Origin of the sequence: Novosphingobium gossypii, assembly GCF_050433305.1 — a bacterium.
Lineage (GTDB): Bacteria > Pseudomonadota > Alphaproteobacteria > Sphingomonadales > Sphingomonadaceae > Novosphingobium > Novosphingobium gossypii.
Window position 1 is genome coordinate 279,845 of sequence record NZ_JBNPXM010000005.1, and the last position, 43,687, is coordinate 323,531.

General features: G+C 65.0%; 39 protein-coding genes and 1 other RNA gene (1 of these 40 only partly in view). 25 read left to right on the forward strand and 15 right to left on the reverse strand.

What is annotated here, in order from left to right; all coding sequences use genetic code 11:
- Positions 1 to 1,263, forward strand: partial view of a TonB-dependent receptor gene (locus GGR40_RS12180; protein ID WP_429276494.1) — the 3' portion only. The gene continues 1,275 nt to the left of window position 1, outside the view; the window shows 1,263 of its 2,538 coding nt (coding positions 1,276-2,538); its start codon lies off the left edge, out of view; it ends in the stop codon at positions 1,261 to 1,263.
- 348 nt (positions 1,264 to 1,611) lie between these two features.
- Here GGR40_RS12180 and mtgA read toward each other — a convergent pair whose 3' ends face one another.
- The 3 genes from mtgA to GGR40_RS12195 form a co-directional block, all read right to left on the reverse strand.
- On the reverse strand, positions 1,612 to 2,277 hold the full coding sequence (gene mtgA / locus GGR40_RS12185; protein ID WP_429276495.1) for a monofunctional biosynthetic peptidoglycan transglycosylase: 666 nt from the start codon (positions 2,275 to 2,277) through the stop codon (positions 1,612 to 1,614).
- Between the two features lie 146 nt (positions 2,278 to 2,423).
- Positions 2,424 to 3,329, reverse strand: coding sequence for an RNA polymerase sigma factor RpoH (rpoH, locus tag GGR40_RS12190; protein WP_429276496.1), 906 nt, complete (start codon positions 3,327 to 3,329; stop codon positions 2,424 to 2,426).
- A 90-nt stretch (positions 3,330 to 3,419) separates the two neighbouring features.
- Positions 3,420 to 4,373: an RluA family pseudouridine synthase gene (locus GGR40_RS12195; protein ID WP_429276497.1), complete on the reverse strand. Its 954-nt coding sequence runs from the start codon at positions 4,371 to 4,373 to the stop codon at positions 3,420 to 3,422.
- An 18-nt stretch (positions 4,374 to 4,391) separates the two neighbouring features.
- On the opposite strand from GGR40_RS12195, the gene GGR40_RS12200 reads away from it, so the two are divergent.
- The 4 genes from GGR40_RS12200 to rnpB all read left to right on the forward strand — a co-directional run bounded on the left by GGR40_RS12200 (position 4,392) and on the right by rnpB (position 6,682).
- Entirely contained in the window at positions 4,392 to 4,814 is a 423-nt protein-coding gene (locus tag GGR40_RS12200; protein WP_429276498.1) for a M67 family metallopeptidase, read from the forward strand.
- Between the two features lie 21 nt (positions 4,815 to 4,835).
- Complete coding sequence (locus GGR40_RS12205; protein WP_429276499.1) at positions 4,836 to 5,477, forward strand: histidine phosphotransferase family protein; 642 nt, start codon at positions 4,836 to 4,838, stop codon at positions 5,475 to 5,477.
- 38 nt (positions 5,478 to 5,515) lie between these two features.
- On the forward strand, positions 5,516 to 6,220 hold the full coding sequence (locus GGR40_RS12210) for an N-acetylmuramoyl-L-alanine amidase (protein WP_429276500.1): 705 nt from the start codon (positions 5,516 to 5,518) through the stop codon (positions 6,218 to 6,220).
- A gap of 9 nt (positions 6,221 to 6,229) precedes the next feature.
- Positions 6,230 to 6,682, forward strand: an RNA gene (gene rnpB / locus GGR40_RS12215) — RNase P RNA component class A.
- 25 nt (positions 6,683 to 6,707) lie between these two features.
- Here rnpB and GGR40_RS12220 read toward each other — a convergent pair.
- Positions 6,708 to 7,496 (reverse strand): metallophosphoesterase, encoded by a 789-nt coding sequence (locus GGR40_RS12220; RefSeq protein ID WP_429276501.1) that lies wholly within the window; start codon positions 7,494 to 7,496, stop codon positions 6,708 to 6,710.
- Between the two features lie 210 nt (positions 7,497 to 7,706).
- On the opposite strand from GGR40_RS12220, the gene GGR40_RS12225 reads away from it, so the two are divergent.
- From GGR40_RS12225 to GGR40_RS12250, 6 genes are all read left to right on the forward strand, one after another.
- Positions 7,707 to 8,138, forward strand: coding sequence for a VOC family protein (locus GGR40_RS12225; protein ID WP_429276502.1), 432 nt, complete (start codon positions 7,707 to 7,709; stop codon positions 8,136 to 8,138).
- 156 nt (positions 8,139 to 8,294) lie between these two features.
- A complete protein-coding gene (locus GGR40_RS12230) occupies positions 8,295 to 9,713 on the forward strand; it encodes a glycosyl transferase family protein (protein ID WP_429276503.1) in 1,419 nt (472 codons plus the stop codon).
- Positions 9,710 to 10,852, forward strand: coding sequence for a hypothetical protein (locus GGR40_RS12235; protein WP_429276504.1), 1,143 nt, complete (start codon positions 9,710 to 9,712; stop codon positions 10,850 to 10,852). Before GGR40_RS12230 ends, GGR40_RS12235 begins: the two co-directional genes overlap by 4 nt.
- A 49-nt stretch (positions 10,853 to 10,901) precedes the next feature.
- On the forward strand, positions 10,902 to 11,816 hold the full coding sequence (locus GGR40_RS12240) for a sulfite exporter TauE/SafE family protein (RefSeq protein WP_429276505.1): 915 nt from the start codon (positions 10,902 to 10,904) through the stop codon (positions 11,814 to 11,816).
- Positions 11,813 to 12,568, forward strand: a complete 756-nt coding sequence (locus GGR40_RS12245) for a TIGR02186 family protein (protein WP_429276506.1) — start codon at positions 11,813 to 11,815, stop codon at positions 12,566 to 12,568. The genes GGR40_RS12240 and GGR40_RS12245 overlap by 4 nt, the downstream gene beginning before the upstream one ends.
- 143 nt (positions 12,569 to 12,711) lie before the next feature.
- On the forward strand, positions 12,712 to 14,319 hold the full coding sequence (locus GGR40_RS12250) for an ATP-binding protein (RefSeq protein WP_429276549.1): 1,608 nt from the start codon (positions 12,712 to 12,714) through the stop codon (positions 14,317 to 14,319).
- A gap of 9 nt (positions 14,320 to 14,328) precedes the next feature.
- Here GGR40_RS12250 and GGR40_RS12255 read toward each other — a convergent pair whose 3' ends face one another.
- The 3 genes from GGR40_RS12255 to GGR40_RS12265 form a co-directional block, all read right to left on the reverse strand.
- The gene (locus tag GGR40_RS12255) at positions 14,329 to 15,768 is read right to left on the reverse strand and encodes an MATE family efflux transporter (protein WP_429276507.1); all 1,440 of its coding nucleotides are present in this window, start codon (positions 15,766 to 15,768) and stop codon (positions 14,329 to 14,331) included.
- The gene (locus GGR40_RS12260; protein WP_429276508.1) at positions 15,765 to 16,508 is read right to left on the reverse strand and encodes a 7-carboxy-7-deazaguanine synthase QueE; all 744 of its coding nucleotides are present in this window, start codon (positions 16,506 to 16,508) and stop codon (positions 15,765 to 15,767) included. Before GGR40_RS12260 ends, GGR40_RS12255 begins: the two co-directional genes overlap by 4 nt.
- A 316-nt stretch (positions 16,509 to 16,824) precedes the next feature.
- Positions 16,825 to 19,737, reverse strand: coding sequence for a valine--tRNA ligase (locus GGR40_RS12265; RefSeq protein ID WP_429276509.1), 2,913 nt, complete (start codon positions 19,735 to 19,737; stop codon positions 16,825 to 16,827).
- Between the two features lie 162 nt (positions 19,738 to 19,899).
- On the opposite strand from GGR40_RS12265, the gene GGR40_RS12270 reads away from it, so the two are divergent.
- Genes GGR40_RS12270 through GGR40_RS12285 form a run of 4 tightly spaced genes read left to right on the forward strand, consistent with a single transcriptional unit; the run spans position 19,900 to position 23,492 of the window.
- Entirely contained in the window at positions 19,900 to 21,015 is a 1,116-nt protein-coding gene (locus tag GGR40_RS12270) for an ABC transporter permease (protein WP_429276510.1), read from the forward strand.
- Complete coding sequence (locus tag GGR40_RS12275) at positions 21,012 to 21,905, forward strand: ABC transporter ATP-binding protein (protein ID WP_429276511.1); 894 nt, start codon at positions 21,012 to 21,014, stop codon at positions 21,903 to 21,905. Before GGR40_RS12270 ends, GGR40_RS12275 begins: the two co-directional genes overlap by 4 nt.
- An 11-nt stretch (positions 21,906 to 21,916) precedes the next feature.
- On the forward strand, positions 21,917 to 22,855 hold the full coding sequence (locus tag GGR40_RS12280; RefSeq protein ID WP_429276512.1) for an MlaD family protein: 939 nt from the start codon (positions 21,917 to 21,919) through the stop codon (positions 22,853 to 22,855).
- 25 nt (positions 22,856 to 22,880) lie between these two features.
- Positions 22,881 to 23,492 carry an ABC-type transport auxiliary lipoprotein family protein gene (locus GGR40_RS12285; RefSeq protein WP_429276550.1) on the forward strand — a complete coding sequence of 204 codons (612 nt, stop codon included), beginning with the start codon at positions 22,881 to 22,883 and terminating at the stop codon, positions 23,490 to 23,492.
- An 8-nt stretch (positions 23,493 to 23,500) separates the two neighbouring features.
- Here GGR40_RS12285 and GGR40_RS12290 read toward each other — a convergent pair whose 3' ends face one another.
- The 5 genes from GGR40_RS12290 to GGR40_RS12310 are packed head-to-tail and all read right to left on the reverse strand — an operon-like array spanning position 23,501 to position 26,755.
- The gene (locus GGR40_RS12290) at positions 23,501 to 24,193 is read right to left on the reverse strand and encodes an ATP12 family chaperone protein (RefSeq protein WP_429276513.1); all 693 of its coding nucleotides are present in this window, start codon (positions 24,191 to 24,193) and stop codon (positions 23,501 to 23,503) included.
- Positions 24,190 to 24,405: a hypothetical protein gene (locus GGR40_RS12295; RefSeq protein ID WP_429276514.1), complete on the reverse strand. Its 216-nt coding sequence runs from the start codon at positions 24,403 to 24,405 to the stop codon at positions 24,190 to 24,192. Before GGR40_RS12295 ends, GGR40_RS12290 begins: the two co-directional genes overlap by 4 nt.
- Positions 24,402 to 25,052 (reverse strand): HAD-IA family hydrolase, encoded by a 651-nt coding sequence (locus GGR40_RS12300; protein ID WP_429276515.1) that lies wholly within the window; start codon positions 25,050 to 25,052, stop codon positions 24,402 to 24,404. The genes GGR40_RS12295 and GGR40_RS12300 overlap by 4 nt, the downstream gene beginning before the upstream one ends.
- Positions 25,053 to 25,067: 15 nt before the next feature.
- Entirely contained in the window at positions 25,068 to 26,351 is a 1,284-nt protein-coding gene (locus GGR40_RS12305; protein WP_429276516.1) for an RluA family pseudouridine synthase, read from the reverse strand.
- Entirely contained in the window at positions 26,348 to 26,755 is a 408-nt protein-coding gene (locus GGR40_RS12310) for a CrcB family protein (RefSeq protein ID WP_429276517.1), read from the reverse strand. Before GGR40_RS12310 ends, GGR40_RS12305 begins: the two co-directional genes overlap by 4 nt.
- Positions 26,756 to 26,971: 216 nt before the next feature.
- On the opposite strand from GGR40_RS12310, the gene rpsU reads away from it, so the two are divergent.
- The 6 genes from rpsU (at position 26,972) to gatB (ending at position 31,910) form a co-directional block, all read left to right on the forward strand.
- Entirely contained in the window at positions 26,972 to 27,178 is a 207-nt protein-coding gene (gene rpsU, locus GGR40_RS12315) for a 30S ribosomal protein S21 (RefSeq protein WP_008832565.1), read from the forward strand.
- Between the two features lie 165 nt (positions 27,179 to 27,343).
- Positions 27,344 to 27,901, forward strand: coding sequence for an FKBP-type peptidyl-prolyl cis-trans isomerase (locus tag GGR40_RS12320; RefSeq protein ID WP_429276518.1), 558 nt, complete (start codon positions 27,344 to 27,346; stop codon positions 27,899 to 27,901).
- The gene (locus tag GGR40_RS12325) at positions 27,901 to 28,434 is read left to right on the forward strand and encodes an FKBP-type peptidyl-prolyl cis-trans isomerase (RefSeq protein WP_429276519.1); all 534 of its coding nucleotides are present in this window, start codon (positions 27,901 to 27,903) and stop codon (positions 28,432 to 28,434) included. The genes GGR40_RS12320 and GGR40_RS12325 overlap by 1 nt, the downstream gene beginning before the upstream one ends.
- Positions 28,435 to 28,625: 191 nt before the next feature.
- Positions 28,626 to 28,928 carry an Asp-tRNA(Asn)/Glu-tRNA(Gln) amidotransferase subunit GatC gene (gatC, locus tag GGR40_RS12330; protein WP_429276520.1) on the forward strand — a complete coding sequence of 101 codons (303 nt, stop codon included), beginning with the start codon at positions 28,626 to 28,628 and terminating at the stop codon, positions 28,926 to 28,928.
- Complete coding sequence (gene gatA, locus GGR40_RS12335) at positions 28,928 to 30,412, forward strand: Asp-tRNA(Asn)/Glu-tRNA(Gln) amidotransferase subunit GatA (protein ID WP_429276521.1); 1,485 nt, start codon at positions 28,928 to 28,930, stop codon at positions 30,410 to 30,412. The genes gatC and gatA overlap by 1 nt, the downstream gene beginning before the upstream one ends.
- A gap of 1 nt (position 30,413) precedes the next feature.
- Positions 30,414 to 31,910 (forward strand): Asp-tRNA(Asn)/Glu-tRNA(Gln) amidotransferase subunit GatB, encoded by a 1,497-nt coding sequence (gene gatB / locus GGR40_RS12340; RefSeq protein ID WP_429276522.1) that lies wholly within the window; start codon positions 30,414 to 30,416, stop codon positions 31,908 to 31,910.
- Between the two features lie 341 nt (positions 31,911 to 32,251).
- Here gatB and GGR40_RS12345 read toward each other — a convergent pair whose 3' ends face one another.
- Positions 32,252 to 32,554, reverse strand: a complete 303-nt coding sequence (locus GGR40_RS12345) for a hypothetical protein (RefSeq protein ID WP_429276523.1) — start codon at positions 32,552 to 32,554, stop codon at positions 32,252 to 32,254.
- Between the two features lie 10 nt (positions 32,555 to 32,564).
- Positions 32,565 to 35,474, reverse strand: a complete 2,910-nt coding sequence (locus tag GGR40_RS12350; protein WP_429276524.1) for a M16 family metallopeptidase — start codon at positions 35,472 to 35,474, stop codon at positions 32,565 to 32,567.
- 228 nt (positions 35,475 to 35,702) lie between these two features.
- Here GGR40_RS12350 and clpB point away from each other — a divergent pair, with 228 nt between their 5' ends.
- Complete coding sequence (gene clpB, locus GGR40_RS12355; protein ID WP_429276525.1) at positions 35,703 to 38,282, forward strand: ATP-dependent chaperone ClpB; 2,580 nt, start codon at positions 35,703 to 35,705, stop codon at positions 38,280 to 38,282.
- 78 nt (positions 38,283 to 38,360) lie between these two features.
- Here clpB and GGR40_RS12360 read toward each other — a convergent pair whose 3' ends face one another.
- Positions 38,361 to 41,366, reverse strand: a complete 3,006-nt coding sequence (locus GGR40_RS12360) for a TonB-dependent receptor plug domain-containing protein (protein ID WP_429276526.1) — start codon at positions 41,364 to 41,366, stop codon at positions 38,361 to 38,363.
- A 466-nt stretch (positions 41,367 to 41,832) separates the two neighbouring features.
- On the opposite strand from GGR40_RS12360, the gene GGR40_RS12365 reads away from it, so the two are divergent.
- The 3 genes from GGR40_RS12365 to GGR40_RS12375 are packed head-to-tail and all read left to right on the forward strand — an operon-like array spanning position 41,833 to position 43,527.
- Positions 41,833 to 42,618 (forward strand): SDR family oxidoreductase, encoded by a 786-nt coding sequence (locus GGR40_RS12365; protein WP_429276527.1) that lies wholly within the window; start codon positions 41,833 to 41,835, stop codon positions 42,616 to 42,618.
- A gap of 4 nt (positions 42,619 to 42,622) precedes the next feature.
- Complete coding sequence (locus tag GGR40_RS12370; RefSeq protein WP_429276551.1) at positions 42,623 to 43,264, forward strand: TetR family transcriptional regulator; 642 nt, start codon at positions 42,623 to 42,625, stop codon at positions 43,262 to 43,264.
- A 2-nt stretch (positions 43,265 to 43,266) separates the two neighbouring features.
- Positions 43,267 to 43,527 carry a hypothetical protein gene (locus GGR40_RS12375; protein ID WP_429276528.1) on the forward strand — a complete coding sequence of 87 codons (261 nt, stop codon included), beginning with the start codon at positions 43,267 to 43,269 and terminating at the stop codon, positions 43,525 to 43,527.
- Positions 43,528 to 43,687: the final 160 nt, after the last annotated feature.

A 43,687-nucleotide genomic window follows, 5' to 3' on the forward strand; every position in this document is an offset into this window, starting at 1 on the left:
GCCTCGCTGCGTTACGACATCGACGACAACAACCGCGTTCGCGTCGCTTACTCGTACGACCGTGGTCGTCACCGCCAGACGGGCGAAACCAGCCTGTTGCGTTCGGACGGTTTCGGCACGGACGTGTTCTCGGACAGCAAGCTCACGGATGCTGCCGGCAACATCCTGCAGAAGCGCGATCGCCTCTCCTACGCGATCCTGCATCAGGTTTCGGGTGAATACACCGGCGACTTCATGAACAACTCGGTGCACCTGAACGTCGGCGTCCGCGCACCGTTCTTCAAGCGCAACCTGACCAACAACTGCCTTGCCACCAGCGCAACCGGCTTCGTCGACTGCTTCACCACGAACGCAGCTGACCAGGCGACGTACGCAGCGGCGAACCCCACCTACAAGCTGCCGCAGCAGCGCATCCTGAACTACAACAAGGTCTTGCCGACCGCTGGTGTGGTCTTCGACGCGACTGACGCCGTCAGCCTGTTCTTCAACTACTCGAAGGGTCTGCAGGTTCCGGGTACGGACAACCTGTACCAGGCGTTCTGGTATGCTCCGGACACGGACGGTGCGAACCCGACCCCGGAAACCACCGACAACTTCGACCTGGGCGTCCGTTACACCTCGGGCATCATCCAGGCGTCGCTGACCGGCTGGTACACCCGTTACACCAACCGTCTGGCTTCGGCATTCGACCGTGACCTTGACGTCACGATCTACCGTAACCTCGGCCGCGTGGACAAGTACGGCATCGACGGCAGCCTTGCCGTGCAGCCGATCCCCGAGTTCAGCCTCTACCTCTTCGGTTCGTACCTGAAGTCGAAGATCAAGGAAGACGTTGAAACCGGCACCACCGCTGCTGGCGCCCCGATCTTTGCTGCCACTGCAGGCAAGCGTGAAGCAGGTGCTCCCGTCTACACCCTCGGCGCACGCGCCAGCGGTTACGTCGGTCCGGTGGAACTGGGCGCGCAGGTCAAGCGCACCGGTCCGCGTTACGTCAACGACCAGAACCTGCCGATCGTCATCGGTGGTACGCAGGTCTACGGTCGCAAGACCCCGGCCTACACCACGGTTGACCTGAACGCGAAGCTGAAGCTCGACTTTGCTGGTCTGGGCGACAAGACCTTCCTGCAGCTCAACGTCGTCAACGTCTTCGACAAGCTCTATGTCGGCGGCTTCGACGGTGCAGGCACCTCGACCACCAGCGTGCCGAACGCCTTCATCGGCACTCCGCGCACCTTCATCGGTTCGATCAGCTTCGGTTTCTGATCGCTACCGATCCGGTAACGGAACAGGTAGGGGAGGAACCGAAAGGTTCCTCCCCTTTTCTATACGCGGTAAGGTTCCGGGTTGGCTGCGCGCAGACGTGAGCCATGGCGCGGGAGTGCGGCAACGGGTCACGTCCATCCGGCTCCGGCAGGATTGCTTTGGAAGCAGTCCGCTGTTGGCTGCTGGGGATGGATAGCGTGGAGCGACCGTCGTCCCGGACGTATGTTGCCGGAGCGCGCGCCGCGACCGATCGGCTTGCGCGTGCTGCATGATGGACCCTGCCATGACGACAGGGAGAAGCGGTTGGTGCTAGGGTACGGTCAGGAGCCTGCGCGGCAACCGCCCTGCTTATTCGTACACGCACGAATCGTAGCCGCCGCGTTTTACGGTGCCGATGCGGGCGGCGATGGTGTTGCCGTAGCGGCGGGTGAAGCCGGCGGGGTTCTTGACAGAGCGGGTCTTGGGGCTGGGCAGGGCGGCAGCCATTCGGCCGGCCTGCGCCGGGGTCAGATGCGCGGCGGACTGGCCGAAGTAACGCTGCGAACCGGCCTCTACCCCATACGTGCCGATGCCGGTTTCGGCGACGTTGAGGTACACCTCCATGATCCGCCGCTTGTCCCACAGGTTCTCGATCAGGAAGGTGAACCAGACCTCGAAGCCCTTGCGCAGATAGCGGGTCCAGCCGTCGCCCTGCCACAGGAACACGTTCTTCGCCGTCTGCTGGCTGATGGTGGAGCCGCCGCGGATGCGCCCGCCCTTCGCGTTGCGCTCCATTGCCTTTTCGATTGCGTCGGTATCGAAGCCGTTATGCGTGCAGAATTTTCCGTCTTCCGCTGCGATGACGGCGGCGACCATGTTCCGATCGATGCGGCTGAGCGGCACCCAGTCCTTGGTGATGCCGTTGCCGTCCACCAGCATGGTCACCGTCACCGGCGGCGGGACGAAGCGGTAGAGCACCGTCACGCCCACGCTGATCGCGATGAACCAGACGATGATCTTGGCGATGAGACGCATGGAAGCAAGGGCCCTGGTATTGAAGATGGTGCGGGTTCTCTAGTCGAAGTCGGGGGCATTGCGCCAGCGCCCGCGCGTTGACGAAAAAGCCGGGCCACCCTTGCGAGTGACCCGGCCTATTCATTGTCGTTCCGTGGCTTGAAAAATCAGGCCGGGATCAGGCGCTTTTCACCGGCGATGCGGTTCATCGCCTTCTGCAGCTTTTCGAAGGCGCGCACTTCGATCTGGCGCACGCGCTCGCGGCTGACGGAGTAGACCTGGCTCAGTTCCTCAAGCGTCTTGGGATCGTCGGTCAGGCGGCGTTCCGTCAAGATGTCGCGCTCACGCTCGTTCAGCGAACCCATGGCTTCGACCAGCATGTCGTGGCGGACAGAGGCTTCCTCTGCATCCGCGACGGTCTCGTCTTGAAGCGGGCGGTCATCCTGCAGGATGTCCATCCACTGGCCTTCGCCTTCTTCACGCAGGCTGACGTTCAGCGAGGCATCGCCGCCCATCATCATGCGCCGGTTCATGTTGACCACTTCCTGCTCGGAAACGCCCAGCGTGGTCGCGATCTTGGCGACGTCCTCGGGGTGCAGGTCAGTGTCCTCGTAGGCGTCGAGGTTCTTCTTCATGCGGCGCAGGTTGAAGAACAGCTTCTTTTGCGCAGCCGTCGTGCCCATCTTCACAAGGCTCCACGACCGCAGGATGTACTCCTGGATCGAAGCCTTGATCCACCACATCGCGTACGTGGCGAGGCGGAAGCCGCGTTCGGGCTCGAACTTCTTGACGCCCTGCATCAGGCCGATGTTCCCTTCGGAAATCAGCTCGGACACGGGCAGGCCGTAGCCGCGGTAGCCCATGGCGATCTTCGACACCAGGCGCAGGTGGCTGGTGACCAGCTGCGCTGCAGCTTCCGGATCCTGATGTTCCGAATAGCGCTTTGCCAGCATGTATTCCTGCTCAGGAGCCAGGATCGGGAACTTGCGGATCTCCGACAGGTAACGGTTGAGGCTTTGCTCGCCGCCCAGGGCCGGGACACTCGGCAGGTTTCGATTATTGCTCACGATCATCCGTCCTTTCTAGGTCGGTACACGGTCTATGACCCTTCATAGGCGTCCTAGCTTGTGTCCACCTTCATACGTTAGCATATAAAAGCGATTTCAGTGTCGCAGTTCGTCGATCAATGTCCGCATATCGTCGGGCAGTGGACTGGCGAAATGGACCCTTTCCCCTGAAACGGGGTGAACGAAACCGAGTTCCGCAGCGTGTAACGCTTGTCGGCAGAAGCCGAGTCGCTGAAGGATCGGCCGAAGCGGAGAAGGAGTTCGCCCATAAACAGGATCTCCCAATAGCGCATGACCGATTGACGCCATGTGAACGCGCACCTGATGGGTGCGCCCGGTCTCCAGCCGGCACTCCACCAGCGTGGCGCCACGTAAGGGTTCCAGGGTGCGGAAATGGGTGACGGCATGCTTGCCGCGCCCGTCTTCCACCAGCGCCATCTTCTTGCGATCGTGGACCGAGCGGGCGATAGAGCCGCGCACGGTGCCTGCCGCCGGATTTGGTCGGCCACCGGTGATGGCATGATAGGCGCGTTCGATCGAGTGGTCGGCGAACTGGACGGCAAGGCCTTCGTGCGCCTTGTCGGTCTTGGCGACGACCAGCAGGCCCGATGTGTCCTTGTCGATACGGTGGACGATGCCCGGCCGCGCCACGCCGCCGATGCCGGAAAGCTGGCCCCGACAGTGATGGAGCAGGGCGTTCACCAGCGTTCCGTCCAGATTGCCCGCCGCCGGATGGACGACGAGGCCCGCAGGCTTGTCGACGATGATGAGATGCTCGTCCTCGTAAATGACGACAAGCGGGATGTCCTGAGCCACGGCTTCTGCGGGCACGGCTTCGGGGACGTCAATGGCAAAGGGCGTTCCCGCTTCCACCTTGAGCGAGGCCTGTGCCACGGGTTTTCCGGCCAGCGACACCCGCCCTTCGCCCATCAGCGCCTTGATGCGTTCGCGCGACAACCCGCTGGCTTCGGCCAGCGCCTTGTCGATCCGGCCCCCGCTGGCGACTTCGCCCGCGATGATGCCGTCTGTGATGTTTGTAATCGCCCCCATTGCCGGTACGATTTGGGGATGATCGTGGAAGTGACAAGGGACGTGCTGGCACAATTGCACGAAGAAGCGCGCCGGGCCGCTCCGGAGGAGTGCTGCGGCCTGCTGCTGGGGCATGGCGGGACGATCACGCAGGCGCGCCCTGCTGCCAATATCGCCACGGATCGCCGCATCCATTTCGAGATCGACCCCGTGGCCCTGCTGGCCGCGCATAAGGCAGAGCGGGCGGGGGGACCGCGCCTGATCGGCTATTATCACTCGCACCCGGTGGGCCCTTGCGTGCCGTCTGCCACGGACCAGGAACATTCCACCGGGGATTCGCGCATCTGGGCGATCATCGCCCAGAGCGAGGTTGCATTCTGGCACGATAAGGCCAATGGATTCGAGGCCCTGCCGTGCCGCGTCGTCGAACCGAACGTCGCGCAGGGGGTGCCCGAGAATTAAGTACGGAAAGCAGCTTAGCCCATGACCACGAGTTCTATCGAACTTGCCAGCCTTTTGTGTTCGCGCCTGTGCCATGACATGCTCAGCCCCGTAGGCGCGCTGACCAACGGCCTCGAACTGCTGGCGGACGAGAAGGACCCGGAGATGCGCCAGCGCTGCTTCGAACTGCTCGACCAGAGCGCGCGCATTTCCACCGACAAGCTCAAGTTCTTCCGCCTGGCCTTCGGCGCGGCAGGCGGCTTCGGAGAGATGGTCGCCGTCAGCGAGGCCAAGGTGCTCGTCGATGCGCTGGTAGCGAACAATCCGCGCATCACGCTGGCCTGGGCGCTGCCCAGCGATTCGCTGCCCAAGGCCGCGATCAAGACGCTGCTGAACTTTGCGCTGATCGGGCTTGAGGCGCTGCCGCGCGGTGGAACGCTGGAAATCGCGGCGGAATACCTGCAGGATCACAGCGAACTGGTGGTCCGCGCCGCGGGGCCGCGCATCGCTTTCGACCGTTCGGTCGGCTCGGCGCTGGAAGGCGCCCTGCCTGAAGGCGAACTGTCCAGCCGCACCGCGCCTGCCGCCATGCTGCACCAGCTGGCGGTGGAGCTGAAGGGCCAGCTGCAATACGTGCTGGCAGAGGACGCGCTGGTGCTTGGCGCAATGCTGCCCCGGGCCTGACGACGCGGGGTTGAAAGAGGGATGGAGACGCGACGCAGGTGAACCGCTGGCTCGTCAATCGTACCGTCGCCTCTCCCAACTGGAACGAGCGCAAGCTGCCGGTCAGCATGGTGGTGCTGCACTACACCGGCATGAAGTCTGCGGGCGAGGCGCTGGACCGCATGTGCGACCCGGCGGCCGAAGTCTCCGCTCACTACATGATCGACGAGGAGGGCGTGGTCACCTCGCTCGTCCCCGAAGACAAGCGGGCGTGGCACGCGGGCCGCTCGTACTGGCGCGGGGAAACGGACATAAATTCCGCCAGCATCGGCATCGAACTGGTCAATCCCGGCCACGAATGGGGTTATCGCCCGTTCCCCGAACCGCAGATGGATGCGCTGCTGCCGCTCCTGGCCGACATCGTCGACCGTCACGATATCCCGCGGGCCAACGTAGTGGGCCATTCCGACATCGCACCTGCGCGCAAGCAGGATCCGGGCGAATACTTCGACTGGAACCGGCTTGGCGAACTGGGCCTCGCGCTGGAAATTCCCGCCGCGAAGATGAATCTGTTCTACGACAACCCCGGCGCGTTCTATCTTGCGCTGGAACGGTTCGGCTATGACATCACCGATGGCCGCGCCGCCGTCACCGCGTTCCAGCGCCGCTGGCGGCCCATGTTCATCGACGGTGAGATCGACGGGGAAATCGGCGGCATACTGTTCGAACTGCTGTTGGAACGCGATACCGGTCGTGCTAGGTGACGCCCCGCGCCGGGGAGCCGGGCAGCCGCGGGCGTCCTCTGGACGCGCGAGGAAAGTCCGGGCTCCACGAAACAAGGGTGGCAGGTAACGCCTGCCGGGCGAGGGCGGTTTTCAGACCGTCCGAAGCCTAGGGACAGTGCCACAGAGAGCAAACCGCCGATGTTCTTCCCCGGAAGAGCAGGTAAGGGTGAAAGGGTGCGGTAAGAGCGCACCGCGCTACCGGTAACGGCAAGCGGCTTGGTAAACCCCACCCGGAGCAAGACCGAATAGGGGCTGCGCGCCGGCGTCTCGCGAAAGCGGGGGAGATCGGCGGGTTCGTTTCGGACCCAGGCAGCCCGGGTTGGTCGCTTGAGCGAGGCAGCGATGTCTCGCCTAGAGGAATGGCTGCCGCCGCGGCGTAAGGTCCCTCCTTTTGGGAGACCACGCCAGGAACAGAACCCGGCTTACAGGCTCCCCGGCGCATTCAAAGGGATCGTCTGCGACGACGTCAGGCCGCTTCTCTACAGGCCTTTTCAGCGTCGCTGGCGGTCAGGAACCAGCGTTCCGTACCTTCAAGCCCGATCGCGGTCAGGGTGCCGTGCAGGAACGCGCCGGTGTCGATGCCGATGCGGTTGTCGCACACGTCCGGTTCCTCGGTGATCGTGTGGCCGTGCACCACGAAGGCGCCGAAATCGCCGCGATGGCTAAGGAAAGGCTCGCGAATCCAGCGGCAGTCGCGGCCCAGTTGGTGCTCCAGCGGCGTTTGCGGGCGGACCCCGGCATGCACGAAGGCATAGTCGCCGATGCGCACCATCTTCTTGAAGCCGTCGAGGAAGTCGAAATCTTCCTGAGGGATTGCCTCGACCATCCGGCGCTGCAGATCTTCCATCGGCAGATCGCGCGCGGTGTCAGGGTCGATGCCGTAGGAGGCGATCGTCTCCAGCCCGCCGAACTTCAGGAAGCCCTTCAGCGAATCGACGTCTTCCCGCGCCACCAGCAGCATTTCTTCGTGGTTGCCCTGGATGAATTCGACCTGCCGTTCATGTCCCCACTGCCGCGCCCGCGCGACCACGGCGGCACTGTCGTCGCCACGATCGATGAGATCGCCCAGAAGCACTACGGTGGTCCGGGCAAGGCCGCGCCGTGCGTCATCGTTTTCGATGGTGCGGATCAGCGCTTCGAACAGGTCTGCCCGACCGTGGATGTCACCCACGGCGTAGACGCGCTCACCCGGAGGGATCGAGGGGGCTCGCCGTGGTTCGGCCCGGCCCAGAATCTTGCGTATGGTGCTCAGCATTTGTTGCGCTGCAGTATATGGGCCTTGATCGCGCTGGACAACCCGTTGCAGCGGCGAACCGGCGCGCCCGAGGATCGGATGGGCGCTGCCGGAACGATCGCCCGGAACGGGCAGCGCGCTTTTGTGCGCCTGCGTGCCTTGCACCGCCCGACCGGGGGCCTATCTGGTGGCCGCATTCTATCGATCGCCCAACGACAAAAGGCTCCATCCATGACCCGCTACCTTCACACTATGATCCGCGTCACCGATCCGGACGAAACCATCCGCTTCTTCGAGTTGCTGGGTCTGAAGGAAACCCGCCGCTTTTCCAGCGAACAGGGCCGTTTCACCCTGATCTATCTGGCGGCGCCCGGTCAGGAAGACGCCGAGGTGGAACTGACGCACAACTGGCCGGCGGAAGACGGGTCGGCGGAAACCTACACCGGCGGACGCAACTTCGGCCACCTGGCGTTTCAGGTGGCGGATATTTACGAAACCTGCCAGCGCCTGCAGGATGGCGGCGTCACCATCAACCGCCCCCCGCGCGACGGCCACATGGCATTCGTGCGCACACCGGACGGCATATCAATCGAACTGCTCCAGGATGGCAGGCTGGAGCCTGCCGAACCCTGGGTCAGCATGCCGAACGTCGGCAGTTGGTGACAGGAAGCAGCGCGTGCCTGCGTCTTTGTTACGTCTGAATTAACTTTATGAAACTGCACGTCTTCGCGTTTGCGAAGACGGCGCCTTGCCAACATAAGTTGCAACCGCAAGGAGCCATGAGGAATGGTTCCTTGCTGCTGTTGGGCGGGGGCCAGAGTGCAGGTATCGCATGCTTTGCTGTCTATCGTGGCGTTCCTGCAGCCGTTGCAGCAGGAACTGCTGCTGTTCGTCGCCTTCTGGCTGGCTTTGGGCGCTGCCGACGAATTCGCCGTAGACTTGTGCTGGATCGGCCTCAAGCTGACGGGACGGGCACGCACCGGGCGGGTGACGCAGGCACAGGCAACTGCTCCGCTGGCTGGCCGCGCTGCCGTGCTGATCGCCGCGTGGCAGGAAGCGGATGTGATCGGCCATACCATCCGGCACGCGCTGGCGGCCTGGCCGCAGCAGGACTTCACGCTCTACCTGGGCTGCTACGGTAACGATTCCGCCACCGTTTCTGCCGCCATGGAGGCGGCTTGCGGTGATCCGCGCATCCGACTCGTCATCGGCGAGCAGGCCGGGCCAACCACCAAGGCGGACTGCCTCAACCGGGTCTATGCAGCCCTGTGCGGCGATGAAAGCCGGTACGGGCGGCGCTATCGCTCCGTCGTGCTGCACGATGCCGAAGACATGGTGCATCCTGCCGAACTGGCGGTGATCGATGCCGCACTGAACCGCGCGGACTTCGTGCAATTGCCCGTCCGTCCCGAAATTCAGCACGACTCTCCCTGGAGCGCCGGGCACTACGCGGACGAATTTGCAGAGGCTCACGCCAAGGCGCTGGTGGTGCGGGATGCGCTGGGCGCGGCCATCCCGGCGGCGGGCGTCGGCTGCGGGTTTTCGCGCGACATGCTGGCGCGCATCGCGCAGCGGCGCGGACATGGCAGCGGGCCTTTTTCCGCCGAATGCCTTACAGAGGACTACGAACTCGGCCTGCTGGTCCGCCGTGAGGGAGGAAAGGCGCGCTTCCTGCGGCTGCGCGACGATCATGGCGCGCTGGTGGCGACACGGGCTTACTTTCCCGCGCGGCTCGTCGATTCAGTGCGGCAGAAATCGCGCTGGATTCATGGCATCGCGTTTCAGGGCTGGGATCGGCTGGGGTGGAGCAGCGACATCGTCGATCAGTGGATGGCGCTGCGTGACAGGCGCGGCCCGCTTACGGCGGTGGTTCTGACCTGCGCCTATGCTCTGGTCGTCCTCGAAGCGCTGCTGTGGGCGGCGCGATGGACGGGCATCGACGTGCCCGCGCACGATTCGCCGCTGCTGTCGATCCTGCTGACGGCGTGCGTGGTCAGCTTTGCATGGCGCTGTGCTTTCCGTGTGCTGTTCACGACCGGAGAGTACGGGATAGTCGAAGGGTTGGGCGCGCTGCCGCGGATCATCGTTGCCAACGCCATCGCCATTCTTGCAGGCCGGCGGGCGCTGGTCGCTTACGTTCGGACCTTGTCCGGGGAAGCTGTGCACTGGGAGAAGACCAGTCACCACGACCATCCGGCCATGCTGATGCGCGCTTCGATGCAGGCGGCTTCGCTTTGAGCACGCAGAAAATATCGCGCGGGCATCCGCTGATGGCGCTGCTGGCAGTGCTGGGCGGATGGATTGGCGGACGCGTGGCGACGTGGGAGGCGCCGCTGCCACCGCTGTTGCAAACCGCCTCTGCAGCCATCGCGCCATCGGTGAGTGGCGGGCAGTCGCTTCCGACTGGACTAGCCTACGCCGATGGTGCGCCCCCGGAACAGTCGCCGCCCGGCTATCTGCCCTACCCCGGCACCATGCCGATGCCCATGCCGGTGAGAGGGCCGAACTATTACCCGGAACCGGGCATGCGGCGCGGTTCGTTCGATCCGGCTGGCGGCTGGTCGCAAGGCAGGCCGGGTGTGACGAACCTGCCGCGCCTGCGCGATGAATTCGAACGGCCCGGCGCTTCCTTCATCCCCCCGCCGCGCTTCTTTGCGCCCGAAGTTGCGGGCGCGGCGCCGCTGCCGCCGGGAGCACCGGCTTCGCCGCCGCGGGCACGGCGCTGGTCGATGGATGCGTGGGCCTTGGTACGGCGCGACGGAGCGGGCGGGCTTTCATCCGTCGGGGCGCTGCCCGCATCTTACGGAGCGAGCCAGGCGGGCGGTGTGTTGCGATATCGCTTGTCACTGCGCGATCCCCGGCGGCCGACACTGTACCTGCGCAGCACCGCCACGATCGGGCAACTGCGTGAAACGGCGGCAGCGCTGGGCTTCTCGGCAAGGCCGCTGGCAAGGCTGCCGGTGGTCGCCGCCGTGGAGGGCAGGGTTACGGAATATGCCGGGCAGCGCCGCGTTCAGGGCGCGGCGATGGCAGTGACCGAACTGCCGCCGTTCCCTCTCCCCGTCGGGATTCGGGGCGAAAGCTACGTGCAGGCAGGCTACGTCGCGGGGCGCTTTGCCACGCCCTTCATCGATGGCCAGTTCCGCGCCGACCGCGCCCTGCTGAACCTGCGCGGTATCGACCTGCGGCTGGGCGCAGGTATCTGGGGAGGCGCGCAGAAAGGCGCCGCGCGGCTGGATGCCGGGCCGAGTGCGACGATCGCGGTGCCGCTGCCGCGCAATGCCGCGATGCGCGTGGCGGTGGACTGGCGGTTCCGGCTGATGGGCAATGCCGTGCCCGATTCGGGGCCAGCGCTTACGGTGTCCACGGGCTTCTGAACGACCCCGCTTTTCCACAGGGCCGCGCTGCGGTAGCGAGGAAGGTGCAATGGACGTGTACCTTCCCATCGCCAACCTGTCGGTCAACGGCCTGATCATCATCGGGTTGGGGGCGCTGACGGGCGTGCTTTCGGGCATGTTCGGAGTGGGCGGCGGGTTCCTGACCACGCCGTTGATGATCTTCTACGGCATCCCGCCCACCGTCGCCGCCGCGTCAGCCGCCAGCCAAGTGACCGGCGCCAGCGTCTCGGGCGTCTTCGCCCATACCCGGCGCGGCGGCGTGGATTACCAGATGGGCGCGGTGATGGTGGCGGGCGGCATCATCGGCACCGGGCTTGGATCGCTGCTGTTCAACCTGCTGGAACGACTGGGCCAGATCGATACCGTCATCAACATCCTCTACGTAGTGCTGCTGGGGTCCATCGGCGGCCTCATGGCGCGCGAAAGCATCCAGTCGATCCGGGCGGAGCGCAGCGGCGTGCCCATCGCCGCGCGCAAGCGCCGCCACCACCCGATGGTGGCCAGCCTGCCGATGCGCTGGCGGTTCTATCGTTCGGGCCTCTACATCTCGCCGCTCGCGCCGCTCCTGCTGGGGATCGGCACTGGCGTCCTGACGATGCTGATGGGCATTGGCGGCGGGTTCGTGCTGGTGCCCGCGATGCTGTATATCCTGGGCATGAGCGCCAACGTGGTGGTCGGCACGTCGCTGTTCCAGATCCTGTTCGTGACGATGGCGACCACGATGATGCACGCGCTGACCACCCACGCGGTGGACATCGTGCTGGCTTCGCTGCTGTTGCTGGGGTCGGTATCCGGCGCGCAGGTGGGGGCGCAGTTCGCGCAGAAGGCTTCCCCGGTGAAGCTGCGGTTGGTGCTGGCGGTGATCGTGCTGCTGGTGGCGGGGCGCATGGCGCTGGGCCTGGGCTATCGCCCGGACGAAATCTATACCGTGGCACCGTTATGAAGGCGGTGTTGCCTGGGCTGCTGGCGCTGGTTCTGCTGACAGGCGCGCGCGACCCCATCCTGGTGCCGGAGGTGTCGCAGCACGAAGTGGATCTGCAGCAGGGCTTCACCGGCACCGAGCTGCTGCTGTTCGGCGCGATCCTGACGCCGGAGGGTTCGCGCGCGGCGCAGGACTACGATATCGTCGTCGTGCTGAAAGGGCCGACCCAGTCCATCGTCCTGCGCGAAAAGCAGAAGGTGGCAGGTATCTGGGTCAACGCCGACAGCACCGAACTGCGCAGCGCGCCCAGCTATTACGCCATCGCGTCCAGCCGCCCCATCGCGGACATCGTCGATGACAAGACGGCGGCGATCTACGAACTGGGCCTCAAGTGGCTGCAGCTGTCTCCCATCGGCGCGATCGACCCGGAAGAACAGGCGCGCTTTTCGCAAGGGCTGGTCGATCTCAACCGGCGCACCGGTCTCTACCGCGAGCAGGAAGGCGCGGTGACGGTAAAGGAGCAGGTGCTCTATCAGGCCCGGATCGAACTGCCCTCGCGCGTGCCGACCGGGATTTACACCGCCGAGACTTTCGCGATTTCCAAAGGGCGTGTGGTGGCGTCTGCCAGCAGCCAGGTCGAAGTGCGCAAGCTGGGCGTGGAACGGGCGATCGCCAATTACGCCGAGAACTACGGCTTCGCCTATGGCCTGATGGCCGTGTTCGTCTCGGTGGCGATGGGCTGGCTGGCGGGGCGCCTTTTCGCGCTGATTTGAAGCCACGGAGAGGCTCTTAGGCGGAAATTAACCGCTTTGCTGATAGCGCCTGCGATCGGTTGCAAGAATATCCGGTGGTTGGCAGGCTGATGAATCTCGATGGTCCTGACACGTTCGACGGCCCCCGCTCCGATACGGGCCGGATGGCGCTGCACGGGATGGAGCCGATCGGTGTCGTGCTGGAAATCGGCGGATCGGGCAGCCGGATCGCCTTCGACCTCGAACGGCTGAAGGAGATTGCGCAGGACCGCGATCCGTCGGTCGCGATGTCCGGGCAGGTCAGCAGCCAGATCAAGATCCGCGTCGGCAACGACTGGCTGCTCGCCAACGTGCGCAACCAGAAACAGGATGCGCGTGTCGCCGGCGTCCTGTCCGAAGTCGATTTTCTGGGCGAGGGGCTGGAGGAACGGCTGACCGGGCGCATCCACGGCTTCCGGCGTGGCGTGACACGTTTTCCGGTGCCGGGCGCGTTCGTCTACCCCTGCACCAGCGACGATCTGCGGCAGATCTATGCCAGCGACGGGCGCTCCTCCATTCAGGTCGGCCATGTCTATCCCACCCGCGACATTCGCGCCGGGCTTTACGTCGATGCGCTGCTGGGCAAGCATTTCGCGCTGCTGGGCTCCACCGGCACCGGCAAATCGACCAGCGCGGCGCTGATCCTGCACCGCATCTGCGACCATGCGCCCGAAGGCCATGTCATCATGGTCGATCCGCACGGCGAATATGCCGCCGCGTTCCGCGACACGGGCGTGATCCTCGACGTCTCGAACCTGCAGATGCCCTACTGGCTGATGAACTTCGAGGAGCACTGCGAAATCCTGCTGACGTCGCGCGGGGATGAGCGGCAAGTGGACGCTGAGATTCTCGGCAAGGCGCTGCTGGAGGCGCGGTCGAAGAACCGGCTGGCCGAGCAGGTGGGGCGGATCACGGTGGATTCGCCGATCCCCTACCTGCTGTCCGACCTGGGCAATATCCTGAACAACGCGATGGGCAAGCTCGACAAGGGGCACGGCAGCGCCCCATACCTGCGCATTCGCAACAAGCTGGACGAACTGCGCGGCGACCCGCGCTATCAGTTCATGTTCTCCGGCATGCTGGTGGGCGACGTGATGGCGGACTTCATCTGCAAGCTGTTCCGCCTGCCGTCGCGCGGGCGGCCGATCTCCATCATCGACGTGTCGGGCGTGCCGACCGAGATCACCTCTACCGTGGTGGCCGTGCTCAGCCGCATGGTGTTCGATTTCGCCGTCTGGGCGCGCGAGGAGAAGACCCGGCCCATCCTCCTGGTGTGCGAGGAAGCGCACCGCTACGTGCCCAACGAGAAGAATGCCGATGGCTCTTCGGTGGGCCGCATCCTGTCGCGCATCGCCAAGGAAGGGCGCAAGTACGGTATTTCGCTGGGACTGATCACCCAGCGCCCGTCCGACCTGGCGGAGGGCGTGCTGTCGCAGTGCGGCACGATCATCGCCATGCGCCTCAACAACGAACGCGATCAGGCTTTCGTGCGCGCCGCCATGCCTGAAGGCGCGCGCGGGTTTCTCGATTCGATTCCGGCGCTGCGCAATCGCGAATGCATCGTCTGCGGCGAGGGCGTGGCGATACCGATGCGCGTTTCGTTCGACGATCTGGAGGAGAACCGGCGCCCGGCTTCGGCAGACCCGTCGTTTACACGGCTTTGGAACGAAACCGGCGGCGAGGAGGAAATGGTGCTGCGCACGGTCCAGCGCTGGCGGGCGCAGGGGCGGTAAGCAGGACGTTTAGCCCCGGAAGTTCTTGCGCCACTTGCCCCAGCGATAATAGCCCAGCGAAATCGCCACCGTCAGCACCGATCCCACCGGATAGGCCCACCATACCGCCTCGCTGCCGATCAGCGGTCGGGCGAGGGCGTAGAAGCCCAGGCGTCCCGGATAGAGCCCCAGGAACAGGATCACCAGCGGCGCGCTCACCGCTCCATAGGCGCGCATCGTTCCCGTCAGGATCATCGTGATGGACACGATCACGAACGAAACCGTGCAGATCAGCTGGATATGCTGGGCGATCGGCATCGCCGGGCTGCCCGCGCCCAGGAACAGCGACAGCAGCGGACGGTCGAAACCCACGATGAGGGCGGCGAGAGCGCTCGACATGATGAGGTTGGTGATCATGCCGATCGCCGTCACCTTGTCGATGCGGCCATGGTCGCCCGCTCCCAGTGACTGGGCCACCATCGCGCTAACCGCTGAACTGATGGCGAAGGCGGGCATCTGCAGATAGTTCCACAGCTGCAGGGACGCACCGTAGGCCGCCGCCGCGTTCAGCCCCTCACGGTTGACGAGGCCGACCATGATAAGCCCCGCCGACGACACGATCAGCATCTGCGCACCCATCGGCAGGCCCTTGACCAGCACGTAGCGCAAGTCTTCCCCGCGCGGGCGCAGATAAGCCAGTTCGGGGCCGCGCAGCCGCAGCGGCAGATCCTTGCGGTAGATCACCCAGACCTGCAGCAGCATCCCCGCGGTGTTGGCCAGCGCAGTGGCGATGGCCGACCCGGCGACACCCAGCGCCGGCAGCGGGCCGACACCGATGATCAGCAGGGGGTTGAGCACGATGTCCAGTACCACCGCCAGGATCATCGCATAAAGCGGCGTCTTCGAATCGCCGGCGCCGCGCATGCCCATCGACACCATCAGGTTCACCGTGGCCAGCGGCAGCGTGACGAAGATCACTCGCAGGTAGGCCAGCGCGTCGGCACGGCTTACTTCCGGCGTGCTCAGCAGGTCGAGCAGCGCGGCGGCGCCGAACCAACCGATCGCGGCCGTGGCGAACGAGATCAGCAGGCAGAATCCGACGCCGGTGCCGAACGTGCGCCGCGCCGCGTCGATGTTGCGCGCGCCGAAGTGCTGGCCCACCCGCACCGTCGTCGCCATGCCGAAGCCGAACACGGCGGCGAAGACCAGGAACATCACGATGTTGGCATTCGCCGTTGCCGCCAGCGCGCTCTCGCCCAGCAGGCGGCCCACCCAGATCGCGTTGATCGATCCGTTCAGCGTCTGCAGCACGTTCGACAGCAGCATCGGGATCGAGAACATCAGCAGCGTCTTGAGGATCGGCCCGCGCGTCAGGTCGCCGCGCATCGCCAGGCGGGCGGGGGCTTCCGTCTGCGGGGTGTCCGCGCTGGCCTGGTCTTCTCCGACCGGGATGGGGGAACCTTCGTTCATGTGCCTCTCGTGTCGCCCCACAGGTGGATGTGCAGGCGGTCGGTGAACCGCAGCCCATGCCGCGAGCAGTAATCCGCCAGCCAGCCTGACCGTTCCCGGATCACCGCGCTGGAGCGACCTTCGGGCATCAGGAACAGCCTGTTGCCGGGAATGCCGTAGGTTTCCTGCAATGCCGTGACTTCATCCAGGTCTTCCCGGCTGGCGATCACGAACTTGAAGAAGGCGCGCGGTTCGGCGGCCCAGGCGGCCAGCCGTTCAGGCAGCAGGGCAAGGCTGTCGGGGTTGCCGCTGTGCGCCAGCTTGGGGCTGACGTTGTACTGGTCCACCCGCGCGTCGAGGGCAGTGTGCGGGGCGATGGTGGAGTTCGTCTCGATCTCCACATGCATGCCCGGACGCATCACGTCGAGCGCGGCGACCATGCGGGCCAGCGCCGGGCCCTGCAGTAGCGGCTCTCCGCCGGTTATGACGAGCCGGTCGGGCACCAGATCGGCTACCGCCTGCGCCAGCGCGGTTTCTTCCATGGTTATCTGATTCTCGCGTCGCTCGAACGCCAGATCGTCGCGGTGGAAGCGGTTGTCGCCAGTGAAGCGCCAGGTGTAGGCGGTATCGCACCACTGGCACGCCAGATTGCAGCGCGACAGGCGCACGAACGTGCTGGGCCGCCCCATGGACGGGCCTTCGCCCTGCAGCGAGGCGAAGATTTCCGGCTGTCCGGGCGTGGTGGTGGCGAGGGTGAGCATAAGCTTTACACGGTTCGGGAGGAAAAAGACCCTTCGGGTGATGTGTCACCGGAAGGGCGGAAGAGGGCGCATCGTGACAGAGGCCCGCGATGTAGGAAAGCGCCAAGGACGTGGCGCCCGCCCTTGCACACGTCGTGCCGTCACGCTGAACTTGTTTCAGGCCGCACGTCCCGGGTTGCGTATCTGCAAACCCATAGGGCCGCTTGTGGAACGACGCTCCGGCCCAGACTGCCGCATGGACCCTGAAACAGGTTCAGGGTGACGCGTAAGTGGAAGTGGGAGAGCGCGCCGATTGGACCGCGCCCTCCCTTGTCCGTTACCCCAGTCGCGCCAGTGCCGCGGCAAGGCGATCCGCTTCGGCGGTGTGAGCAGCGTGGTCGGCCTTGGCCTTGTCGACCGCGTCGGGCTTGGCCTTTTCGACGAAGGCTGGGTTCTCGAGACGCTTGCCCAGCGAATCGCGCTCCTTGATCGCGGAGGCATGGGCCTTTTCCAGCCTTGCCTTTTCAGCGGCGATGTCGATCACGCCTTCGAGCGGGATCGCCAGCATCGCATCGCCTGCCCCGACCTGCATCGCCGCACCCGCAGGAGCAGCCTCGAAGCGGATCGCATCGAGGCGGGCCAGGCGGTCCACCGCCTTGCCGTTGCGCTCGATGATGGCGCGGGTCGCTGCGGAGGGATCGGCGAGGTAGGCAGTCAGGCGCGCGCCCGGCGCGATGCCGAGTTCGGCCTTGGCGCCGCGCAGGTTGCCGACGAGCGCGATCAGCCATTCGACCTCGGCCTTGGCCTCCGCATCGACGGTGGCTTCGGGGGCGGGCCACTGCGCCACGATCAGTTCGTGGGCGCGGGTGCCGGTCTTGCTCCACAGCTCTTCGGTGACGAAGGGCATGAAGGGGTGCAGCATCACCAGGATCTGGTCGAGCACCCAGCCGGCGACGGCCTTCGTTTCTTCGTCGAAGGAACCCTTGATCAATTCGATGTACCAGTCGCAGAACTGGTTCCACACGAAGTGGTAGATCGCATTGGCGGCCGCATCGAAGCGCAGGTCGGCCATGGCCTTGTCCAGCGAGGCGACGGTTTCGACGACTTCGCCGATGATCCACCGGTTGACCGCCGAAGTGGCCTTTGGCGCGGCGACCGACGTGCTGCCGACGATGCCATTCGACTGGCAGAACCGCGCCGCGTTCCACAGCTTGGTAGCGAAGTTGCGGTAACCCTCGACGCGCTTCTCATCCATCTTCACGTCGCGGCCCTGGCTTTCCATGGCGGTCATGAAGAAGCGTAGCGCGTCGGCGCCGTACTGGTCGATGAGGCCCAGCGGATCGACGACGTTGCCCTTGGACTTGGACATCTTCTGGCCATCGGCGGCGCGGACCAGTCCATGCAGGTAAAGCCGCTTCCACGGCACTTCCTTCATGAAGTGGATGCCCTGCATCGCCATGCGCGCATCCCAGAAGAACAGGATGTCGAAACCGGAAACCAGCAGATCGTTGGGGTAGTGCTTGGCAAGGAGCGAGGCGGACTGGATATTGCTTCCCCCCACCGCTCGTGCTGAGCTTGTCGAAGCACCGGCAGTGCTGCCCGAGGGGTCTTCAACAGGCTCAGGCTGAGCGGGAACGGCACCGGTGGTTTCGTCCGGCCACCCCAACGTGGCGAAGGGCCACAGAGCCGAGGAGAACCACGTGTCGAGGACGTCTTGGTCCCGAACAAGAGGAAGCTCGCGCCCATCGAACCCAAGTCGCGTAGATTGGTGCATTTCGTCGAACGAATCGAAGATTGCAACACGGTCGATGTCGAAACCACGCGCACGGTAGTAGCTCAATGCAGCTTCTTCGATTTCTGCATCTGAACTGCCAACGAAGGGCGTACCCATTGCCGATTGGGGCGTTTGACGATCAAGGTAGATCGTGTCTGCCCCAGCACTTGCGTCGGGTCCATAACAAGCCGGAATCCGGTGTCCCCACCATAGCTGGCGGCTGACGCACCACGGCTGGATGTTCTCCATCCAGTTGAAGAACGTCTTCTCCCAGCTTTTGGGGACGATCTCGATCGAGCCGTTGCGCACGGCTTCCATCGGCGGGATCGAGAGGGTCTTGGCATCGACGTACCACTGGTCGGTCAGCCAGGGTTCGATCACCACGCCGCCACGGTCGCCATAAGGCGTCTGGATCACGCGGTCCTCGATCTTCTCCAGCAGGCCGTCGGCGTCGAGCAGTTCGACCACGCGCTTGCGGGCGTCGAAGCGGTCCATGCCGATGAACTCGTGCGGGATCAGGCCGTCCGCTGTCTGGAACACCTTCGCCTCGGCATCGAGCATGTTGAGCATGTCGCGCGCTTCGATCCCGGCGCGCTTGCCGACTTCGAAGTCGTTGAAGTCATGCCCCGGCGTGATCTTCACCGCGCCCGATCCCAGTTCCGGATCGGCATGCTCGTCCGCGACGATCGGGATTTCGCGCCCGGTGATCGGCAGGGTGACGGTGGCGCCACGTTCCAGCAGCGGCTTGTAGCGCTCGTCGGCGGGGTTCACGGCGACGGCCATGTCGGCCAGCATCGTCTCGGGACGGGTGGTGGCGACCATGATGTGGCCCGAACCATCCGATAGCGGATACCTGAAATGCCAGAAGTGGCCCTGGATCTCGCGCGTTTCCACCTCAAGGTCGCTGATCGCGGTCTTGAGCTTGGGATCCCAGTTCACCAGTCGCTTGTCGCGATAGATAAGACCCTGCTTGTGCAGGTCGACGAAGACCTTGACCACCGCCCTGGTGAAGTGCGGGTCCATGGTGAACTGCTCACGGCTCCAGTCCATCGAGCAGCCCAGACGGCGCAGCTGGCCAGTGATGGTGCCGCCGCTTTCGGCCTTCCATTCCCAGACCTTGTCGATGAACTGTTCGCGCGTGTAGCTGGTGCGCTTGTCGCCTTTCGCCTCCATCTGCCGTTCGACCACCATTTGCGTGGCGATGCCGGCATGGTCGGTGCCGACCACCCACAGCGCATCCTTGCCGCGCAGGCGCTCGTAGCGGATCACCACGTCCTGCAGCGTATTGTCCAGCGCGTGGCCGATATGCAGGCTGCCGGTGACGTTCGGCGGCGGGTTGACGATGGTGAACGGTGCGGCGTCGGGGCGTTCGGGGCGGAACAGGTTGTTCTGTTCCCAGTGGGCGTACCACTTGGCCTCGATCCCGGCGGGGTCGAAAGTCTTGTCGAGAGCGGGTTCTGCAATCTGGTCAGTCATACCCGCCGCGCCATGCCAAAGCGCGGGTTTTGGCGCAAGTTCGCATTGCCACGGCATTGCCGCATTCGCGTGCGAACAGGTTGCTGCAATCGAACTGAAACATCTCGTCGCGATCATGGAACATCTTGCCGGTCTATGGTTTTTCCCCCAAAGCGAGAAAACATGCGGGAATGGGCTGAATTCACCCTGTCGGAAAACGACCAAGGCAGCGACCACGTGCTGGCGCTGAAAGGGCCGTTGTGCGTCCACTCCCTAGGCAATCTCGACGCCAAGCTTCACGGGTTAAGCGGGAGCTTCACCCGCGTCGACATGTCCGGCGTGACGGATATCGACACCACCGGCGCCTGGCTGGTCACATATTACGCCAACCAGCGCGGGCTGGAGATCACCGGCGAAAGTGAACAGGCGCGCCGCCTTTTCGCCGCCATCGGCGACATGCACGAACATGAAGCGGAGCCGGAACCCCGGCTTCCGTTCCTGACCCGGCAGATTTCCGAACTCGGCGATCTGATGGCCAACTGGGGGCAGGGCATCGTCAAGGTGCTCGACTTCCTGGGCGAACTCATCATCGCGTTCGGTGCGGTGATCCGCCGTCCATCAAGGCTGCGCAGGACGGCGCTGGTGTTCCACATGCAGTACGTGGGCATCAACTCGCTGTGGATCATCGGCCTGATGAGCTTCCTCATCGGCATCGTCATCGCCCAGCAGGGCGCGGTGCAGCTGGCGCAGTTCGGGGCGGAAATCTATACCATCAACCTCACCGGCCGCCTGTCGATGCGTGAACTGGGCATCCTGATGACCTCGATCATGGTCGCGGGTCGATCCGGTTCGGCGTTTGCGGCACAGATCGGCACGATGAAGCTGACTGAGGAAGTGGACGCCATGCGCACCATCGGCGTTTCGCCGATCCAGGCGCTGGTCGTGCCGCGCGTGCTGGCATCCATGCTGATGATGCCGCTGCTGGGCTTCTATTCGTCGGTTCTGGCGATCATTGGCGGCGCCACCATTGCCGATCTGGCGCTGGACATTCCGTTCTGGACCTTCCTCCAGCGCACGCAGGAAGTGGTGCCGATCACCGACGTCTGGATCGGCCTGATCAAGGCTCCGGTCTTCGCGCTGATCGTGGCGCTGGCAGGATGCTATCAGGGCATGCAGGTGACCGCCAATGCAGAGGAAGTGGGCGCGCGCACCACGCAGGCGGTGGTGACCGCGATCTTCACGGTGATCGTGCTCGACGCGTTTTTTGCCATCTTCTTCACCAAGATCGGTTGGGCATGACGGATCTGTCCGACGATTATGAGGGTGAATACCCGATCCTGGTCGAGGGGCTGCGCAACAGCTTCGGCGATCACGTCATTCACGAAGACCTCAATCTCAAGGTCCGCAAGGGCGAGGTTCTGGGCGTCGTCGGCGGTTCCGGCACCGGCAAGTCCGTGCTGATGCGCTCGATCATCGGGCTGCAGCAGCCGACGGCGGGCGACATCACCGTGCTCGGGCACAAGATGGGCGATGCGACCGAGGACGAGGACGTCGACCTGCGTTCGCGCTGGGGCGTGCTGTTCCAGGGCGGTGCGCTGTTCTCTACGCTGACCGTGGGCGAAAACGTCGAAGTTCCGCTCAAGCAGTTCTTCCCCGAAATCACCGACAGCCTGCGGGCCGAGATCGCGCGCTTCAAGGTACGCCTGTCCGGTCTGCCGGAAAATGCTGCGTTCAAGTTCCCGAGCGAGCTTTCGGGCGGCATGAAGAAGCGCGCCGGGCTTGCCCGCGCGCTGGCGCTGGACCCGGAACTGCTGTTCCTGGACGAGCCGACCGCCGGCCTCGACCCGATCGGCGCTGCTGCGTTCGACAGTCTCACGCGCGAGCTGAAGGAAACGCTGGGCCTCACCGTCTTCCTCATCACGCACGACCTCGACACGCTATACGCCATCTGCGACCGCGTAGCGGTGCTGGCGGACAGGAAGGTCATCGCGGTGGGGACGATCCCGGAACTGCTGGCGCTCGACCACCCGTGGATTCAGGAATATTTCAACGGCCCCCGTGGCCGCGCGGCGCTCGCCGCGAAGGACGACCCGCCGATCTCCGAACGGGGTTCGCCGGAACACGATGCCGCTGCGGCGGTTGAAACACCTGCGCCGTCAGGCGTGGACAGCAATACGTCGGAGGCATAGGGGCGCAGGCGATGGAAACCAAAGCCAATCACGTCTGGGTCGGAGCTGTCACGCTGGTGCTGCTGGCGTGCCTTGCGGTGTTCGTCCTGTGGATCGCGCGCCTGGGCGAGGGCGCGAAGAACGAGTACGACATCTTCTTCAAGCAGTCGGTGGACGGCCTCGCCAAGGGGTCCGAGGTCAACTACGTCGGCGTCCCTTCGGGCCAGGTCACCCAGATCGAACTGTGGCCGCAGGATCCCAGCTTCGTGCGCGTGCGCATCAAGGTGGATCAGAAGGTGCCGATCACCGTTGGCACCACCGCGCAGATCCAGGGCAGCTTCACCGGCGTGTCCGACATTCAGCTGGAAGGCGCCGTCAAAGGCGCCCCGCTGCTGACCGATGCAGGCCCTGAAGGCGTGCCGGTGATTCCGACCAAGCGCGGTGGCTTCGGTGAAATCCTGACGAACGCGCCGCTGCTTATGGAGCGCCTCGCCACGCTGACCGAGAACCTCAATCAGCTGATGAGCGCCGAAAATCGCAAGTCGATCACCGGCATCCTTGCCAACACTGACAAGATGACGGCCGATCTTTCGCAGGCGACGCCGCAGTTGCGCCAGACGATGACGGAACTGCAGGGCAGTCTTGCGCAGGCGACGAAGACCCTCGCCGCGTTCGAGGGTGTGGCGCACAAGGCCGACGACCTGCTGGGCGACGAAGGCAGTTCGCTGGCCGAACAACTGCGCAAGACGCTGGCTTCGGCGCAGAAGTCGATGGACCAGCTGGACAAGACCATGGCCCATGCACAGCCCGCGCTGGATCAGGTGTCCGAACAGACTTTGCCTGCCGCCGAAAGCGCGATCCGGGATCTGCGCGCGACCAGCAAGGCGCTGCGCAGCCTGACGGAGAAGATCGACGAGCAGGGCGCGGGCGCACTGCTCAAGGGGCAGAAGCTGCCCGACTACAAGCCTTGAGGACATGGCCGTGAGGGGTATCGCGATGAACCGCCATTACAGGAACAGGCTGGCGCACGGGCTGCTGGCCGCCGTCGCCGCTCTCTCGATCTCCGGCTGTGTCAGCCTTGGTACCAAGCCGCCAGATGAGCTGCTCAAGTTGACGCCGGAACAGAGCGCGCCCGCGGGCGCGACTGCCAGTGGCCAGCTGACCGACGCGGTCGTGGTGCTCGATCCGGAATCCGACCGGGGGCTGGACGTCCTGCGGGTGCCGGTGACGGTCGATGCGGCCAGCCTCTCCTACCTCAAGGACGCGCTGTGGGTGGAAAAGCCCACGCGGCAGTTCCGCTCCCTGCTGGCCGAAACCCTGCGCGCGCGGACCGGGCAGCTGGTTGTGGAGGGCGGCGACTTCGAGGTTACCGGCAAGACGTTGATCGGCGGTCGCCTGTTGCAGATGGGTTACGACGCGCAGAAGAGCGCCGTCGTCGTTCGTTTCGATGCGGTGCGCTCCGAACGCGGCGCAGGGCCGCTGCAAACCAGACGCTTCGAGGCTGTGGTGAACGGCGTCGAAGCCAAGGCCAAGCCGGTCGGCGCGGCTCTCAATCAGGCTGCGAACGACGTGGCGCGGCAGGTGGCGGACTGGGTGAAGGCGGGCTGATCCCCGCCTTATCGTGACAGCAAGGCCAGCCGTATCGCCAGCGTGAACGCCTCGAACCGGGCGGCGCGGCGTTCGGCGGCTTCCCAGTCTTCGCCCCACAGTTCGACTTGCCAGTCAGCCTCAAGCTCGGCGGCTTTCCACAAGTCCTGCGCGTCGGCATCGAGGCGGATCGCTTCCAGCGCGATGATCAGCGATGCCGCCAGACTCGCCAGCATCTTGAGCGCGGCCAGTTCGAAATCCCCCAACTGCTCCAGTTCTGCACGTAGCCTCGCCAGCGTGGCTTCGGGCTGGGGCTTGTGCATGATGCCGGAAATACGCGCGAAGCTGACGCCAAGCCGGGCCTCCACCGCCGTCAGCACCGGCTCCCACACTTCCATCTGGCGCTTGTAGAGCGCTTCGTCGGGGTCGGCGCGATAGCACAGCGTGTCCGTTTCGGCGTAGGGTAGCAGTTCGGCGATCACGGCCGCGCGATTGGGTGCCACCGCATCGATCGCAAAATCCGCAAGGTCGCGGTAGTGGAAGGCTGCTGTGTCGATCTCCTCGCCCTGCGCGGCCCATTCGGCGGCGAGCGCCTCCGCCAGAGCCTGGGTCGGTACTGCTTGCGGGCGCCCACCGGCTGTGCGGATCGGGCGGCCATCGAGCACCGCACGCCAACCGCCATCAGTGGCCTGCGCGGTTGCTTCCTTGTAGAAACGCTTCATTTCGGGGTGCGCCACTTTCTGACGAGAACCGGCGGGAGAACGAATGCGCCCATCACGCCAAAGCTGAGGAAGGCGAAGCCGACGATCTGAGGTGCGCCGGAGAAGATGCGACCGGTGGTCGTCAGGATGCCCAGCAGCACGCCGACAACGCCCAGGATGCGGACCACGTTGATGATGGCGAACCGCATGACGGCGGGATCGCGCGCGCTCATCGCAGCAGGTGTTCCAGCAGTTGCGCCGGGGTTTCGACCACCGTTTCGGCGCCGGCCGCCATCAATTCGTGCGGATGATGATAACCCCAGTCGACCCCTATGCCGCGCACCTGCGCGGTGCGTGCCATCTGGATGTCGTAGGCGGTATCGCCGATCATCACCGCCTGATCGGCCTGAGCGCCTGCCTCGAACAAAGCCTGCTCCAGCATCGCCGGGTGGGGCTTGGACGGGTGGCGGTCGGCGGTCTGGAGCGTCACGAACAGGTCGGCGATACCGTTCGCTTCAAGGCAGAAGCCCAGCCCGCGATCCGACATTCCGGTCGCCACGCCCAGCGTCCAGCCATGGGCATGCAGGCCGCGCAGTGTTTCGGCCACGCCCGGAAACAGCGGCTGCGACACGCGGCCCTGTTCGCGCGCGGTGCGGAACGACAGCTTGTACGTCTCCGCCATGGCCTGCTGCTGATCGGTGTCGGAATTGGGCAGCAACTGGCGGATCGACTGCGGCAGGGAAAGCCCTACCGCGCGCCGTATCGCGCCCCGCGACGGCGCAGGCAGGGCGAAGGCCGCGAAGGTCGCCTCCATCGCCTCGCAGATCGGTGCCTGTCCATCGACAAGCGTACCGTCGCAGTCGAAGACCGCCAGTTTCATCGCACGCTCCCGTTATCAGCCGCGCCCGCGCGGGGCAGGGCGTCCACCGGGTTTGGCGCCGGGTTTTGCTCCCGGCCTTGCACCGGGCTTGCGCACGGCAGAACCCGCAGGCCTGCTGCCCGGCTTTCCGGGAGCCTTGCCGGTGGGCTTCCCAAGCGGCTTCTTGCCGCCTGGCTTGCTGCCCGGCTTGTTCAGGCGGTTCTGGCCCGAGGCGGGACCGTCGCTGCGCTTGCGGCGCTCGCCCCGGCGTTCCTTGCGGTATTCCTTGGCGTGCTGCTTGGCGGCGCGCTTTTGGTCTTCCTTGGTGAACTCGACCGGAGCCTCGACCTCGAAGTCGCCCTCCGATTCGACGAAGCCCAGCGATTCGAGCGAATTCGCGAAGTGCTCGGGCAGGGGGGCGGTCACGTCCAGCGGCGCTCCGTCCGGATGCTCGATGATCAGGCGGCGGGCGTGGAGGTGCATCTTGCGGCTGATGGAGCCGGTCAGGAACGCTTCCTGCCCGCCGTACTTGCCATCGCCGACGATGGGGTGGCCGATCGCCGCCATGTGGACGCGCAGCTGGTGCGTGCGGCCGGTCAGCGGGTGCAGTTCCACCCAGGCCGCGCGGTTGCCGGCACGATCTATCACGCGATAACGGGTGCGGGCGGCCTGGCCCTCCTTCTCATCCACATGCATCTTCTCGCCGCCGGTGCCGGGCTGCTTGGCCAGCGGCAGTTCGATCATGCCGTCGTTGATGCTAGGCACGCCGACCACCAGCGCCCAATAGATTTTCTTGGCGGTGCGGCCCGAGAACCGCTTGGAGAAGAAGGCCGCGCTGCCGGGCGTGCGCGCGATCAGCAGGACGCCCGAAGTGTCCTTGTCCAGCCGGTGGACGAGCCGCGGGCGCGGGCCGCGTTCGGCGAAGGCGTCGAGCAGGCCATCGACATGTTCCTTCATGCCCGAACCGCCCTGCGTGGCAAGGCCTGGCGGCTTGTTGAGCACGATTGCGGCGCGGTCCTGCGTCAGGACCATCGAATCGGCCAGTTCGATCTCCGCCTCGGTCAGTTCGCGGCGCGGGCGGTCACCCTTCACGCCGGGCTGCTGCTCACCGCCGGGGGGGACGCGCAGCACCTGGCCAGCCTCAAGCCGGGTATCGACGTCGGCGCGCTTGCCATCGACGCGAATCTGGCCGGTACGCGCCCAGCGCGAAACCATGCCGAAGCCGACCCGCGGCAGGTGACGCTTGAACCAGCGGTCAAGACGGACGCCATCATCGTCGTGACCGACGGTGAACTGGCGGACTATATCAGTATTGCTCATGCCATGCTCCGCATAACAAAAAGGCCGAGGAACAGGCCGCCGAATCCGGCGAGCAGCGAAATTCCGGTGTAGAATGCAGCGGTGGCGATGTCGCCCCGCTGGATCAGGGTGGCAAAGTCGAGGCTCATCGACGAGAACGTCGTGAAGCCGCCGAGGACGCCGATGCCCAGCAGCAGGCGCGTGCTTTCGGATCCATTGCCGAAGCGCGCCAGCCAGCCCGTCAGTACGCCCATCAGCACGCTGCCGAGGATGTTGACGGTGAGAGTGCCATAGGGAAAGGCACCCGCGCGCACCGGGCCGAGCGCGGCGGTCCAGCCGCGCCCGACAAGGAAGCGCAGCCAGGAGCCGAACGCGCCGCCAGAGGCCACGTAGAGCGAGGCCAGGATAAAGGAAGGTTGGGGCATGGCGACCCCTTAGCCGTGAATGGGCCAGAATCCAATCGCTGCAATCCAATCTCTGCGGCTTAACTCTTGTCTTCGAGCCGTCGCTTTGCTAACGGGCCGCTCAATCAGCTGCCTCCGAGTCCGGCGGCGGCCTTATTCTTGGCTCTAGATTCGCGGCTCGCCACGCCAAACCGGATGCGTGGCGGCCCCGTCTGTTTTTGTGAGGTGTTTCGGTTTATGCAGATTCTCGTCCGCGATAACAACGTCGATCAGGCTCTTCGGGCTCTCAAGAAGAAGCTGCAGCGTGAGGGCGTGTATCGTGAAATGAAGCTGCGCCGTCACTTCGAGAAGCCCTCGGAAAAGCGCGCTCGTGAAAAGGCCGCTGCCGTGCGCCGCGCCCGCAAGCTTGAGCGCAAGCGCGCCGAGCGCGACGGCTCGAAGTAAGGGCTTTTCCGCAGTTCGCTGCGGGCACCCATAAAACTCGCGTGAGCGGCTTGAATGCCGCGCCGGGTTGAGCCATGAGGGCGCGGAATCACCATTCCGCGCCCTTTGTGCATCTGCAAGGGATGTCCCTGACCGGGCGCCCCATCGAATACGAGGCCACAGACGATGACAGAGATCACCCGCGTCCCGCTTCAGCCGATCGCCAAGGGCGCCGTTTCCAAGCTGTGGCTGGGCGTGGTCGCCATCGCCGTGGCATCTGCGGGTGTGGCTTATGCCGCGCTGCCGCCCGCTCCCACCGTCAAGACGCTGACCGCCGGCACGGGCGCTTCGCCGACGATGGAAGACGTCGTGCTCATCAACTACAAGGGCATGTTGATGGACGGCAAGGTGTTCGACGAGAACAAGAACTATCCCAACCCGGTGGCCCAGTTCGTGCCCGGTTTCTCCAAGGCGCTGATGAAGATGCAGCGCGGCGGCAAGTACGAAGTCGTGATCCCTTCGGAACTGGCTTATGGCGACCACCCGCAGCCCGGCTCGCCGATTCCGCCGAATGCGGACCTGAAGTTCGAAGTCGAACTGATCGACTACAAGAGCCTTGCCGAAATCCGCCAGCAGCAGGCGATCCTGCAGCAGCTTCAGCAGATGCAGGGCGGTGCGGGTGCACCGGGCGCAGCGGTTCCGGGCGCAGGCGCTCCGGGCGTTCCGGTTCCGGTCCAGCCCTGATGAAGGCGGCTTTCGCGGCGCTGCTGCTGACGGCGGCGCCCTCGGCCGTGTTGGCCCAGACCTCTGCCCCGGCGGCTCCCGCCCCGGCAGCGCCTGCTCCGACCGCCACTCCCGCCGCGCCGCAGGTCAAGGTCGAGCCGATCACGCCGGGCACTGGGGGCAAGCCGCCCGCGCATTCCTATGTCCTGATCAACTACAAGGGCATGCTGACCGACGGCACCGTGTTCGACCAGAATGAACGGATGCCTATGGCGCTGGACGAAGTCGTTCCCGGCTTTGCCCAAGGGCTCGTGCAGATGGAGCGTGGCGGACGCTATCGCCTGACCATCCCGCCTGAACTGGGCTACGGCGCGCAGGCGTCCGGCCCCATCCCCGCCAATTCCACGCTGGTTTTCGAAATCGACCTGATCGATTTCAAGACCGCCGAGGAACTGCAGGCGATGATGGCCCAGATGCAGGCTCAGGCGGCCCAGCAGCAACAGCCGGGCGCACAGGTCCCGGCCCAACCGGCCCCGACACAGCCGGCGAAGTGATCCGTCGTCCCGGACTTGATCCGGGACCGCTGGCAAATCTTGAAGCAATGACTCGCAGGTGCGCGCTGCAGTGCAGGAATCCTACGGGCAGCGGTCCCGCATCAGGTCCGGGACGACGACTGCTTGAAGCCAGCGCCCCCCGCTGCTAGCTGCACCCCAACCCAATTACGCATTACGCAAGAAGGAAAGCCATGTCGGTCGATACCGCAACCGTGGCGAAGATCGCCAGCCTCGCGCGCATCAAGGTGAGCGAGCAGGAGCTTGAGGCAATGGTGCCCGAGCTGAACGGCATTCTCGCCTGGGTGGAGCAACTCGGACAGGTCGACACCACCGGCGTCGAACCGATGACCGCCGTAATCCCCAATACGCTGCGCCTGCGCGATGATGTGATCGACGCCGATCCGCTGACCGGCGGCGACAAGCGCGACGCCGTCCTCGCCAATGCTCCCGCCAACGAACACGGCTTCTTCGGCGTGCCCAAGGTGATCGAATAATGACTGATATTACCGACCTTGGCGTTGCCGCCATCCGTGACGGCGTCGCTGCCGGCACGTTCTCCGCCGTCGAAGTGGCAGAGGCGTTCAACGCCAATGTCGCGGCGGCGCAGGGTGCATTGAACGCCTTCATCGTTGCCACGCCCGAAAAGGCCGTCGAAGCAGCCAAGGCCATCGACGCGCGCCGCGCGGCCGGCGATGCGCTTGGCCCCCTGGCCGGCGTGCCGATCGGGATGAAGGATCTCTTCGCCACCACCGGCGTCCAGACCACGGCGGCCAGCCACATCCTCGAAGGGTTCGTACCGCAGTACGAATCGACCGTTTCGCAGAAGCTGTGGGACGCGGGCGCGGGCCTGCTGGGCAAGCTCAACCTCGACCAGTTCGCAATGGGTTCATCGAACGAGAGCAGCCACTTCGGCTCCGTAGTGTCACCCTGGCGCCGTCCGGGCAGTGATGCGCCGCTGACGGCGGGTGGTTCCTCGGGCGGTTCCTCGGCAGCGATCGCGGCGCGCCTCGTGCCTGCCGCCACCGGTACGGACACCGGCGGTTCGATCCGCCAGCCCGCCGCCTATACCGGCACGACCGGCATCAAGCCGACCTACGGGCGCTGCTCGCGCTGGGGCGTGGTCGCCTATGCCAGCTCGCTGGATCAGGCGGGCGCGATGGCGCGCGACGTCACCGACTGCGCGATCCTGCTGGAAAGCATGGCCGGTTTCGATGCCAAGGATGCGACCAGCCTGGACATGCCGGTGCCGCAGTGGACGGCGGCGCTGTCAGGCGACCTGAAGGGCAAGAAGGTCGGTATCCCGCGCGAATACCGCGTTGACGGTATGCCTGCGGAGATCGACGCGATCTGGGAGCAGGGCATCGCCTGGCTGAAGGACGCGGGCGCCGAAGTGGTCGAAGTGTCGCTGCCGCACACGCAGTACGCGCTGGCCGCCTATTACATCATCGCGCCTGCCGAAGCCTCGTCGAACCTCGCGCGGTATGACGGCGTGCGTTATGGCCTGCGCGACCTGCCAGATGGCGCGGGCCTTCAGGGCATGTATGCCGCCACCCGCGCCGCCGGGTTCGGGGCGGAGGTCAAGCGCCGCATCCTGATCGGCACTTACGTGCTGTCGGCGGGTTTCTACGACGCCTATTACACGCAAGCGCAGAAGGTCCGTGCGCTGATTTCGCAGGACTTTGCCAAGGCGTTCGAGCAGGTGGATGTCCTCCTGACCCCGACCGCACCGAGCGCTGCCTTTGCCCTTGGCGAAAGCAACGAAGACCCGATCGCGATGTACCTCAACGACGTGTTCACGGTGCCGGCGTCGCTGGCGGGCCTGCCGGCCATGTCGGTGCCCGCGGGCCTCGACGCGCAGGGTCTGCCGCTGGGCCTCCAGATCATCGGCCGTCCGCTTGATGAGCAGGGCGTGCTGAATGCGGGGCTGGCAATCGAAGGGCGCGCAGGGTTCACGGCGAAGCCGGAGAAGTGGTGGTAACATGAGCACATATCGCATCCAGGGCGCCACCGGCGATTGGGAGGTCGTGATCGGCCTTGAAATCCACGCGCAGGTCACGTCCAACTCCAAGCTGTTCTCCGGTTCGGCAACGGCGTTCGGGGCGGAGCCGAACACGCAGGTCTCGTTGATCGACGCGGCGATGCCCGGCATGCTGCCGGTACCGAACCGTGAGTGCATCCGCCAGGCGGTGCGCACGGGCATGGCGATCGACGCGCAGATCAACAAATGGTCGCGGTTCGATCGCAAGAACTACTTCTACGCCGATCTTCCCCAGGGCTACCAGATCAGCCAGCTCTACCACCCGCTGGTCGGCGAAGGTTCGATCACCATCGAGGCGGACGAGAAGGCGGGCATCCCAGAGGACAAGGTCATCGGCATCGAGCGCATCCACGTCGAGCAGGACGCGGGCAAGCTGATGCACGACCAGCACCCGACGATGTCCTACGTTGACCTCAACCGTTCAGGCGTGGCGCTGATGGAGATTGTCAGCCGCCCCGACATGCGTTCGCCCGCGGAGGCCGGTGCATACGTGTCCAAGCTGCGCACGATCCTGCGCTATGTCGGGTCGTGCGACGGCAACATGGACCAGGGTTCGATGCGCTGCGACGTCAACGTCTCGGTGCGCAAGCCCGGTGACGAGTTCGGCACGCGCACCGAAACCAAGAACGTCAACTCCGTGCGCTTCGTCATGCAGACGATCGAGCATGAGGCGAACCGCCAGGTCGACGTGCTCGAAGGCGGCGGCAAGATCGTGCAGGAAACCCGCCTGTTCGATCCCAACACCGGCTCCACCCGCTCGATGCGCTCGAAGGAAGACGCGCACGACTATCGCTACTTCCCCGATCCCGACCTGCTGCCGCTGGTTCTGGACGATGCGTTTCTGGACGACTGTCGCGCATCGCTGCCCGAACTGCCGGATGCCAAGCGTTCGCGCTATGTCGATGAGCTGGGCCTGTCCGCCTACAACGCGGCCGTGCTGACGGCGGATGTCGATACCGCCCGCTGGTTCGAGGCGCTGCTGGCCGAAACCGCCACCGCGCAGGGCAAGGCTCCGGCTGACGTTGCCAAGCAGGCGGCGAACTGGCTGATTTCCGAGTTCTTCGGGGCACTCAACAAACTGGGCGAGAGCCTGGACACTTCGCCGGTCAGCCACGCGCAGGCCGCCGAACTGCTCGCGCTGGTGGGCAAGGGCACGATTTCGGGCTCGATCGCCAAGCAGGTGCTGGAGATCATGCTGGAAACCGGCGACAGCGCCGAGGCCATCGTCGAGCGCGAGGGGCTGAAGCAGGAATCGGACACCGGCGCCATTGAGGCCAAGGTGGATGAAATCCTCGCCGCCAATGCCGACAAGGTCGCCCAGTACCGCGAAGGCAAGGTGGCGCTGTTCGGTTTCTTCGTCGGCCAGACGATGAAGGCGATGCAGGGCAAGGCCAACCCGCAGGTCGTCAACGAGATCCTGAAGACCAAGCTGGGCTGATCACCGGTCCCAAAATGCGAAACGCCGCCGGCCCGCAACGGGTTCGGCGGCGTTTTCGTGCCCGCAGACATAAGGGGCGTCCCAATACGGAACGAGGCGCAATAATCAGTTTGTGTTCGGCCCGCGCGGTGGTATCGATTGCGCGGAGGCCAGGGGGGTCTTTCCTACAATTTCGCAAGCTTGTGCCGCTCGGCATGGTTCGCGTATCCGGCTGCTGCGTTTCGCGCCGGCCGTACCACGGTCTCACTTGGGGGGGTGAGGGGGCCCGGCATTGCGCCCATTCGAGCGCGCGATGCCGGGCCTTTACCGTCAGGCCTTAATCTCGAACCCGGTTCGTTTGCTCAGGAGCGCCGGGTTCCGGTCAATTCCATCTTGCCGAACATGCCGGCCTTGATCGTGCCTGCAAGCGCGTCGCCGGTGATGCTGGCCTTGCAGTCCAGGTCCATCGGCATAGGCACCGTCATCCGCATCGACCAGACGAGCGTGTCCCCTTCCACGCGCCCGTTGGCGATGTCCATCGAACCCAGGTCGCCGGTGATGTTCCCGGTGAAGTTCTCGCCCTCGCGCGGCACGATGGTGAGGACGCCTTTCTGGCGTCCCAGCGGGGTGTTGGTGACGCAGTCGTAGGTTCCTGCAATCGACATCGTGTTCTCCTTATTCGGCGCCGTCCGAACCTGAAGGCGCGGCGCGGACCTCTACTGGCAAACCCAGTCCCTTGAGCTGCGGTTCCACCACCTTGCGATCGCCGACGATGATCCAGGTCATGTCGGTGGGCTGCAGGTACTTGCCAGCGGCGGCGCCGATCGCCTGCGCGTCGATGGCGCGATAGGTCTGCGCCAGCTTCACGTAGTAGTCCGAGGGGCGGCCAAGGCGGTCGTTCTTGACGATGGCGCCCAGCACCGATCCGTTCGTCTCGAAATCGTTGGGGAGAGAGCGGATCGCGCCGTCAGTGACGCGCTGGTACTCCTCGGCGTTGACGGGCTGTTTCGCTGGGAACGCGCGCATGTCCTTGATGATCGCGCGGATCGAATCGCCGGTGCGATCTGCCTGGACCGGCGCCATCACCTGCACCATGCGCGGCCCGGTGGCGTCGCTGACGCCCGAGCGCACGCCATAGCTCCACCCTTTGTCCTCGCGGATGTCGAGGTTGAGGCGTGAAAGGAAACCGTTGCCGACGACGTCGTTGGCCAGCGTCAGCGATTCCTCATTCGGGGTGCGGCCGGTCAGCGGCAGCACGCGGCCTGCCAGGATCACCGACTGCGGTGAATTGGGCCGGTCGATCAGCACGATGCGCGCCGTGGGAGCGGGCGTGGATGTGCCGAGCGGCTTGACCGGCTTGGCGGTTGCGGGCGTCTTCCAGCCGCCGAACGCCTTTTCCAGCAGAGGCTTCAGTTCATCCATGGTGACGTCGCCCACCACGGTGATCCGCGCGAGGTCCGGACGCAGCCATCTGGCGTGGGCGGCGCGCAGGGCTTGTGGCGTCAGCGCCGCCAGCGATGCATCGGTGCCAAGGCCGTCGCCGGGCTGGGCGTAAGGGTGCGGGCCGAAGAGTTCGCCGCTAAGCGTGCGCGCCGCCAGCGAGGCCGGGGTGGACTGCGCCTGCGCCAGCGCCGCCTGCGCCTGTCCGCGCGTGCGTTCGAAGTCGGCCTGCGCGAAGGCGGGGTGCAGCAGCACGTCAGTGGCCAGCGCCAGCGAAGGCGCGAGATTGGCGCTGAGCGCGCTCATCGTGAGGCTGCTGGTGTCGAGGCTGGCATCGGTGTCGATCGACGCGCCGAGGCGTTCCTGTTCCTCTGCGATCTGGGTGGCGCTGCGGGTGGTCGTCCCTTCCTCCAGCATGCCCAGCATCAGGCCCTGCGTGCCGGGCGCGTCCAGAGCATCGGCGGCATAGCCCGCATCGAAGTCGATCGAGATGTCGACCTTGGGCACCGCCGTTCGCCGCGCCAGGGCGACCGGGATACCGTTCGACAGCGTCGCCCGCTCCACCGCAGGAATGGTAAGGTCACCCACCGGCGATACCGGGGGCGCGGTACGCTTGGGCGCCGGAGGCAGCGCGGCGGTCTTCGCCGGCCTGGGGCGGGGTGGGGCAGCGTCTGAGGCTTCGTCGCCCCAGCCGCCCATTTTCGCGCCGTCCTCGGTACGGGCGCCGGGGACCACAGCCAGCTTGAACACCGGGCGGCCCAGCCACTTCTGCAGAGCCGCGCGCACCGTATCGGGCGTCAGCGCGGCGATGGCCTGCAAGTCAGCCTTGTACCTGGCGGGATCGTGCGAATAGACCTCTCCCTCGGCAAGCGTCGCGCCCTTGCCGGAGAAGCCGCCGACCCGTTCCAGCCCGCCGATCTCTCCGGACAGGGTGCTGACGACGGCGCGGCGCACTTCGTCGGCGCTGGGGCCCTGCGCCACGTAGTCGGCGATCACCTTGTCCAGTGCGGCTTCGGCCTTCGCGCGGTCCACGCCCGGCTTCACGAACATGCTGGCGTCAAGGAAGCTGGCCTGCTGGAACGTCTGGGCCGACGCGGTGACCTGCACCGCCAGCTGCGATCCGCGCACCAGTTCGTTATCGAGCCGCGAACTGGCAAGCCCGCCCAGAATGTGCATGCCGATGCGCAGGGCGTTGGCGTCGGGATCGTTCAGGCCGGGACCGCTCCATTCGCGGCTGAGACGCAGTACCGGCACCTGATCCGTCATATCGCGCGAGATCGGCGCGGGCAGGGTAACAGGCCCGGCGGCGACGGGCGCCACGTCAGGCCCCTTGGGGATGGCGCCGAACCACTTCTCCACCTTGGGTCGCGCGGTCGCCGCGTCGATGTCGCCCGACAGCACGAGCACGACGTTGTTGGGGCCGTAATGGTCGGTGAACCACTTGCGCACATCGCCCAGACTGGCCGCATCAAGGTCGGCCATCGAGCCGATGGTCGAGTGGTGGTAAGGGTGGCCGACCGGGAACAGCCCTTCGGCGACGGCGTATTCCGCGAGGCCATAAGGCTGGTTGTCGCCCTGCCGCTTCTCGTTCTGAACGACGCCACGCTGCTTGTTCAGCTTGTCCTGCGTGACGGCGGGAAGCAGCGCGCCCATGCGGTCGCTTTCCATGAACAGCGCCAGATCGAGCGCGCCGGTGGGCACCGTTTCCACGTAATTGGTGCGGTCGTACCAGGTGGACCCGTTGGTGGAGGTGGAGCCCGCAGCCTCCAGCGGAATGTCGAAGTTCGGCACGTTGGACGAACCCCCGAAGAACAGATGCTCGTAAAGGTGCGCAAAGCCGGTCTTGCCGCGTGGCTCGTTCTTGGAGCCGACCTTGTAGTAGAGCGTCACGCCGACGATGGGGGCCTTGCGGTCGGTATGCACGATGGTGATTAGGCCGTTGGGCAGCACGAACCGGTCGTAGGGGATGTCCACCTTGGCGACCAGCTCCTGTGGCGATGCAGCGGGCGGCGCTGCCGGTGTCGCAGTCGGCGTGGCGGCAGGCGGCGCGCTGGCAAGAAGCTTGCCGGACGGCGCGGCGGCGCAGGCGGAGAGGAGAAGGGCGGCGGCGAGAGCGCTCAGGCTCGACGTGGATACGGATCGCATGGGCAGGAGGTTAGCAGCTTGTTTGCGCGAGGCCAGAGGTTTGGCATGGCGGAGGCTGGCCTCTGGCAAAACCGCCCATCGGCACCCATTTTTGCCCTCGACGGGGCCCGGCGTTCGTCTTGCGCCCGTCCAAGCATAACCACGGCGCCATTGCAGAGATAGCACACCACACACCTTGTGTTGCGGATAGGCAACACCATATCGACGGGATCAGGAGGCAATTCCACGATGAATCTCGAAAAGTTCACTGACCGTGCAAAGGGCTTTCTTCAGGCCGCACAGACCGTTGCGATCCGCCTCAACCACCAGCGCATTGCGCCCGAACATGTGCTCAAGGCGCTGCTCGACGATCCCGAAGGCATGGCTGCCGGGCTGATCAAGCGTGCCGGTGGCAACCCGGTGTTCGCGACGCAGGAACTCGACAAGGCGCTGGCGAAGATCCCGGCGGTTTCGGGCAGCGGTGCCGCCGGTTCGCCGGGGCTGGACAACGATGCGGTCCGTGTTCTCGACGCCGCCGAACAGGCCGCGACCCGGGCCGGCGACAGCTTCGTCACGGTTGAGCGGCTGCTGCTGGGCCTAGTGCTGGCGACGACCACGCCCGCCGGGCAGGCGCTCAAGGCTGCCAATGTCACACCCCAGTCGCTCGAAGCTGCGATCACCGAACTGCGCGGCGGCCGTACTGCCAACAGTGCAGGCGCAGAGAACGCCTACGACGCGATGAAGAAGTACGCCCGTGATCTGACGCAGGCGGCGAAGGACGGCAAGCTCGACCCGGTGATCGGCCGGGATGAGGAGATCCGCCGCACCATCCAGATCCTGGCACGGCGCACCAAGAACAACCCCGTCCTCATCGGCGATCCCGGCGTCGGCAAGACCGCCATCGCCGAGGGTCTGGCTCTGCGCATCGCCAACGGCGACGTGCCCGACAGCCTCAAGGATCGCAGCCTGATGTCGCTCGACATGGGCTCACTGATCGCGGGCGCCAAGTATCGCGGTGAGTTCGAGGAGCGCCTGAAGGCGGTGCTGGACGAGGTGAAGGGCGCAGAGGGCCAGATCATCCTGTTCATCGACGAGATGCACACGCTGATCGGCGCCGGTGCATCCGAAGGCTCGATGGATGCGGGCAACCTGCTCAAGCCTGCACTGGCACGCGGCGAACTGCACTGCATTGGCGCGACCACGCTGGATGAATACCAGAAGTACGTGGAGAAGGACGCCGCCCTGCAGCGCCGCTTCCAGCCCGTCTTCGTGGGCGAGCCGACGGTGGAGGACACGATCTCGATCCTGCGCGGGCTCAAGGAAAAGTATGAACTGCACCACGGCGTGCGGATCACCGACGGCGCCATCGTGGCGGCGGCGACGCTGTCCAACCGCTACATCACCAACCGCTTCCTGCCCGACAAGGCGATCGATCTGATGGACGAGGCCGCCAGCCGCATCCGCATGGAAGTGGAAAGCAAGCCCGAGGAGATCGAGAAGCTGGATCGCCGCATCATCCAGCTCAAGATCGAGGAGATGGCGCTGGGCAAGGAGAGCGACGAGGCATCGAAGGATCGCCTCGCGGCCCTGCGCGGTGAACTCGGCAACCTGGAACAGCAGTCGAGCGAACTGACCACGCGCTGGCAGAACGAGCGCGACAAGATCGCTGCCGAGGGCAAGCTCAAGGAGCAGCTGGATGCCGCGCGCATCGAACTGGAACAGGCCCAGCGCGGCGGCGACTACGCGAAGGCTGGCGAGCTGTCCTACAGCACGATCCCGCAGCTGGAAGCGAAGCTGGCGGAGGCACAGGCGTCCGCCGGCAATGCCCTCCTGCGCGAGGAAGTGACCGAGGACGACATCGCCGGCGTCGTCAGCCGCTGGACCGGCGTGCCGGTGGACCGCATGCTGGAAGGCGAGCGCGAGAAGCTCCTCAAGATGGAGCAGGTAATCGGCGCGCGCGTCATCGGGCAGACCGACGCGGTGGCCGCCGTCTCCAAGGCGGTGCGGCGCGCGCGGGCGGGGCTGCAAGACCCGAACCGGCCGCTTGGCTCGTTCCTGTTCCTTGGCCCCACGGGCGTCGGCAAGACCGAACTGACCAAGGCGCTGGCCGGGTTCCTGTTCGATGACGACACCGCGATGGTCCGCATCGACATGTCGGAGTTCATGGAAAAGCATGCGGTCGCCCGCCTGATCGGCGCGCCTCCGGGCTACGTCGGCTACGAGGAGGGCGGCGTCCTGACCGAAGCGGTGCGGCGGAGGCCCTATCAGGTGGTCCTGTTCGACGAGGTGGAGAAGGCCCATTCCGACGTCTTCAACGTGCTGCTGCAGGTACTGGACGACGGGCGCCTGACGGACGGGCAGGGCCGCGTGATTGACTTCACGAACACGCTGATCATCCTGACCAGCAACCTGGGCAGTCAGTATCTGGCCGGGCTGGACGAAGGTGTGGACGTGGCGACGGTCGAACCGCAGGTGATGGACGTGGTGCGTGGGCATTTCCGGCCCGAGTTCCTCAACCGCCTGGACGAGATCGTCCTGTTCCACCGGCTGGGCCAAGAACACATGGCGCCCATCGTCGAGATCCAGGTGGCCCGCGTGCAGAAGCTGCTCAGGGACCGCAAGATCGTGCTCCATCTGTCGGAGCCGGCAAAGCGCTGGCTGGGCCGCGTAGGTTATGACCCGGTCTACGGCGCAAGACCGCTGAAGCGCGCAGTGCAGCGGTATCTGCAGGATCCACTGGCCGAAAAGCTGCTGGCCGGTGAAATCCCCGACGGCTCGCGCGTGCGCATCGAGGATGGCGATGGAGCGCTGGTAATCGACGTCGAGTGACGCGCCTCTGCTCAGGATGGAAAAAAGGGGCGGTCTCTTGCGAGACCGCCCCGATTTTTTGCGTGAAGCAAGGGAACTTTAGAAGTTCACCCGTGCGCCGACGCGGACGAAGCGGCCGATGATGTTCGGACCAGCAAACGCCGGGTTGTACTGCGAAATACCGTAAGCGGCATTCACGTCCACCGGAGCCTTGATGTCGAACACGTTGAGCGCGTTGACGTAGATCGAGAAGTTGTCGTTGATCTTCTGGTTCACCGACAGGTCGATGTTCCAGATGTCCTTGGTCTTGCACTGGATCGGCGTGCCGTCCTCGTACGAGATCAGGCCAAGGTCGACGTTGGCGGCGCAGTCGCCCTTGGTCATGCCGTAGTCGATCTGCGCCGTATCGACACCCTTGGTGAAGTAGGTCGTCAGGGTCACCGAGGTGTCCTTGTAGACCAGGGTGTTCTGCCACGAACCGCGCCACTTGGGCGAACCCGAGCAGGACGTGATGTTGCAGGGGCTGAGCGTACCGTCGTAACGCAGCGTGCCGTCTTCGGTGTTGAGCTTGTACTTCAGGGTGTACGAAGCGTCCAACTGGCTGATCAGCGACAGGTTGTCGGTCAGATCGTAGCTGGCGTTGATGCCGAAGTCGATGCCGCTGACCGACTGCGAGCCGGCGTTCTGGTACGGGGTCTGGATGAAGCCGAGACGCGGCAGTGCGGCGGGGTTGGCATCGTCAGGTGTACCCGGAACGACGATGGTGTTCGGCAGATCGACCACACCGTTGTTCAGGTAGTAGGCGTCCACGTAGGGCTGGATGTTGGTCACACCGGTGATCAGGTTCTTGATCTTGATGTGCCAGAAATCGACGCTGAACGACACGTTGCGGATGGGTTCGAAAACGACACCGGCGGTGAACGAGGTCGACTTTTCCGGCTTCAGCGCCGGGTTGCCCGTCTGGGTCAGGCCGATGCTGTAGGTGCCCTGCGTGTAGTTGCCCTGCGAACCATCGGGGTTGGCGTGAGCTGCGCAGAATGCGGTGTAGACGGCGCAGTTGATCGACTGGTTGCCAAGGTAACCGGTCGTGGGCAGGCCGAACGCTTCGTTGAACGACGGAATGCGGAAGCCCTTCGAGAAGGTACCACGCGCCACGATTTCGGGGATCGGGGTGAACTTGACGCCGAACTTCGGCGAGAAGTTTTCCTGACCCGTCGAATACTTGTCGTAGCGACCCGAAGCGGTCAGTTCGAGCTGGTCGATGACCGGAGCCTGCAGTTCGAAGAACGCCGACTTGACGTTACGCGAACCTTCCGCGCCTACTGCGTTGATCGTGTAGTAGCGATCGAACGGATTTGCGTCGTTGGCCGGGTTGGCCGAAGGCGCATCGATCGATTCCTTGCGGTAGGCGATGCCGACTGCAGCCTGCAGGGGGCCGCCCGGCAGTTCGAACAGATCCTTGGCCAGAGTGCCCTGAACCTGCCACAGCTTCGAGACCGAAGTGTTGCGGCTGACCGGAGCGATGTAGTCCCACACGTCCTGCGAATTCAGTTCGGGGTTCACGAAGTTGAACGCACCGTTCGCAGCCACGTCCATGACCCGGCCCGGGATGATGTAGTTGCTCTGCACGCGCTTCAGGCGAACTTCCGAAGCCGTGAAGTTCACGCCATAGCGCCAGTCGTCGCCGAACGAGCCGTCCACGCCTGCAACGCCACGCAGCGCGCGGGTGCGGGTTTCGTCAGTCGTGCCATAGGGCGAGCGCAGCAGAACCTGCGCGCGCTGACCGGCCGATGCATAGGGGTTGTTGGGGTTCAGCGTGCCGTTGGTGGCGTCGCAGCCCGTACCGACGCTGTTGAAGGTGCCCTGACCGGCAGCGCAGACGTAAACCGGAAGGATGACGTTGTAGGCGGTCGGCTGGACATTGCCCGGCGTAGCGGCCGGCGTGCCGTTGAGGCCCAGCGGGAGCGACGAGGCGAAGGTGTTGGTCTGGTAGTACGTGCCCATCGCGTAGAATTGGGCGCGATCACCCAGGTTCACCGTAACGCGGCCGGTCAGGCCGTAACGCTCGATGTCGGGCTGCAGCATGCGGTACTGGTTCTGCTGATCGACTTCGCAAGCGCCGATCGCCGGAGCGGTCTGCGAGTTGCCGATGTTCGGATTCAGCGTGTAGGGCCCGCAACCAACTGCGGGGTTCAGGTAGGAGAAGCGGCCGGTGCCGGTGTTGGCGCCGGTGGCCACGGGACGCACGATCGAGACGCCGGGGACCGCGAACAGGCCGTTGAAGGCGCCGGATTCCGGCGTGTAGCCGTTCCAGTTGAGGTTGTGGTAGCAGCTGCCGGTAGGTCCGCAAAGGCCGGTCAGGTCGTACGAGTTGTACGGATAGCCGCGATCCTTGGCGTAGAGAGCGTCCTGCTTCTGGTATTCGCCCGAGAGATAGACGTTGAAGCCCTGCTCGGCGAGATCGCCGTAGCCGACGGTCAGGTCGATGCGCTGTTCGCCGTAATCGCCACGATCAGCAAGACCCAGCGAACCGTTCGCCTGAACGCCCTGGATTTCCTTCTTGGTGATGATGTTGACGACACCGGCGATCGCGTCTGCGCCGTAGGTCGACGAAGCGCCGTCCTTCAGAACTTCGATGCGCTCGATGATGGCGTTCGGGATCGAGTTGAGGTCGACGAAGTTGCGCTGGCCATCGTCAGCCAGCGGATACGGCGCCAGACGCAGGCCGTCGACGATCGACAGCGTGTTCTGAACGGTCAGGCCGCGTAGCGACGGAGCGTTTGCGCCGGCGGCGAAGTTCGATCCGGTGTTCCAGCCGCTGGCGATGGTGCCGGCGCCGTTGGCGCTCAGACGCTGGATCGCTTCCGATGCGGTGTTGATGCCGCGCTTCTGCAGGCTGTCGGCCGAGAGGACGGTGACCGGCGAAGCGGTTTCCTTGTCGGTCTGACGCAGCAGCGAGCCGGTGACGATGATGGTGCTCGACTCTTCGGCATCATCGGCCGCCTGCGGAGCGACGGTCTGTGCCGAGGCAGTGCCGCAGAGCAGTGCGAAGGCCGTAAGGCTCGTCGCGCCGCACAGCGCGGCCTTCTGGATGGTTGTTTTCACGTTTGTGTCCCTTGTTGCTTCGTTTGCCCGTGGGACGCGTGACCAAACCCGCGGGCAACCCGTTGCCGGCCGTCCGATGCAATGCGCATCATGATGCCATGGGGAAATCTTGTTGCGCTAGCGCGACATGCTTTCAACGTAATTTGCGCGGAGGTGCGAATTGCGCTGCGGGTTGTTGCATGCACGCAACAGTGCAAAGGCAGCGGCCATGAACATCCCTGTTCCTGTCAAGGATTTCCGCTGATTAGTGGAAACAATAGAACTGTGTCTTTCGCGCATTCTGCACAGGCTATCTTACGTTATGATGTTCAACTGCGAAATGTTCGTGCGCCACGGCGAAGCAAAGTGCGCTGCCGGTTGACCGCCTGGCCTATCCCAATTAATCGCATGATTAAACGGGCCATGCGGACGATTGCCACCAGTTGGCGGCAGAGCGATCGTCGCCGGACGAGAAGGGAAAACGGGCATGAAGATAGACAGCTCCATTGCGGCGGTCGTCACCGGCGCGGCTTCCGGTTTAGGTGCGGCGACGGCGCAGGCGCTGGCCGACAAGGGCGCGAAAGTCGCGATCTTCGACCTCAATGCCGATGCGGGAGAGGCGCTGGCGGCGCGGATCGGGGGCATTTTCTGCGCGGTGGACGTGACGAACGAGGAGAGCGTGGTCGCAGGCTTCGCGAGGGCACGCGAGGTGCACGGGCAGGAGCGGGTGCTCGTCAACTGCGCCGGCATTGCGCCTGCGGCAAAGACGGTGGGCCGCAACCGCGATAGCGGCGAGACGCGGGCCCATGACATGGCGCTGTTCGAGAAAGCCATTGCCATCAACTTGGTGGGCACATTCCGCTGCATCAGCAAGTCGGCGGCGGGGATGGCTGCGCTGGATCCGCTCGATGCGGCGGGCGCGCGCGGAGCCATCGTCAATACCGCCAGCGTCGCGGCGCAGGACGGCCAGATCGGCCAGGCTGCCTATGCCGCTTCGAAGGGCGGGGTACTGGCGATGACACTGCCGGTGGCACGTGATCTGATGGGCGAGGGAATCCGCGTGAACACGATCCTTCCCGGCATCTTCGAGACGCCGATGATCGCCGGAATGCCGCAGCAGGTGCAGGACTCGCTGTCGGCGATGGTCCCGTTTCCCAAGCGGCTTGGCAAACCGGAGGAATACGCGAAGCTGGCACTGTTCATGCTGGAGCATGACTATCTCAATGGCGAATCGGTCCGCCTCGACGGTGCGATCCGCATGGGGCCGCGCTGACATCGTGGGCGAGCGCACGGTACCTCCGGTCGTGGATGCAGCGCCGCCGGGTGCGCGGGCGCTGCTGCTCGATACGGCCAGCGCGATCATGCGCGACGGCGACGTAATCGACATCTCGCTGTCGGAACTTTCGCTGCGTTCCGGCCTCAATTCGGCATTGGTGAAGTATTACTTCGGCAACAAGGCGGGCCTGCTCAAGGCGCTGCTGGATCGCGACTGGGAGGCGATCGTCGCCAGCGTCGATGCGTTGGTCGCCAAGGACGGCTGGGAGCCGGAGGCCAAGCTGCGGCGGCACTTGTGGAAGGTGGTCGATACCTTCTACGAAGTGCCGTACCTTAATCGCCTGACCATGCGGATGGTGCGCGAGAGCGACGACAAGGAGGCACGGCGCATCGCCGACAGTTACCTGTCGCCGATCTATCGCGCCTATGAACAGCTGATCGGCGACGGCGTGCGTGCAGGCGTGTTCCGCGAGATCGATCCGCAACTGTTCTACTTCACGGTGACCGGCGCGGTGGACCGGTTCTTCTCGGCGCGGCTGGTGCTGAAGCACTGCTTCAACCAGGACACGCTGACCGAACAACTGCGTGACCGGTATCGCGAACACACGATCGACATCATCATGGCCGGCATCCTGGCGCGCTGACCGTGGCCCGCAGGAAGCGCTATCTGACCGCGACGATGGCCGACGGCTATGTCAAGACGATCGGGCCGACGGCAGATCCCTTCACGCATTACTGGCGCGTCGTGGCGCAGTTGCAGAACGGGAAGACCGAGGTGTTCTGGGGCCACGCCCGCTCGCTGGCGGAAGCGAAGAAGAAGCGCCTGCCGCTCGACGAGGCGGCGAAGATGCGCGGATGGAAGGGATTCCAGTTCGAGATCGCGGAACTGGTGGAGACGGACGGGTGAACCCTGAAAGACGCGGGTGTGCTGTTGAGGGCCTTCCAACAACTCTGGCAGAGCGGGCGGAATGTCGGATTTGGGTGGAGGCTGTGTGAAAACGCGTTGATGTGCTATGTTTCGGGCCTGCTTGGGAGGCGTGAGATGGGGCGTTTCATCGAGGGTTGTG

Coding starts and splice junctions, on each gene's coding strand:
- mtgA (WP_429276495.1), bottom strand. CDS start 2,277: ATGCGTCTCATCGCCAAGATCATCGTCTGGTTCATCGCGATCAGCGTG.
- rpoH (WP_429276496.1), bottom strand. CDS start 3,329: ATGATCGTGAGCAATAATCGAAACCTGCCGAGTGTCCCGGCCCTGGGC.
- GGR40_RS12195 (WP_429276497.1), bottom strand. CDS start 4,373: ATGGGGGCGATTACAAACATCACAGACGGCATCATCGCGGGCGAAGTC.
- GGR40_RS12200 (WP_429276498.1), top strand. CDS start 4,392: ATGATCGTGGAAGTGACAAGGGACGTGCTGGCACAATTGCACGAAGAA.
- GGR40_RS12205 (WP_429276499.1), top strand. CDS start 4,836: ATGACCACGAGTTCTATCGAACTTGCCAGCCTTTTGTGTTCGCGCCTG.
- GGR40_RS12220 (WP_429276501.1), bottom strand. CDS start 7,496: ATGCTGAGCACCATACGCAAGATTCTGGGCCGGGCCGAACCACGGCGA.
- GGR40_RS12225 (WP_429276502.1), top strand. CDS start 7,707: ATGACCCGCTACCTTCACACTATGATCCGCGTCACCGATCCGGACGAA.
- GGR40_RS12240 (WP_429276505.1), top strand. CDS start 10,902: ATGGACGTGTACCTTCCCATCGCCAACCTGTCGGTCAACGGCCTGATC.
- GGR40_RS12245 (WP_429276506.1), top strand. CDS start 11,813: ATGAAGGCGGTGTTGCCTGGGCTGCTGGCGCTGGTTCTGCTGACAGGC.
- GGR40_RS12250 (WP_429276549.1), top strand. CDS start 12,712: ATGGCGCTGCACGGGATGGAGCCGATCGGTGTCGTGCTGGAAATCGGC.
- GGR40_RS12255 (WP_429276507.1), bottom strand. CDS start 15,768: ATGAACGAAGGTTCCCCCATCCCGGTCGGAGAAGACCAGGCCAGCGCG.
- GGR40_RS12260 (WP_429276508.1), bottom strand. CDS start 16,508: ATGCTCACCCTCGCCACCACCACGCCCGGACAGCCGGAAATCTTCGCC.
- GGR40_RS12265 (WP_429276509.1), bottom strand. CDS start 19,737: ATGACTGACCAGATTGCAGAACCCGCTCTCGACAAGACTTTCGACCCC.
- GGR40_RS12270 (WP_429276510.1), top strand. CDS start 19,900: ATGCGGGAATGGGCTGAATTCACCCTGTCGGAAAACGACCAAGGCAGC.
- GGR40_RS12275 (WP_429276511.1), top strand. CDS start 21,012: ATGACGGATCTGTCCGACGATTATGAGGGTGAATACCCGATCCTGGTC.
- GGR40_RS12280 (WP_429276512.1), top strand. CDS start 21,917: ATGGAAACCAAAGCCAATCACGTCTGGGTCGGAGCTGTCACGCTGGTG.
- GGR40_RS12285 (WP_429276550.1), top strand. CDS start 22,881: ATGAACCGCCATTACAGGAACAGGCTGGCGCACGGGCTGCTGGCCGCC.
- GGR40_RS12290 (WP_429276513.1), bottom strand. CDS start 24,193: ATGAAGCGTTTCTACAAGGAAGCAACCGCGCAGGCCACTGATGGCGGT.
- GGR40_RS12295 (WP_429276514.1), bottom strand. CDS start 24,405: ATGAGCGCGCGCGATCCCGCCGTCATGCGGTTCGCCATCATCAACGTG.
- GGR40_RS12300 (WP_429276515.1), bottom strand. CDS start 25,052: ATGAAACTGGCGGTCTTCGACTGCGACGGTACGCTTGTCGATGGACAG.
- GGR40_RS12305 (WP_429276516.1), bottom strand. CDS start 26,351: ATGAGCAATACTGATATAGTCCGCCAGTTCACCGTCGGTCACGACGAT.
- GGR40_RS12310 (WP_429276517.1), bottom strand. CDS start 26,755: ATGCCCCAACCTTCCTTTATCCTGGCCTCGCTCTACGTGGCCTCTGGC.
- rpsU (WP_008832565.1), top strand. CDS start 26,972: ATGCAGATTCTCGTCCGCGATAACAACGTCGATCAGGCTCTTCGGGCT.
- GGR40_RS12320 (WP_429276518.1), top strand. CDS start 27,344: ATGACAGAGATCACCCGCGTCCCGCTTCAGCCGATCGCCAAGGGCGCC.
- GGR40_RS12325 (WP_429276519.1), top strand. CDS start 27,901: ATGAAGGCGGCTTTCGCGGCGCTGCTGCTGACGGCGGCGCCCTCGGCC.
- gatC (WP_429276520.1), top strand. CDS start 28,626: ATGTCGGTCGATACCGCAACCGTGGCGAAGATCGCCAGCCTCGCGCGC.
- gatA (WP_429276521.1), top strand. CDS start 28,928: ATGACTGATATTACCGACCTTGGCGTTGCCGCCATCCGTGACGGCGTC.
- gatB (WP_429276522.1), top strand. CDS start 30,414: ATGAGCACATATCGCATCCAGGGCGCCACCGGCGATTGGGAGGTCGTG.
- GGR40_RS12345 (WP_429276523.1), bottom strand. CDS start 32,554: ATGTCGATTGCAGGAACCTACGACTGCGTCACCAACACCCCGCTGGGA.
- GGR40_RS12350 (WP_429276524.1), bottom strand. CDS start 35,474: ATGCGATCCGTATCCACGTCGAGCCTGAGCGCTCTCGCCGCCGCCCTT.
- clpB (WP_429276525.1), top strand. CDS start 35,703: ATGAATCTCGAAAAGTTCACTGACCGTGCAAAGGGCTTTCTTCAGGCC.
- GGR40_RS12365 (WP_429276527.1), top strand. CDS start 41,833: ATGAAGATAGACAGCTCCATTGCGGCGGTCGTCACCGGCGCGGCTTCC.